Here is a 42,665-nt window from a genome sequence, read left to right on the forward strand (position 1 = left end):
TGATAATTTCATATCAGGATCGTTAATTTTTTCTTTCTCGTATTCTTTTACGGAACTGCAGGACTGTAAAATCAATGCTGTAAAAAACAAAAAGGCTATTTTATTTATCATCTTCACTTTTTTATTTAGTTATATTTTGAACATCAATACCATTGGAGGAATGAATCTTGCCTTTATCATCTACAATAATACATTCAACACCTTTAATTTGATTTACTAAATCCAACCCGACATCCACCCCCAGCACAAAAATTCCAGTTGCTAAAGCATCTGCGATCTCAGTTTTTTTAGCAAAAACGGATACACTTACTACTCCTGTAGCTGGATAACCTGTTCTGGGATCGATAATATGAGAATAGCGAATGCCATTAAAAATAACGTATTTCTCATAACTACCTGATGTTTCCACGGCACTATCTTCGATGGGAAAAGTTGCAAATATTTTATTTTTGTTCAAAGGATTTACTATTCCAATATTCCAAGATTTGCCATCTGGTTGTTTTCCCCAGGCATTAATATCTCCTGAAACATTTACAATTCCAGCTGTACAGCCTTTTGAGAATAACAAATCCTTTATTTTGTCAGCAATAAATCCCTGTCCTATTCCGCCTAAGCCTAGCTTCATTCCCGCTGATTTTAGAAAAATAGTCTGTTCTTTTTTATTTAAAATAATATTTTTGTATCCAATTTTTGCAACTGATTTTTTTATGGCTTCCTCCGTCGGCATTGTTTTCATGCTACCGTCAAATTTCCATATTTTATCCATGGAAGCGTACGAAATATCAAATGCACCCTTTGTAATTTGAGAAATTTTGATGGAACGTTCTACTAAATCAAAAACTTCTGCATCTACTTTTACAGGTTTTATTCCTGCATTTCTATTTACGTCAGAAATTTGTGTAGTGGGAATCCAATCAGAAATTAAATTCTCGATACGTTTTACTTCGGCTACAGCCAAATCAATATATTCATTAGCTTTTATAGTGTCGGTAGCAACAGCGGTTACCTCAAAAGGACTTCCTAACATTGACAACCTTCGCTTGTGCGCAATTTGTGCATTAGCTACTATTAATGCTAACAAAAAACCTATACAGACTGTTTTTCTCATTTGATTTCAAAAGAATGAATGAGTTGAATGTATTGCTCTGGACCTGTGTTCTTATATCCTGTTATCCCTAATACCCTGCCCGTTTTATCTAAAAGAAGTACCAGTGGGAAATTTCCAGATTTATTATATTCCGAAGCCAATTTTTTATTGCTACTTGTTACTTCAGCACCTAACAAATTTGCTTTTTTCTTTGGAAAATCAGCTTTGTACAAGACCCATTTTTCATCGGCTTCCTTTTTAAATTCTTTAGATTGCCAAATTGTTTTATCTAATTTAATACAAGGTGCACACCAATCAGATCCGGAAAACACAAGTATAATATTTTTATTTTCTGCAATAGCTTGCGATTTTGCTTCTTCAAAACTAGATTTCCAGTTTTGGGAATAGCCCATTGTCCCTATGAAAAGAAACAAAATCAATATATTTTTTTTCATTGTAATTGCATTTTAAATTCCTAGTAAAATTATTGGTTTTATTTTGTTTTGGAACCCGCTAAATTCTATCTTAAGTCAATATTAATTTAGGTAGAAAATTAAGTTTATAAATTAATTATATTTTTACACAAAAATATAAATACATGAATTTATCAAAAAAAATCTCTCCATTCTATTACTTACTTCTTTTTTATATTACCGTTAGTTTCTTTTTAAGAATAATTCTCTTTTTTCATCCTATAACTCAAGCTACCTTTTCTGGGGTGGATACCGTATCCTTATTTGTATTTGGCTTTTTATCTGACTTTTTTGTTTTTGTGCTAGTAAGCGGCTTCTTATGGCTGTACCTTATTTTTATATCTAATTCCAAATATTTTAAACCTTATGGCTATTTCATCCTTGGATTATTCGTTGCACTGTTGCTTTATATTTCCTTTGGAAACACGGTGCTCAATGAATATGGAAGTGCTTTACCCAAAATCGTAATTGCCTTTCTTTCGATAAAAACAGTTTTATTCGCATTGCTTCTTTTTTTACCTAGATATAGGAGCCAAATTCGGTATTGGCTGTTTTCCTTTGTGATCTTTTTATATGTGGTTTTAATTTTGCAAAACGGGATCAGTGAATACTTTTTTTGGAATGAATTTGGAGTGAAGTACAATTTTATAGCTGTAAATTATCTAATTTATACCAATGAAGTTATAGGAAACATTATGGAATCGTATCCTGTCATTCCCATATTTTCAGCCCTTTTCATCATTGCTGGACTAGTAACCTACGTTATTGTAAAAAAATCGAAAGTTTATATCGACAGTATTCCTGCTTTCGTTGAAAAAATGAAAATTTCAGGAATTTATTTCCTTCTTTTTGGAATGTCACTTTTCGCTATTCCAGCTTTATCAGTTAAGGAAAATTCTCAAAATATTTTTGCAAATGAATTGCAAGCGAACGGAATTTATAAGTTTTATTTGGCATTTATGAATAGTGAATTAGACTATTTTAAATTTTATAAAACCGTTCCTAGTGCTGATGCCTATGCACAATTAAAGCAGCAGATTCCGCAAATTTCGGGAGAAACGACCTTGAGACTAATTCAAAGTGAAGCTGCTGAAAACCATAAGAATGTGGTTTTGATAACGATCGAAAGTTACAGTGCGGAATTTATGAAAATGTATGGAAACGAGAAAAAAATCACTCCTTTTCTAGATAGCTTGGCAACAAAAAGTTTGGTTTTTACGAATCTTTACGCAGTAGGAAACAGAACAGTGCGTGGCCTTGAAGCGGTTACACTATGTTTTCCTCCTACAGCAGGCGAAAGTGTTGTAAAAAGGAAAGACAATAAAAATAAATTCTCAACTGGAGCTATATTTAAAGAAAAAGGATATGCCGTCAAATTCATGTATGGAGGCGATGCTTTCTTTGATAATATGGAAGATTTTTTCGCAGGAAATCAATACGATATTGTAGATAAAAAGACGTTTGCACCAAACGAAATTACTTTCGATAATATTTGGGGAGTTTGTGATGAAGATATGTACAATAAAGCTATTGGGATTATGAATAAAGAGGCTTCTACTAACAAGCCATTTTTTAATCATATTATGACGGTGAGTAACCACAGACCCTTTACTTACCCCAATGGAAAAATTGATATTCCCGGCGATGCAAAATCGCGAGATGGTGGTGTAAAATATACTGATTTTGCCATCAAAAAATTCTTTGAAATGGCTAAAAAACAGCCTTGGTTCACGAATACTGTATTTGTCATTTTAGCAGATCATTGTGCTTCGAGTGCTGGTAAAACAGAACTTCCTGCAGATAAATACAGAATTCCTGCTATGATTTTTAGTCCTGGATTTGTAGCACCTCAAAACTACACTAATTTAATGTCACAAATTGATGTTATGCCAACCGTTTTAGGGCTATTAAACTTTAAATACCAAAGTAAATTTTATGGTCAAGATGTGTTAAAACCAGATTATAAACCTAGAGCCTTGATTGCCACATACCAGGATTTAGGATTGATAAAAGACAATATTTTAACGGTTATTTCACCTAAAAAAAGCGTCAAACAGTTTCAGCTAGCATTGAAACCAAACCAGACAGTACCGTTGGATTTCCAAATATTCTACGAACAAACGCCATTGAAAAAAGAAAGAACAGATTTAGTAAACGAAACTGTTTCATACTATCAAACTGCCTCCGATATATTGAAAAATAAGAAGTATCAAAAAATTAATTAGCATAAAAAAACGGGTGAGATATAAGTCTCACCCGTTTTTTAATTAGAAAAGTAGCATTTATTCTTTTTCATTTATTAAACCAAAGAGACTTCCCTTTTCAAAGGTTTTCAAATCTTTTTTTAGATTTTTGCTGTTGCGTTTTGTAAGTTCAGTAGCATCGAGATTGCTTAAGTCTGGTTTTCCAGCATTGACCCAAGCCGTATACCAAAAACTTGCTGTTGCTGTAATCGCTTTCTTCATTTGTTGTTCCACCATCCCGTTTAAATCTGTATGCAATTTACCTGCATACTCATCAGAATATAACATTCCACCATATTTGTTTTTCACAATAGTTCCAGCGGCATCCGTTACGTACATTTTGTTTTCAGGAGTTGCAGTTCTTAGTTTTTTATCGGTAGCCAATAAAGGTTCCACTAAACTGTGGGTGTCAAAAATGATATCCCAAGTAGCCTTCTCCACATTTTCTAAATATTTCCCTTGCGCTACATTCAATTTATAGTTTTTTACAAACAATTCAGGCAAACGACTTTCCCATAAAGAATGAATTCCTTTTTGGTTGGTATTTTGTCCATCATGATTGTCTGAAGTATGCAATGGCATGTGTGCATCTGCAATATAGTGACCTAAATCACCCGCGATGAAAAGGATTTCATTTTTTCTTTTATCTTTAAAAGCTTTAGTTAATTTGGCCATCATATCTTGAATGTGCCAAGGTAAGATTCCATTTTTAGTCAAAAACTTTTCATCATATTTAGACTTTGCTTCTTCCATAGTTTTAGGAAAAGTCTCTACTGCACCAAAATTCTCCATATCAAAATAATGACGTGGCGGCTCCATTTTGTCGTTTAAGACGTTCCTTCTTAAATCTGGAACAGTAGATGCTTGTGTGATGTAATCAATGTGATTGTAAAAAAAAGTTTGCAATGGTTTTGGCAATGCCATTACAGCTGCTCTGTTAATTCGTTCATGACCGATAACTCCCCATGACAAAAGAAGAAAGGCAACGCCAAGTGCAGATAAAGCAATAAACGTAGGTCTAATTTTAAAATTTTTCATTAAATTTATTTTTTTTGAAAGACAAATGTATTTCTTTAATTCGTTATTAGAAAAAAAAGGATTTAAGATTGTGTTAATTAAAAAAGAAAACTACAACTATGTTTCGACATCAAGGAAAAAATAGAACTTTTGTTCACAATCTTCGTTTGGCTACTTTATTATCATTTGTAGCTGGAATTGTAAATATTACGGGAGTTTTATCCATTCAAACTTTAACTACTAATGTTACGGGACATTTCGCCTATTTTGCCGAAGAGATTATGAAACGGGATTTCGTAGCCGCTATTACTTTTTTTGTATTCACTATTTTCTTTTTATTAGGTGCCTTTACCTCTAATTTTTTAGCAGAACTAATTTCAAAAAAACATCCAAATCTATCTCATGTACTGCCCATTTCTATAGAAATGATTGTTTTGATTGCGGTTGGTATTTTTGGAACCCAAACATCCCTATCGAGTTTGGAAGGAAAATGGATTGCTTTTTCGATGCTTTTCGCCATGGGAATACAAAACTCTTTAGTGACAAAAATTTCACAATCTATAGTTCGAACTACCCATCTAACCGGGCTTTTTACAGACTTAGGAATTGAACTGTCTCAATTGTTTTTTTATAAAAAGCCAGAGGAAAAGAAAAAATTAAAAATAAGTATCTATCTTCGGTTGTCCATCATCATTTTCTTTTTTATTGGCTGTTTTTCAGGTGGTTTTCTCTATAATACACTGAAAATAAAAACACTTTTTATTGCTGCTACTTTTTTATTAATTGCTCTTATGTATGATTATATCCGACTGCAATTTCATGTGATTAAAAGAAAAACATTTAATCATAAAACTATTTTAGATAAATAATTGCAATTAATGTAGCAATGGCAATGCATATCCAAAGCAAAATCCCTTGTGCTAAAGGTTTTATTCCTACCGCTTTTAAAATAGCTCCATTTAATCCGGCTCCAATTAGAAATAAAGTTATGGTCAAACCAATTTTAGAAATTGAAACAAAATAGGGTGTAATAATCTTCATTTGTGGCAAATAAGTAGTTGAAATCATAGCCAAAATAAACAATCCTATAAAGTAAGGAATTTTAATTTTCTTTGTATTATTTTTAAAAATAAAGGAAGTGATCAACGCTACAGGAATAATCCAAAGCGCTCGTGCTAATTTTACTGTTGTAGCTATCTGCAAGGCTTCCGCACCATATTTACTTGCCGCTCCTACTACAGAACTGGTGTCATGTATGGCAATAGCACACCACAAGCCGAACTCTTGTTGAGATAAACCCAACCACTGCCCTACTGCTGGAAACACAAAAAGCGCTACTGAATTCAGAATAAATATGACTCCCAGAGCGACAGAAGTTTCTTTTTCATTGGATTTGATTACGGGAGCGATTGCTGCAATGGCGCTACCTCCACAAATTGCAGTACCGCATGAAATTAAATGAGCTGTTTTCTTCTCGATTTTGAGCCATTTTCCTAAAAAAGTTCCTAAAACCAAAGTGGTGAAAATAGAAATTACGGTAAACAAGAAACCTTCTTTTCCTGCTGATACCGCACTATGAATATTCATGCCAAATCCCAAACCCACAACTGAAAATTGCAACAAATAGTTAGTCGCTTTATGATTTAATTTTAAAAATGGATGTCCAAAAAGATTGGCCACTAGTAATCCTAATACTAAGGCTATAGGCGGTGAAACAAAAATTGTGGTACAAAACAATAGCAACACAACAAAAATCAGTTGCTGCAATGTGGCATTAACTTTAAAAAAAATAAAAGGTTGTTTTTGAATTTCTTTTTGATGCGTTTCCATTGTAAAGTAATTGAATTATTACAGTACAAAGGTGAAGCGATTAATCTATTAATACCAATCGCAAATTATAATCCGTTATAACTTTAAATTATAATGATTTGAAATGTTTTGGATAAACAAATCTGAAAGCGAATCAGTTTTTCCTTGCAAGGTGATGATATAAAAGAAACGTTCAATAATCAGGTCTTTAATATCTAATATTCCTAATTCATTGCTTTCAAGTTCTTTTTTTATCGCATGAATTGATATAAAAGCCACACAATCAGAGTTCATTAAATAGGATTTTATACTTTCAGTACTGCCTAATTGCATTTCAATTTGCAATTCTGATAGTTTAATTTCAAATGGTTTCAGGGCATGTTCAATAACTTCAAGTGTTCCTGAACCTTGTTCTCGCATTAAAAAATGCATTCTTTTTAAATCCTCTTGCGTCACTTCATCAAGATTGCTTAAAGGATTGGAACTGCTGCAAACTAAAACCAATTCGTCCTTTAAAAACTCGGTATATTTAATGGATTTATTTTTGGATTGTCCTTCTACAATTCCAATTTCTATCTCCTGCTTTAGTAAAGCGCTTTCAATTTGTTCTGTATTTCCGTTAAGTAAACTCACTTTTACATCTTGCAATTTTTGATGAAAACGAGCTAAAAGTGGTGGAATAATATACTGAGAGATTGTTGTACTGGCACCTATTCGCAACAATCCAGAACGTTGATTAATCAGTGTACTCATATCAAAATCTATTTCGCGGTACACTTCAAAAATACTTTTGGTATGTTGTAACAACACTTCGCCAGCAGTTGTCAAGGAAATTTTTGATCCACTTCTATCAAAAAGTTTAATCTTATAATATTCTTCTAACTCCTGAATGTGCTTTGAAATCGCTGGTTGCGTAATAAACAATTCCGCTGCTGCTTTTGTAAAACTCAATCGATTGGCAACCGTATAAAACACTTTTAGTCTAAAATCCATGTTATTTTCTCGTATTTGCTTAAAGCAATCCATTGTATTTTCGAACAAACCACTCTGTAGCAAGTAAAATGGAGATCAATATTAATAACCAAACCCAGTCAATCAAAGGTGTTTTGGTTACACTATTTTTCTGTATTGCTTTGTAATCCTCGTTTTCCAAAAGTGTTTTTATTAAACCATTTATTTGGTCTGGAAAATATACCTTGCCCTCCGTTTGCGATGCTAATTGCGCCAATTTGGCTACATCAGGATTGATAAATTGCTTTTCGATATCAAAATCAAGAATTTCAAAACTGCTGGAGTAAGTCGTTCCAGAATTTAATTCTTTTACTGAGAAGGAATAAGAACACGATTTTAATCTATCCAGATTCACTTTATAGGAGTTGTTTCCTTTCAATAAATCGTAGTTCGTCGTTTGTTTCGTTTTAGTATTAGTAACAGCAATTGTCAATCTTGCTTTTTCGTCGAATTCATAGTTTTTATTAAAATATTGAGCTGTAATTTCGATTGCTTCGCCTGAGTTGTAAAAACTTTCATGTTCCACTACCAATGATTTTTTGGAGTTATTAGAAGCTAAAAATTGAACAACCTTATCTATGAAAAGATCGTATTTCTCAAATGATTGTGTATCTACATGTGTTTGTAAACGCCATTTCCAACTATTTTCACCCAAAAGATAAGCAACTCGTTTGCCTTGATTTTCTGCAAAAGCGAGCAAAGGCGCGTTCGTCTCGATTGTTCTAATTTTAGACGAAAGTAAAACTGAGATTGCTCCCTTTGTAGTAACGGTACCAAAAGCATTTTGTAAAGGCGTGAAATTTTCAAACCCAATATTCTCCAATGCAAACAAGTTAAATTGCTTATTAAAAACGGATAAATAATCCTCTTTTTGTCCGCTCATTTTAAAGTCTAAATTATCCTGTTGCTGATTTAAAAAATTAAAATCTGTATTGTTACCAGTAATAATAAACGTATTGATTCCAGCCATTTTACTATTCTCAAAAATAGTTTTGAATTCAGCAGTAGGTTGGTAAAAAATAAGAATAGTATAATCTTGTACTGATTTGATATCATTAGGCCTAACAATTGTCACTTTGCGTTGTACATTAGATTCAATTGCTCTTTTTAATGCTCCTAAATCAGGATGGCTGATTGCCGAAACGAGTGCAATAGCAGTCTTTTGATCCAGTACTTCAACGGCAAAATTCTTCGTATTATTATACTTGTTCTTTTCCTGTTCTTTGGATGAAATAGTTGCTTTAAAAAGTTGTAATCCTATTTTATCAGCGGGCAAGAGCAGGCTAACTGTTTCCGTTTTTTTAGAAGCTGAAAAAGCAATCGGTTGTTTGCTATAGATTGTTTTTCCTTGCGAAATAATAAAATCAGCCGTTATGCTTTTAGTTCCTGAATAGTGCAAAAAAGCTTCTACAGGAAATTTGTTCTTATGAAAAGCATATTTATTCACGTTCAATTGATTGATTTTGAAATCTAAAAAAGTAGTCGTATCTCCTACTACAAGGGGATATACTTTATTTGTAGCATCAAAACTATACACATAATCATTACCTGAAGTTTGGTTTCCATCGGTAATCAATACTGTTGGATAACTAGTATTTTTATATATACTTTTTAAATTTTTGGAGACAGCATCTATATTGGTTTGCGTTCCTTTAAAGTCAAGTGTGGTTGCAGGTTCAAAATCATCTGAAAATCGATACAATTGCACGTCAAATTTTTCTTGTAACGCCGAGTTTGCTTCTAATTTTTTATACAATTCCACTGCTTTTTCATTCGCATTTAAAAACGAAACTGAGCTAGAGTTATCCACTACAATAGGTAGAGGCGTTTTTACGGTTTCAAGGGTGTTTTTAGTTAATGTTGGATTAATCAATAACAGTAAAATTCCAAAAATGGATAAAAAACGTAAGAAAGCCAAAAACCAACCGACTTTCGATTTGTTTTTGGCTTTGTGGATATATTGAAAATAGGATAAACCACCTGCTATTAATAAAGAAAAAAGTAATAATAGTATGGTGGTTGTGGTCATATTTTGGTCGTATTCAAAAATCAATTTAGGTTCTCAGAATGGTATCCTGAAAACTAAATACCGATTCTTATTTTAAGTAAGCATTCCGCCACAAACGTTCATAACTTGTCCTGTTATATAGGCACTCATATCAGAGGCAAAGAAAAGACACGCATTAGCAACATCTTCCGTTGTTCCACCGCGTTTCAAAGGGATTCCATCTCTCCATCCTTTGACCACATCTTCATTTAATTTAGCCGTCATTTCCGTTTCTATAAATCCTGGAGCAATTGCATTGCAACGAATATTACGAGAACCTAATTCTAATGCTACTGATTTTGTAAATCCAATAACGCCTGCTTTTGATGCCGCATAATTAGTTTGTCCTGCATTTCCTTTCACTCCTACAACAGAACTCATATTGATAATCGAACCAGACCGTTGTTTTAGGAATGTACGTTGAATGGCTTTAGTCATATTAAAAACCGACTTCAAATTCACATCAATTACTTGATCAAAATCAGCTTCAGACATACGCATCAATAGGTTGTCTTTAGTAATTCCAGCGTTATTTATTAAAATATCAACTGTTCCAAATTCAGCTATAACGGCGTCAACAAGCGTTTGCGCTTCGTTAAAATCCGCCGCATTTGATTGGTAGCCTTTTGCTTTGATCCCAAGAGCATTCAATTCATTCTCTAAAGCCATCGCTGATTCTACTGATGAACTATAAGTAAATGCAACATTTGCACCTTGTTTTGCAAAAACTTCTGCAATTCCCTTTCCAATTCCGCGACTTGCTCCTGTGATAATGGCAACTTTTCCTTCTAGTAATTTCATAATCAAAAATTAATTTATTTTTTATTTTGAGCTATTCCTGCTATTCATTGCAATCTTTTCTATTTTTAAAGAAAAAATAGAAAAGGATCTCCATTGCTATCAGGGCTAAAAACGACTTGCCAAATATATAATATTTCCTTTCTTAAAAAAAATTTCGCTTTCAATAACAATCATAAAATTTCCTTTTTAGATGTGAAAAAATCGTTTGACCAGTTTATCCCAAAAGGAACTATAAATAGCGACTAATGTAAAGGCGAGTAAAAATAAATGATACCAAGCATTACTAATCAAATCAAAAAAATCTAATTTACCATTTGCAAAACTTAATATTAATAATACTTGTGCACCATAAGGCAAAATCCCTTGTACAATACACGAAAAAATATCCAAAATCGCTGCTGTTTTTTTCGAACTCAACTCATACTCATCATTAATCTCTTTTGCAATTGGTCCTGTTATTACAATGGATACGGTGTTATTGGCTATAGCCAAATTAGCAAAGCCTACCAAAGCCCCAATTCCAGCTTGTGCTGATTTTTTATTTTTGATTCGTTTTTTGATTTGGACCAACAGATAAGTAATTCCGCCTGCTTTGTCAACTAGAGCAGCAAGTCCGCCAGTAAGCATCGAAAGCAAAAAGATGTCGGTCATACTCGTAAAACCTTCATAGATCTTTTGAGTGAATTCCATTATTGTAAAAGAACCTCCAACATACCCAATAATGCCCGCTAATAACGTTCCTATAATTAATGTAGAAAAAACATTAACACCTACAACCGCTAAAACAATGACCAATAAATAAGGTACAATTGCAATCCATGAAAAATCATTTTTTGCAATAGCTACAGTAACAATATCAGAGTTTAACCCCAAGTAAAAGAAAACTAGAATAGTAACTATTGCTGCTGGAAAGGCAATAAACAAATTCACCTTGAATTTATCTTTTAATTCACATCCTAAGGACTGAGTAGCTGCAATAGTAGTGTCAGAGATCATGGATAAATTATCCCCAAGCATCGAACCGCCTAATAAAGCACCCGATATCAATGGTAGAGAAGCGCCACTCTTATCAGCAAGTGAAACCGCTATTGGTCCAATAGCTACAATAGCGCCAACTGAAGTTCCTGTTGCTGTTGATAAAAACGCAGCAATCAAGAAAATTCCTAGTGGAAAATAAGCCACGTCAATCGTGTTGATTCCAAGATTCACTACCGCATCAACGCCGCCCATAGCTTTACTCACCACTGCAAAAGCACCCGCAAGTAAATAAATCAAGCACATGGTCATAATTTTGCTTTCGCCACAACCTGCTATCAAGGTCTCCACTTTGTCTTCAGTTGATGATTTGTATAATAAAAAAGCGGCTATTATACCAATGAGAACTGCTACTGGGGACGGAAAAGCATAAAAATCATTCAAGACAATTCCTGCTCCTAAAAATGTAAAAATAAATACAAACAACGGAATCAACGCAAAGGGATTTCCGGTTTCTTTTGAAAATAGAGTCATAAAAATAATTTAAAATTAAAAGTTATGACGAAAAATAAAGCTACTAATGGGAATGTAAACAACATTTTTTCCAAAGGATTTGGCTTATCGTTTTAGCACCTTGCTTGTTGCTGCAGGTTGCTATCCTATTACAGGATTCGTGATAACGGGTGCAAAAGTAATTAATAATTCATGAAATGTTTTGAATTTCATAAAAATATTTTAAAACAAAAAAAAGCGCCACATAAATATGTAACGCTTCCATATAAAATACTTAAAAACAGTTGTTAACTTTTTAAAAAGCTACATTCCATTTAGGCAATCTTCCGTTTTCGTCTAAGAAGTTTTGTAAAACTTGTCCTTCTACAAAAGTTGGAATTACTTTGGTCTTGTCATTAAATGTTTCGTACCAAACCACTTCTAGCGTGCTTATATTTTCAATTTTCATTTGCGCTGGCCAAGAATACTTTCTTCCTGTTTTTGCAAATTGGTGTCCTTCTACAATTTTTTCTTGAAGACCACCATTTTTAATTTTCAAAGTTCCGTTATTTTGAACGGTACCAGTAGAACCAACCATTATTAACTCTTTTTCATCCCCTACTGAGTATACTAAAAATACTCCAGATCCTTCTGAAGCATTGCATACTTCTGCAAGACTATCTTCTGCAGTAAATGAAAACTGATTGGTAACTTTGAATTTTTTTAATTCTTTGTACATATTATTTTATTTTTATTTGAAATGACTTCGACAAAAAAATACCCCACAAAATCGTGAGGCCCATTAGAAACCATTCGTTTGTATTTACTTTTATTAGTATTGAATCTGAAAAAAACAAATCCATTTAATAAAGTGCAAAGATATTTCTTTAATTCAATTTATAATTAAAAAAGCCCCACAAATTGCGAGGCTTTTTAGAATATTTAATTGGAGTATTAGCTTAACCTAAAACTTCTTTAACTTTTTTACCAATTTCTGCTGGTGAATCCACTACGTGAATTCCACATTCTCTCATGATTTGTTTCTTAGCTTCTGCAGTGTCATCTGAACCACCAACAATTGCACCTGCATGTCCCATTGTACGTCCTGGAGGAGCGGTAACTCCTGCAATGAATCCTACAACTGGTTTACGGTTACCATCAGCTTTGATCCAATGAGCAGCATCAGCTTCTAATTGTCCACCAATTTCACCTATCATTACGATACATTCTGTTTCTGGATCGTTCATCAATAATTCAACTGCTTCTTTTGTAGTTGTTCCAATAATTGGGTCTCCACCAATACCAATTGCAGTAGTGATTCCTAATCCTTGTTTTACTACTTGGTCAGCCGCTTCGTATGTTAATGTTCCCGATTTAGAAACAATACCTACAGTTCCTTTTTTGAAAACAAAACCTGGCATGATACCAACTTTAGCTTCACCCGGAGTGATTATTCCAGGGCAGTTTGGACCTATTAATCTTGCGTTTCTTTCTTTAACATAACTATTTGCTTTTATCATGTCAGCAACAGGAATTCCTTCAGTAATTGCAATAATTACTTTTATACCTGCATCTGCAGCTTCCATTATTGCATCAGCAGCAAAAGCTGGCGGTACAAAAATGATAGTTGTATCAGCTCCTGCTTGTTCTACAGCATCTTTTACAGTATTAAAAACGGGTCTATCTAAGTGAGTAGTCCCACCTTTTCCTGGAGTTACACCACCAACAACGTTAGTACCGTACTCAATCATTTGAGAAGCATGGAAAGTTCCTTCGCTTCCTGTAAAACCTTGAACAATTATTTTGGAATCTTTATTAACTAAAACACTCATGATATATTTTTTATGTAGTTTTTAAAATGGTTATGCAAAAGTATAAAATAGTAAGCACTAATCCATATTCAGTATTCAGTTTTTTGACACTAAATTAGGATAATTGGCTCATTTGATAGCCTCGAAATAATTTATTGTCTTTTATTTGCCAAATAACTATAAAATGTGCCAATAACATTTCTTCTCTTGGGTTCTCAATCGTTTTCACAAAATGAGAATAACGTACCGAAATCAAATCATTTTCACCAATAAGATGGCTTATACGAACCTTAGAACGGACATAAGCTTTACTTAAATCATTGGACAAATTTAATAACGAATCATAATTAAGTTCCACAAATCCTGTACTACTATTCCATTCCACGATTACCTCTGGATGCAAAAAATCTTTGATAACTTCACGATCAATTAAAGCATCCGATTTATAAAATTTCTGAACAATTTCTTTAGCAGACATATTATTTTAGTTTATTTAGAATTTCGGGTATCTTTTTGATATTAGCCAGTTGTTTCAATTTTTCTCTTGATTCTTCAATTGGAGTACCAAAATAAGACTTTCCGCCTTCAACGGATTTTGTCACTCCAGTTTGACCCAAAATAATTGCCTTAGCTCCTATAGTAATACCGCTAGTGGTTCCTACTTGTCCCCAAATCGTTACTTCATCTTCAATAATCACACAACCTGCTATTCCAGTTTGAGAGGCGATTAAACATTTTTTTCCAATAACAGTATCATGACCCACATGTACTTGATTGTCAATTTTTGTGCCTTCGCCAATTGTTGTGTCACCAGTTACACCTTTGTCAATAGTACAAAGTGCTCCAATACCCACATTATCTTTGATTACCACGCGACCACCGGAAAGTAATTGATCATAACCTTCAGGCCGCTTTTTATAGTAAAAAGCATCAGCGCCTAGAATCGTTCCTGCATGAATCATTACATTATCGCCAATTACGGTATAATCATAAATAGAAACATTAGAATGAATTAAGCAATTCTTGCCAATAACAACATGATTTCCAATAAATGTATTTGGCTGTATCACAGTTCCTTCACCTACTGAAGCTGAAGTTGCTATTGAAACATTTGAAAATTGAAAAGGCCTGAAATAATTCGTCAATTTATTAAAATCTCTAAAAGGATCTTCTGATATCAGTAACGCTTTTCCTTCGGGACATGCGACATTTTTGTTAATCAAAACTATGGACGCAGCAGAATTTAATGCCTTGTCATAATATTTTAGATGATCCACAAAAACAATATCGCCAAATTCGACAACATGAATTTCATTCATTCCTAAAACAGGAAAATTGGCATTACCTACATATTCGCAGCCAATGATACATGCAATTTCTTCTAAGGTATACGCTTTTTGGAATTTCATTTATTTAGTATTCAGTGTTCAGTAATCAGTGTCCAGTATATCTGATTACTGAACACTGACCACTGCAAACTATTCTTTAACTCGTTCCATGTAAGAACCGGATGCAGTATCAATTTTAATTTTATCTCCTTCATTAATAAACAAGGGAACATTTACACTTGCACCCGTTTCAACAGTCGCTGATTTAGTTGCATTTGTAGCTGTATTACCTTTGATTCCTGGTTCAGCATAAGTCACTTCAAGAATAACAGATGCAGGCATATCCACAGAAAGCGGTAAATCAGTCTCTGTATTGATACTTACCATTACGTTTTCTCCTTCTTTTAGCAAATCTGGTGAGTCTAAAATATTTTTGTTCAATGTAATTTGTTCGAAAGTCTCTGTGTTCATAAAATGAAAATCATCCCCTTCTGGATACAAAAATTGAAATTTGTGATTTTCTACTCTAACTTCTTCTATTTTATGTCCAGCAGAAAAGGTATTGTCTAATACTTTCCCATTAGTTAAACTTCTCAGTTTGGTTCTAACGAAAGCGGGTCCTTTTCCAGGTTTAACATGAAGAAATTCAATAATTTTGTAAATGTCATTGTTGTATTTGATACACAATCCGTTTTTAATATCTGATGTAGATGCCATTGTTATTTATGATTTATTTTTCCCATCCATACCCTCCCCGAAGGGGAAGGAGCTAAGACTGGAAATTTGTTAATTATTTATTTTATGCTATTTAATTTTGTACTATCATTTTTTTTATCAAAATAATTCCATTTCGACTCTCTTTCCTTCGGGGAGAGCTGGGGAGGGGATTAATAATTTCCAGAATATCCTTTCATTACTCCTCTTGATGAATTTCTGATAAAATCAATAATTTCGTCTCTTTCAGGCGTAGCTTCCATTTCTGCTTCAATAATACCCAAAGCTTGCGTAACGTTATAATTTTTTTGATATAAAATTCTGTAAATATCCTGAATTTCTCTGATTTTTTCAGATGTAAAGCCTCTCCTTCTCAATCCAACCGAATTAATTCCAACATAGGACAGTGGTTCTTTTGCTGCTTTTGTGTACGGTGGAACATCTTTTCTTAGTAAAGACCCACCTGAAATCATCGCATGGTCTCCCACACTGATAAATTGATGAACTGCTGATAAACCTCCAACAATAGCATAATTACCAATAGTTACGTGTCCTCCTAGAAGAACTCCATTAACAATAATAGCATTATTTCCTACGTGACAATCATGAGCAATGTGGGCAGTAGCCATAATTAAACAGTTGTCGCCAATTACAGTTTGTCCTGATGCAATTGTCCCTCTATTGATGGTAACGCACTCTCTGATTGTACAATTGTCCCCAATAATTACAAGCGAATCTTCTCCTCCAAACTTTAAATCTTGCGGAACAGCGGAGATAACTGCTCCTGGGAATATATTACAATTTTTTCCAATTCTTGCACCTTCCATAATCGTAACATTGGATCCTATCCAAGTACCGTCTCCAATGACAACGTTGTTATGAATAGTTGTAAAGGGTTCTATTACGACATTTTTGGCGATTTTAGCACCGGGATGAACATAGGCTAAGGGTTGATTCATTTTATTTTGTTTAACCGTTTAACTGTTTAAGCGATTGATCGAATAATCGATAATCAAATCAACAAAAATTATTGTTTTTTAGCAATCTGAGCCATTAATTCCGCTTCAGCAACCAGTTTTCCGTTTGCATAAGCATTTGCTTGCATGTGACAAATCCCTCTTCTGATAGGAGTTATCAAATCACATTTAAAAATTAAGGTGTCGCCGGGTAATACTTTATGTTTGAATTTGACATTGTCAATTTTCATAAAATAAGTCAAATAATTTTCAGGATCTGGAACTGTGCTTAAAACTAAAATTCCTCCTGTTTGTGCCATGGCCTCTACTATTAAAACGCCTGGCATAACTGGTGCTTCTGGAAAATGACCCACAAAGAAATTTTCATTCATGGTGACATTTTTCATCCCTACAACATGGCTCTCAGACATTTCAATGATTCTATCAATCAATAAAAAGGGTGGTCTGTGAGGCAATACCGCCATAATTTTATGAATATCCATTAATGGCTCTAGATTCAAGTCATAAACGGGAACATAATTTCTCTGTTCTATTTTTATAATTTTTGCCATTTTTTTGGCAAATTGTGTATTTACAAAATGTCCTGGTTTATTAGCAATAACTTTTCCTTGTATTTTAGTACCTATTAAAGCTAAATCACCCACTACATCAAGCAGTTTGTGTCTTGCTGCTTCATTTGGATAATGCAAAGTAAGATTGTCTAAAATTCCATTAGGTTTTACGTTAATAGTTTCTTTTCCAAACGCAACTTTCAAGTTTTCCATTGTTGCCTCCGAAATTTCTTTATCAACATAGACTATTGCATTGTTCAAATCGCCTCCTTTTATCAATCCGTTTTCTAAAAGGGATTCTAATTCATGCAAAAAACTAAAAGTTCTGGATTCTGCTATTTCAGTTTTGAAATCAGCAATACTTTTCATGTTTGCATTTTGGGTACCTAAAATTTTAGTTCCAAAATCAACCATGGCAGTTACACAATAATGATCACTTGGCATCACTAAAATTTCACTTCCTGAAGCTTCGTCAGTGAATGAAATAACCTCTTTCACTACGTAAACTTTTCTTTTGGCATTTTGTTCTTCAAATCCTGCTTTTTCAAGCGCTTCAACAAAATATTTAGAAGAACCATCCATTATAGGCAGTTCCGAAGCGTTCAATTCGATAATTATGTTGTCTAAATCACAACCAATCAGTGCTGCTAAAACATGTTCTGGAGTTTGAATTTTAACACCCAGTTTTTCTAAATTAGTCCCTCTTTGGGTGTTTACTACATAATTTGCATCTGCTTCGATAATAGGATGTCCTTCCAGATCTACTCGAACAAAAGTAAAACCATTATTCACCGGAGCAGGTTTAAAAGTCATTTTAACTTCTTTACCGGTATGTAGTCCAACTCCAGTTAGCGAGATCTCTGTCGTGATGGTCTTCTGTTTAACCATTGTTTCCATTTTTTTGGTTTAATATTTGTTTCTTTAATTCTTTTATTTCGGCAACAATTTTAGGTAAATTCTTAAAATGAACATACGATTTGCTAAAATCGTTGTATCCAAATGCCGGACTTCCTTGCAAAATTTCGTTGTCTTTTATATTTCTTCCGACGCCAGCTTGCGCCTGAATTCGGACATTATTCCCAATGGTCAGATGACCTGAAATTCCTACTTGACCACCGATTAATCCATTTTTTCCAATTTTAGTGGAACCTGCAACGCCTGTTTGAGCAGCAATCACTGTATTCTCCCCTATTTCAACATTATGGGCTATCTGAATTTGATTATCAAGTTTTACTCCATTTCTAATAATAGTAGAACCCATCGTGGCTCTATCAATAGTAGTACAAGAGCCTATATCAACGTTATCTTCAATGATTACATTACCAATTTGAGGAATCTTTGTATAAGTTCCGTCTGGATTAGGCGCAAAGCCAAAACCGTCCGAACCAATGATAGCTCCTGAATGAATCGTGCAATTGTTACCAATTATAGTTTCCGAATATATTTTTGCACCAGCGAATAAAACTACATTATTACCAACTATAACATTGTCTCCCAGAAAACAATTCGGATAAATTTTTACATTTTCACCTAAAACAACATTTTGTCCTACATAACTAAAACTGCCTAAATATAGATTATCGCCATATTTTGCACTTTGCGAAAGAAAGGAAGGTTGCTCAATTCCACTTTTATTAAGCTTAACTTGATTGTAAAATTCCAACAGTTTAGAAAACGCTCCGTATGCATCTGCCACTTTTATCAATGTAGTGGTTACAGGCGACTCTGGCACAAAAGAATCATTCACGATGGTTACTGATGCTTTTGTGGAATATATATAATTGAGGTATTTAGGGTTTGACAAAAAAGTCAACGAACCTTCAACACCCTCCTCAATTTTTGACAATCTAAAAACTTCCACCATCGGATTACCAACAACTTCTCCTTCTAAAATCCCTGCTATTTGTTCTGCTGTAAATTTCATCTTATCTGATTGTATTTCTTATAGGAATAAGATGGATCTCACTATGTAATGTCCTGATGGTATTAAAAAAAAATGTGTTAGCTCGTTTCATTGCGACAAAAATATAAAAAAATAGATTTTAAATGGCGTTTTTATAACAGTTGTTTTGGGAAACAGATATAATACTTGGTCACTAATTTAGATAATGATTTTAAATTCAGCTGATCAGATGATTCAATTACGTCTTCAATTGTGCTATCTTTTTTCAAAATTCGTATAGGTTCCGCTTCTTTACTATAGGCTTGGTTTTTTATTTTCCCTTTAAAAATAAAATAATTGGTTTCCAATAATGAAATATTATTTTCCACTGAAAAACGTTCTTTCAATGGGTGTAATTCTTCAATCGCTACTTTTTCACTAGTTAGCTTTATTTTTAATAAATCTCGGTTTACTATCATTTTACTCAAAGAGGACAATATAAAATCATCGTGCTTTTGCCAGGATTTTAATGCTCCAATGATATCAAAATCATCTAGTTGAGCAAATAAATCCAAAGTTTCAGCATCAAACGTAGCAATTGTGACTTTGTTTTGCATGAAAAATAATAATGGCTCGCTACAAGGCAACTGCACTCCTTTTAGCGTTAATTCTTTGGCACGCTTTAAGATTTTCATCAAAATTAACTCTGCCACTAAACTCGTTTTGTGCAAATACGCTTGCCAATACATTAATCGTCTAGACATTAAGAATTTCTCAACAGAATAAATTCCTTTTTCTTCAATCACCAAATAATCGTCCACAACATTCATCATTTGGATCAATCGCTCTGAGTTGACATTTCCTTCTGCCACTCCTGAATAGAAACTGTCGCGTTTCAAATAATCCATGCGATCCATATCCAACTGACTCGAAATCAATTGCAACATGAATTTCCTATTGTATTCGCCTTTAAAAACCTGAATAGCTAGACTTAATTGACCATTGAATTCCACATTCAATTGGTTCATGAATAATAGTGATATTTCTTCATGATGTACATCTTCAACAATGCTTTTTTCCATCGCGTGCGAAAAAGGGCCATGCCCTATATCGTGCAATAAAATGGCAATGTACAATGCATTTTCTTCTTCGGGAGAAATTGCAACGCCTTTGAAACGCAATACATCGACTGCTTTTTGCATCAAATGCATACAACCTAAAGCATGATGAAAACGGGTATGATTGGCACCAGGATATACTAAATACGATAATCCCATTTGGGAAATTCTACGCAAACGTTGAAAATAAGGATGCTGAACTAAATCGTAGATTAAGGCATTTGGAATGGTAATAAACCCATAAATAGGATCATTGAATATTTTCAGCTTATTGATTTGACTCACTATAACTTTATTTTAAGGTCAACAAATATAAGTAATTTAGATTTCAAAACAGAAATGTTCCTTGTTCTTGATTTACAGCAAAAAAAACGGAGCGTTTGTAGCGCTCCGTTGGTTTACTTTTTAAAGTTTTCTAATCCAAATATTTCTGAATTGATTTTTAGAATCATGATCTTGAAGTGAGATAACATCGTCGCCATGAGACGACGGATAATTGTGTAAACCGATATATAGTGTCAAACCGTTTATGGTCGTGTTGTTTTGTACTAAAACACCATTTAAAAATACGGTGATTCTAGCTGGAGAATCAATTTTTCCATCCGCTTTGAATCGCGGGGCTGTATAAATTACATCATAAGCATTCCATTCTAATGGTGTTTTTACGGCATTTACTAATGGTGGATGATCTTTATAAATACTTCCCGCTTGTCCGTTGCTGTAGGTTCTGTTATTGTAGGAATCCAATATTTGCAATTCATATCTGTTTTGGAAAAACACACCACTGTTTCCTCTTGCCTGTCCGCCATCTAAAACTACATCCGGTGCGCTCCATTCCAGGTGCAACTGGCAATCACCAAAAGCCATTTTAGTTTGAATAGCTCCTGAACCCGGAACAACCTCCATATAATCTTTGTCAACAATTTTCCACGGTGCAGGTTTGCTGGCATCTTTTTGACTTGCCCATTGATCCAGGTTTTTACCGTCAAATAAAATAATTGCATCCGAAGGTGCATTTCCAAGCATTTTAGCCGGTGTAATCACTTTTACTTCTGGTTCCCAAATTTCAGTCATTTCGGGTTTCATTTGCATTGGCGAAACCTCCGGAGGGGTGTTCACATATTTATGTTGTGCCATAGCGGCCGTTGCAGAAAATAACGCAATCAGTAACAAAGAGTTCTTAAAGGTTTTAGATTTCATAGTTAAATTCATTTGGTTTAATAAAATGTAAACATTGTGCAATTGTTCTCTTCTCAATATTAAGCAATTTTTTTTCACGAACTAATTTTTAAATTAAATATAACTAATTGAGGTTTAAACTTTAGATTTTTATTCGAAAGAAAATAAATGCTATAGAAATCGTTTTCTTAAAAATTAACATAATTTTAAGTTCGTTTAGTTCGGTAAATTACGAACTAACTTTACTTTTGCAAAAAAAATCATGGCAACAATCCAAAAAGAAAGAGAAGAACTCATCGAAATGTTCGGAATTCATTTTGAGTTATTATACAATTTACCGCCATTAGGTTCCAGAATTCTTGGTTTATTAATAGTAGATGGTTGTAAGACCGGATTAACATTTGAAGAGATTGTCGAAAAAATGGGTGCCAGTAAAAGCTCAATTTCTACGAACTTGAATCTACTTCTAAAAATGGATAAAATAAATTACTACACTGTATGCGGTGATCGTAAAAAATATTTTAAACCATCTCCATTCAGTGAAAGACTTTCTAATTATATCAAAATCCTTGATTTTGAAAAAAAAATAATAGACAAATTAATCACCTACCGTGAGCAAACTATTTCTTGTAAAGAAGAACAATCCAATATGGAAAATGTAAAAGCCTACAAAGCCCATGTTTGTGAAGTAGAGGAGCTTTTGATCAAAACGATAGATAAATTCAAAGAAATAGAAATCAATAATAGCAAAAATAATTAATCAATTTTAGTAAATAGTCCGAATGAAAAAGAAATATTTTATAAGTGCAATCGTGTTATCAATAAGTTTGCTCTCCTGCAAAAAAGAAACCGCTCCAACGGCTCCTTCAGTTATGTCCTACAAAGTAGTCGAAATAGGAACTTCAAATACTACTTTATTAGCGGAATATCCTGCCAGTTTAGAAGGAGTTACAGACATCGATATTCGTGCAAAAGTAGATGGATATATTGAAAAAATATATGTAAAAGAAGGCCAAGAAGTAAAAAAAGGGCAATTACTTTTTAAGTTAGAGACGCAAACAGCAACCCAAGAGGCTGCTGCGGCAAAAGCAAAAGTTGCTGCGGCTCAAGTGGAGGTAAATCGTCTAATCCCTTTGGTAGAGCGCAACATTATTAGTGATGTGCAATTAGAAACTGCAAAAGCAAACTTAGCTAGCACCAAAAGTACTTTTCAAAGTATCATTGCCAGAATTAATTATGCTACTATAAAAAGTCCTGTTAACGGAATTGTAGGGACATTGCCATTACGCCTTGGAAGTTATGTAAGCAGCCAGACTGTTGAACCCTTAACGCGAATTTCTGATGTGAGTACCATCTATGCTTATTTTTCAGTAAATGAAAAAGAACAATTGGATATCATGATGAATGCGGAAGGAAAGTCTTTTCAAGAAAAAATAAACAAAATGGAGGCGGTGAATTTAGTTTTGAGCAATGGTATGCCTTACGAACAAAAAGGTAAAATTGAAACTTTTAGCGGTCAAGCCAATGTACAAACGGGATCATTTAATGTAAGAGCACGTTTTGCAAACGGAAACAAATTGTTGCGTTCAGGAGAAAGTGGAACAATACAGATTCCTACTGATTTAGAAGATGTTATTATTATCCCTCAAAACGCCACATTAGAATTGCAAGACAAGCGAATTGCACTTGTTGTGGATAAAAATAACAAAGTGCAAGCAGTTCCAATTGTAGTTCGACCAGTACCTGGAGGCAAATTTTTTGTAGTGGATAGCGGAATAAATATAAACGATAAAATACTTGTTGAAGGAGTTGGGATTGTAACTGAAGGAACCCTCATTACCCCTGAAGTTGTTGATTTTAAAACTATAATCAACCCTACAACAAAATAATTCACACACTAACTATTGAATAAATAATAAAATATGTTTTCAAAATTCATTGACAGACCGGTATTGTCAACGGTGATTTCTATTATCATCGTAATTTTGGGAGTTTTAGGGTTAATCTCACTTCCAGTTTCACAATATCCAGAAATAGCACCGCCTACGGTAACTGTATCAGCAAATTATCAAGGTGCCAGTGCCGAAGTGGTAATGAGCTCGGTGGTAATTCCATTAGAAGAACAAATAAACGGTGTTGAAGACATGACTTATATGACTTCTACATCAAATAATGATGGTTCGGCAGCCATAAATATTTACTTTAAATTAGGTACAAATCCAGATTTGGCAGCAGTAAATGTGCAAAATCGGGTTTCTCGCGCTACACCTTTGTTACCGCAAGAAGTTACAAGAGCCGGTGTCACGACTTCAAAGAGACAAAGTGATAATATTTTGATTTTATCATTGTACAGTGACAATCCCGATTACGATGATACTTTTCTTCAGAATTATGCTAACATCAATATTTTACCAAAAATAAAACGTGTAGCCGGAGTTGGTGAAGCAATGATTTTTGGACAAAAAGACTACTCCATGCGTATTTGGCTTAAGCCAGATGTAATGGGAGCTTATGGACTTGTACCTTCAGACATTACCGCTTTATTGGCGGAGCAAAATATTGAAGCTGCTCCTGGTCAGTTAGGTGAAAGTGGGGACCAATCTTTTCAATATGCTTTAAAATACAAAGGGCGTTTACAAAATGTAAAAGAGTTCGAAGAAATTATTATTCGTTCAACCGAAAACGGAGAAATCCTTAAGTTAGGCGATGTTGCCAAAATTGAGTTGGGAGCTGTCAATTATGCTAGTAATGCCTACACCAATGGAAACAAATCTATTGCCATTGCAATTGCTCAAACAGCAGGATCTAATGCACAAGAAGTAATTGAGGGTTCGTTAAAAGTACTAGATGATGCGGAAGTAAATTTCCCAAAAGGGGTAAAATATGCCACATTAATTAATGCAAACGACTTCCTAGATGAATCTATTACAAAAGTGATTCATACCTTAATAGAAGCCTTCATATTAGTATTTATTGTAGTTTTCATCTTCTTACAAGACTGGAGATCAACTTTGATTCCGGCTATTTCAGTTCCTGTTGCAATTGTGGGAACGTTCTTTTTCCTAAGTTTATTTGGCTTTACCATAAATTTACTAACGCTTTTTGCTTTAGTCCTCGCAGTGGGAATTGTGGTCGATGATGCCATTGTCGTCGTTGAGGCCGTCCATGCCAAAATGGAAGCTGGAGAACATGATCCCAAAAAAGCGGCTCACAGTGCCATGCAAGATATCAGTAGTGCGATTGTTTCCATTACGCTTGTTATGTCAGCGGTATTTATTCCAGTTTCATTTATCAGTGGATCAGCGGGCGTTTTTTACAAGCAGTTTGGAATAACTTTAGCTGTTGCGATAGTATTATCAGCTATTAATGCCTTGACACTTTCCCCGGCTTTATGTGCCATTTTCTTAAAAGAACACGATAAAAGTGCTAAGAAAAAAGGTTTTGCAGCGCGCTTTTTTACTGCATTTAATGTTGGATTTGAAACCACAACTGCTAAATATAAAAGATCTGTTGAGTTTTTTATAAAACGAAAATGGTTGGCCTTTCTAGGAATTGCAGTCTTTGCAGGGATATTTATCTTGTTATTAAATATTACTCCAAAAGCTTTTGTACCAGGTGAAGATACGGGAGCGATACTGTCCGATGTTTCTCTTCCTCCAGGTACTTCATTGGAAAGAACGGAAGAGGTTTTATTACAAATCGAAAATAAGGTAAAAGACATTCCTGAAATAAAAGAAGTGCTTCGTATATCAGGTCGAAGTTTACTAAGTGGTACCGGAAGTAACTACGGAATGGTAATCGTAAAATTGAAAACTTGGGCGGAACGTAAAGAAACGAATCAAGAAATAAATGCAGTTGTACAGGAATTATTTAAACGAACTGCTTCAGTAAAAGATGCAAAAGTACTTTATTTTGCTCGTCCTACACTTGTTGGTTTTGGTTTTACCAATGGCTTTGAATTTCAATTACAAGACCAAAAAGGAGGAACAATTTCGGAACTAAGTGAAGTAAACAATAAATTTTTGGCAGCTTTAAACAGCCGTCCTGAAATCAAATATGCGACTACTTCTTTTTCTCCAAATTATCCGCAATACCGAATTGATTTGAATGTGGCTTCCATAAAAAAATCAGGTTTAACAGTTACTGATGTTTTAGGAACGATGCAAGGATATTACGGTGGTGTTTATGCTTCTAATTTCAACAAATTTGGTAAACAGTTTCGTGTGGTTTACCAGTCTGAACCAGAATTTAGAAGTAATCCCGAATCATTAAATAAAGTGCTGGTCAGAAATAATAACGGTCAAATGGCTCCTATTTCACAATTTGTGACATTGGTAAAAGTATTTGGTCCTCAAGCAATAGAGCGATTCAATTTGTTTACTTCTGTAAAAATTACTGGTGCTCCTAACGAAGGTTTCAGTTCTGGCGATGCTATTAAAGCAGTTGAAGAAGTGGCAAGTCAAAGTTTACCTGTTGGTTATGGCTATGAGTTTTCAGGAATGACTCGTGAGGAAATTAGTGCCGGTGGTCAAACATTGTATATTTTCCTTTTGTGTTTGGTATTTGTCTATTTCTTGTTAGCTGCTCAATACGAGAGTTATATGTTGCCTTTTGCCGTATTAATTTCATTACCAATTGGTTTAGCGGGAGCGTACTTATTTGCTTATTTATTTGATGTAAGTGATAATATTTACTTACAAATAACACTAATTATGCTTATTGGATTGCTGGCTAAGAACGCCATTTTGATCATCGAGTTTTCTGTAGATTCTAGAAAAAAAGGAATGAGTATTACACAAGCTGCTATTAACGGCGCAGTTGCGCGTTTGCGTCCTATTTTGATGACATCATTTGCATTTATTTTTGGATTATTGCCTTTAATGTTAGCTAAAGGAGCCGGAGCTGTTGGGAACAACGCTATTGGAACTGGAGCAATTGGGGGAATGTTAATAGGAACTATTTTTGGAGTTTTTGTGATACCTATATTATTTATTGTTTTCCAAACCTTACAGGAAAAAATTTCTACAAAGCCACTTCCTATAGAAAATCAGGATTCAAATGTCACACTTTTAAACAAAGAAAATGAAAAATAAGTTAACCAAAATAGCTGTACTTGTCATAACCGCAACGGTAATGCAATCGTGCTTTGTGGCCAAAGAATACAAACGACCGGAATTAAAAACGGAAAATTTATACCGAAACGAAATCGTTTCAACCGATACCGTTTCTCTTGCCAATGTTGCTTGGAAAAACGTTTTTACGGATCCGCTTTTACAGGGATATATCAAGAAGGGGTTAGAAAATAATTTGGATATTAAAATTGCCATGCAAAATATTGTGGCGGCAGAGGCGACCATGAAACAAGGAAAAGCGGGGTACTTCCCTACTCTTTCTGCAGGTGCCGATTGGACGCATCAGGAACTTTCTAGAAACAGTCAGTTTGGCGCCTTATTACAAGACAGAAGTACCAATCAATATCAATTGACTGGAAGCCTCTCTTGGGAAGCCGATATTTGGGGGAAAATAAGAAGTAATAAGCGTGCTGCAAATGCTGCTTACCTTCAAACTACAGCTGCAAACCAAGCAGTAAAAACCCAATTGATAGCTACTATTGCTGTGACCTATTATCAATTGCTTTCGGTTGATGCACAGATAAAATTAGCAGAGAAAACCTTGGTAAACAGAAACCAAAGTGTCGAAACTATTATTGCATTAAAAAAAGCGGGAAATGTAACCGAAGTTGGCGTTAAGCAAACCGAAGCTCAGAAATATGCCACTGAAATCATTATTGCCGATTTAAAGAACAGCATTATCATTCTTGAAAATACCTTAAGCATTCTTATGGGCGAAGGTTCTGCAAAAATTGAAAGAAGCACTTTTGAAAATCAATTGATGCAACCCAATATTACGCTTGGTGTACCTGCAACTTTGCTTAGAAACAGGCCAGATGTGATTGCAGCAGAATACAACTTAATTTCTAATTTTGAACAAACTAATGTAGCCAAAAGTAATTTTTATCCAACATTAAAACTTACAGCATCAGGGGGACTTCAAAGTATTGATCTGAAAGAATGGTTTAGTGCTAATTCCATCTTTGCCAACATAATTACTGGTTTAACACAGCCTATTTTCAATCAGCGCCAAATTAAAACGAGATTCGAAATTGCAAAAGCCAATCAAGAAAAAGCTTATCTACAGTTTGAGCAGTCACTTTTAACCGCTGGAAAAGAAGTTTCAGATGCTTTGGCTCAATACAATAATGAGACCTATAAACTTACCGTAAGAGAAAAGCAAGTGGACGCGTTAAATAAAGCCACCGATTATTCAGATGAATTATTGACGTACGGTTTAGCCAATTATTTAGAAGTTTTGACCGTAAAAGACAATGCCTTGAATGCCGAACTAAGTTTAATAGACAATAAATTCCAACAATATAAAGCGATAATTCAATTGTACAGAGCCCTTGGTGGTGGCTGGCAGTAATGAGATTGCTTGACTAATTATTATTGATTCCTGTTTGTTTCAAAACCACTGCTTTTTGTACCGGCAGTGGTTTTGTCGTTTATAGCCTTGATGTTCCAAATTTACTTTAGATTAAATAAAATCTAAAATTTTATCTCAGAACTGCAATCGTGTCAAAATTGAATAGAATTACAAACAAGTAGATTTGTATGAGACAATCTTTTCTTTACTAAACTAGTTATAGATTAAGTTCATAAATAAACAAGCGCTAGCAACATATAAGCAATAACTTCTAAACCACTGCCTATAGTTAAATAAAAAATTGATAGTTCTTATGTTGAAAAAAACAAAATATTCTCTGATTCTATCTATTTATAAAAAAAATATAGGAAGACGCTCTTGTATTGAAAACAAGAAATCCGCAAAAAAATATAAAAAATAAAAAAAGCGATACTGTGCCATTCTTGAAAAAAGAATTACTTTAGTCGATTGGAGTGCTCTACCAAATAGAAGTGGAATTCCTTTTTATTATTCCTTATACGCTTGCGGAACTAGTAAATAATAAGATTGAAATGAAAAACCAGAATTTGGTTAAAGGCAGGATGGCTCCAAAAAAAACAATTAGATATTAAATTATATTTTAGAAGATGAGATTAGAAGATTTTGACAATGACGAGGATAAAGTAATCCAAGACCGATTGAAAAAAAAGACTTGGAATGAGATTAGAACCAATGATAGTTGGGCCATTTTTAAAATCATGGCCGAGTTCGTGAACGGTTATGAAAGTATGGGGCGAATAGGCCCATGTGTGAGCATTTTTGGATCGGCTAGAACAAAACCGGAGGATCCATATTATTTACTGGCAGAGAAAATTGCCTATAAAATAAGCAAAGCAGGTTACGGTGTCATTACTGGCGGTGGACCAGGCATCATGGAAGCAGGTAATAAAGGCGCACATCTTGGTGGTGGAACATCAGTGGGACTTAATATTGAGCTCCCGTTTGAACAACATTTTAACCCCTACATTGACAATGACAAAAACTTAAACTTTGATTATTTCTTTGTTAGAAAGGTGATGTTTGTCAAATATTCTCAAGGTTTTGTCGTAATGCCAGGAGGTTTTGGTACTATGGACGAATTGTTTGAAGCAATGACTTTAATTCAAACAAAAAAAATAGCAAAATTCCCCATAATATTAGTAGGTAGCAGTTTTTGGTCAGGATTGATTGATTGGATAAAAACAGTCTTAGTTGAGAAAGAAAAAACCGTTCATATTGAAGATTTGGAACTTTTTAAAATTGTTGATACCGAGGATGAAGTGGTTGATGTGCTGAACAAATTCTATAAAAAATACGATTTGTCTCCAAATTTTTAAAGACAAGCAGTTTAATCCAATTTTCAAAGGCTTTTTTATGCGATTTTACTACATATAATTCCCTACGTAAAAGGTTGATTTTATGTGCTAATTTGTTATTATTCTGATGTAATATCTACTATTTTTGGACTAGAAAAACAGAAATTTATTAGACATGACTTTAAATTGTAGGATTTAGAAAAAATTTACCCCAAATTAGCCAATTATCATTATAATTGTTTGAAATTTATATTGAAAAATTTGCTAATTTGCGGTAAATAAATCGTTGGATAAACAGACAACTACTTTCATTTCTTTACATTTTAAAACAGATACTTGAAATCAATTTATAAAATTTTCCTTTTTATTCTTGTTTTATTGACTTCCATAAAACAGCAAGCGCAACACCATTCTAAGATGACTGTTGCGCTCAATACGGAAAATAAAACCTTGCTCATAAAGCAAGAAATCACCTTCTTCAATGAGTCAAACGATACTTTAAAATCAATTGTTTTAAATGATTGGAATAACGCCTATTCTAATAAAAATACACCATTAGCCAAGCGATTTTCGGATGAATTTTATAGAGGTTTTCACTTAGCAAAAGAGGAAGAACGAGGTAGCACCAGCAATCTAATTATTACTACTACCAATCAACAATTTTTATCTTGGAATAAAACAGAGGAAAACCCTGATTATGTGGTTCTACAATTACAAGAGCCATTACTTCCCCATCAAAAAATCACGTTCCATCTCTCCTATCTCTCTAAGATTCCTAGTGATAAATTTACAAAATATGGCTACAATAACAATGGAATTTTACACCTGAAAAACTGGTACTTAACTCCTGCACGTTATGAAAATCATGCTTTTGTAACCAACAGTAACAACAATTTAGATGATATTGCCAATGCTCTTTCTGACTTTGAAATCGAGCTAACAACGCCTGCAGCTTTAGAAGTAACATCGGATTTAAACGTTTCAAAGGCTATTGTCGATAAAGATCTTAAAAACTACACATTTTCAGGACGAAACAGAACGGATTTTAGTATGATTTTAGAGCCTAAATCTAGTTTTGAGAGTTATAAAAACGCTTCCGTTGAGGTTCTTACTGATTTAAAAAATAATAAATTAGATGGCATTCAAAAAGCAATTGTAATTGACCTAATCGTTACTTATGTAAATAATTTGATAGGGAAATACCCTAATGATAAAATTCTGGTGACCCAGACAAATTATGATAGAAATCCATTTTACGGACTAAATCAATTACCCTCGTTTTTAAGTCCGTTTCCAGATGAATTTATTTTCGAAATCAAATTTTTGAAAACTTATCTAAATGAATATTTAAAAACTAGTTTGCATTTAGATCCTAGAAAAGACAATTGGATTTATGACGGAATTCAAGTTTATACCATGATGAAATACATGGATGAACATCATCCCAATACAAAAATGATGGGAAGTGCATCCAACATTCGATTATTAAAAAGTTTTAATCTCACTAATATAGATTTCAACGGACAATACAGCTATTTCTACATGTTAATGGCACGTAAAAATTTAGACCAACCTGTAAGCTCACCAAAAAACACTTTAATTAAGTTTAACGAGCAAATTGCAAGTAAATACCGCGCTGGATTAAGTATTCGATTTTTGGATGATTATTTTCAAAATAACACTGTACCCAATAGCATTAAACAATTTTACGTTTTAAATAAGGCCCAACAAGTAGCGCGATGTGATTTTGAACATGTATTAAAATCAAATACTACTAAAGATATTAGTTGGTTTTTTAATACCATCATTGATTCAAGAGACATTATCGATTTTAAATTCTCAACCGTTGTAAAAACAAAAGACAGCATTACATTTTCAGTTAAAAATCGAACAGGAGCACCAATCCCAATTCCTATTTATGGAACAAAAAAAGGAGAAATCGTGTTCAAGCAATGGCTGGATATTGAAGAATGTGATAGCACCTTCACTATTGCCCGAAACAGCATTGATAAAATTATTTTAAATTTAAAAAATGAAGTTCCCGAATATAATTTAAGAAACAATTGGAAAAAAATTGAAGGTTTTTTTCCTAATAATCGGCCTTTAAAATTTGTTTTTATGAAAGATTTAGAGGATCCTTATTACAATCAAGTCCTCTATGTTCCTTCGATTTATTATAATCTGTATGATGGAGTAACTCCTGGAATTAGGTTGCACAACAAGACTATCTTGGAAAAACCATTTATCTTTGATGTAAATCCTTCCTACTCAACAAAATCTAAAAATTTATCAGGTTCAGCCGTATTTGTAGTCAATCAAAATTTCAGGAACAGTACTCTTTATAATGCCAGGTATTCTATAAGTGGTTCCTATTTTCATTATGCAGAAGATGCTGCCTATTTAAGATTGAATCCGTCGTTGCAATTGCGCATTCGAGAACCCAATTTTAGAGACAATAGAAAACAATTATTTTCTTTCCGACAAGTAATTGTAAACAAGGAAAAAAGTGCTTTAGTGATTGATAATTCTCCTGAAAATTATTCCGTTTTTGATGCAAGGTATATCAATACAAAAACAGAAGTTACGAATCATTTCAATATTATGACGGATTTACAAATTTCGGGAAAATTCGGAAAAATAACCGGTGAAATAGAATATCGAAAACTATTTGAGAACAACCGTCAAATTAATTTGCGTTTTTATGCAGGAACCTTTTTGTACAACAAAACCCAATCGGATTTCTTTAGCTTCGCATTGGATAGACCAACAGATTATCTTTTTGATTACAACTATTTTGGAAGATCCGAAAGCACAGGCCTTTTTAGTCAACAATATATAGTAGCAGAAGGCGGATTTAAATCTAAAATTGCCACCCCTTTTGCCAATCGCTGGATTACGAGCTTAAATGCAAGTTACAGTATTTGGAATTGGATAGAAGCCTATGGCGACATTGGTTTAATCAAAAATGCAGACACAAAAGGAAGGTTTGTTTACGATAGCGGCATCCGTCTCAATTTAGTTACAGACTACTTTGAATTGTATTTTCCAATCTATTCTAATAATGGATGGGAAATAGCACAAGATAATTATAACGAAAAAATACGTTTTATTGTTACATTTTCTCCTAAAACATTAATCAATCTTTTTAATCGAAAATGGTTCTAATCGAATATAATTATGATTATTTATTAAACTATTAGTAATAAAAGGCTCTTTAAATTACACATAATAAAAAAATAAAGTTCTTTTTACTAGAATAAATTGCAATAATTAAATTCTATTTTTTTCAATGTGCTATGAAAATAGGTTGTTTTTAAGTAAATTTGCTTCATAAAGTTATACTTTTCAATTATGATAAAAGAAAAAACCAATACTGCATTGACATTTGAAGATTTCAAAATCGAAGTTTTAAAGGACTACACCACAGCCATAATAAGCAGAGAATGCAGCCTTTTAGGACGCAAGGAAGTATTGACTGGAAAAGCTAAGTTTGGTATCTTTGGAGATGGAAAAGAAGTGCCACAATTAGCCATGGCTAAAGCATTTCAAAATGGAGATTTCCGCTCTGGCTACTATCGCGATCAAACTTTTATGATGGCGATTGGCGAATTAACGATACAACAATTTTTTGCAGGTTTGTATGGACATACTGATATTGAACAAGAGCCTATGTCAGCAGGAAGACAAATGGGAGGCCACTTTGCTACCCATAGTTTAAATGAAGATGGTTCTTGGAAAGACTTAACAAAACAAAAAAATTCAAGTGCTGATATTTCTCCTACAGCTGGGCAAATGCCCAGGTTATTAGGACTGGCTCAAGCATCAAAAATATACAGACAGGTAGCTGGAATTCCAAATGCTGCTAATTTTTCTAACGAAGGAAATGAGATAGCGTGGGGAACCATTGGAAATGCAAGTACGTCCGAAGGGTTGTTCTTTGAAACTATTAATGCCGCAGGGGTTTTACAAGTTCCTATGGTTATGAGTGTTTGGGATGATGAATACGGAATTTCTGTACATGCAAAACACCAAACGACAAAAGAAAACATATCCGAAATTTTAAAAGGATACCAAAAGGAACACGACACTAATGGATATGAAATCCTGAGAGTCAAAGGTTGGGATTATGCTGACTTAATTGCCACGTATGAGAAAGCTGCCGATATAGCTCGAAAAAATCACGTTCCTGTTTTGATCCATGTTAATGAATTGACGCAACCACAGGGACATTCTAGTTCTGGTTCTCATGAACGTTACAAAGATGCTGATCGCTTGGCTTGGGAAAGAGACTTTGATTGTGTTCGTCAAATGAAATTATGGATGATTGCTATAAATATAGCTTCTCCAGAAGAAATTGAAGCAATTGATGCACAAGCAAAAAAAGAGGTTTTAGAAGGTAAAAAAGCCGCTTGGAATGCATTTATAGAACCTATTGCTGAAGAGCAAAAAGAGTTGGTTTCACTATTACAGACAATTGCAGAAACCAGCAAAAACAAAGATGCCATCTTGAAATTCTCTTCTGATCTAAGTAGCATTAAATCTCCTATAAAAAAGGAAATTCTAGTAACCGCACGTAAAGTATTGCGTTTAGTACTTAATGAAAATGGCAAAGAAGTACTTTCAGAATGGATTATAGCCTATACCGCAAAAACACAAAAGAATTTTAGCAGTAACTTATTCTCAGAAACAGATTTAAATGTATTTTCTGTCGACAAAGTCCTGCCAGTTTACGCTGAAGATGCTAAGGAAGATACCGATGGACGCATGATTTTACGCGATAATTTTGACGCTATATTTACCAAATATCCAGAGGCTTTAATCTTTGGGGAAGATGCAGGAACTATTGGTGATGTAAATCAAGGGCTGGAAGGAATGCAGGAAAAATATGGTGAATTGCGTGTTGCTGATGTTGGAATTCGAGAAGCTACCATCTTGGGTCAAGGAATAGGAATGGCACTTAGGGGCTTACGTCCTATAGCCGAAATTCAATATTTAGATTATTTATTATATGCAATCCAAATCATGAGTGATGATTTGGCTACCTTACGATACAGAACGGTCGGGAAACAAAAAGCACCCTTAATTATACGTACTCGCGGTCATCGTTTAGAAGGTATTTGGCACTCAGGATCTCCTATGGGTATGATTATAAATGCTATCAGAGGAATCCACGTTTTGGTTCCCAGAAACATGACACAAGCAGCTGGTTTTTATAACAGTTTGTTAGAATGCGACGAACCCGCGCTGGTTATTGAATGCTTGAATGGCTATCGATTGAAAGAAAAAATGCCTTTAAATTATGGCGAATTCAAAACCCCGATTGGTGTGGTGGAAACTTTGAAAGAAGGATCAGATATCACACTGGTTTCATACGGATCTACTTTGCGATTAATACAACAAGCGGCAAAAGAATTGCTTGAGGTAGGTATTGATTGCGAAATTATTGATTTACAGTCTTTACTTCCTTTTGATACAAAGCAAGACGTAGTAAAAAGTATTGCCAAAACAAATCGCTTGCTGGTAATCGATGAAGATGTTCCTGGTGGAGCATCAGCTTACATTTTGCAACAAATTATTGAACATCAAGATGGGTACAACTATTTAGACAGTAAACCTCAAACGCTCACAGCTAAAGCACACCGCCCAGCTTATGGCACAGATGGAGATTATTTCTCTAAACCCTCTTCAGAAGATATTTTTGAAAAAGTGTATCATATGATGAATGAAGTGAATCCTTCTAAATATCCAAGTTTGTATTAAAACTTAAGTATTATCTATACTAATCCTAATCGGTAACGGTTAGGATTTTTTTTTCAATATAATTTAAAAACAACGTTCTACTACATTACGGCGGTGAACAAAAGTTAAACTATATAAATCTAAAAACTAAAATCACTACTTTTAATTTCTAAAAATTACGATTATGGAAAAATATGCTTTATTAGCACGATTAGAAGCTAAGCCTGGAAAAGAAGAAGAAGTTGCCGCATTTTTAAAAAGCGCATTACCGTTGGCATTAGATGAACCAGATACCGTAAACTGGTATGGATGGCAAATAGGCGCCTCCACGTTTGGAATTTTTGATACTTTTGAAACTGAGGAAGGTCGAAAAGCGCACCTTGCCGGAAAAATTGCAGCAGCTCTAATGGCGAATGCCGGCGAATTATTGTCTAAAGATCCCGTTATTGAATTTGTTGATTTATTAGCGGTAAAATAATAGCAGTCTAAGGTAAAACTGCTAAACAATGAATTAAGCTAAACTCAAACTCATCTATTTTTTTTGGGAAATGTAAATGTGCTAATGTAAATTAAAAGTTATAATGCCAGCGTAAAATTTTTATGTTGGCATTTTTTAATTAAATTTAGTGTTTTATAAAATTAACAGTAAATGAAATCATTAGAAACCATCTTACGAGACCAAGAAAACGTTAAAGTAATAGATGCAAAAATTGAATATAAACAGTATATTCCCTTGGATTTATCCATCACAAATGAAGCTTTTAAATCACTTAAAATTGATAATGCACTAGATTTTGAAGATTATATCGAAAATTACTTAGCTGAAAATAATGCAAAAGTAGCTTATGGAGGGTACAATGAAATTAGAAGCCTGTATAAAAGAAGTGAAATTTTTAATGACACAAACACGGAAGAGCGAAACATCCACATTGGTTTAGATTTATGGATTAAAGCAGGAACTCCCGTTTTGGCAGCCGTTAATGGTTTTGTTCATAGCTTTAATTATAATACGGGCGTAGGTGATTATGGTCCAACCATAATTTTAGAACATAAAATAGAAGAACAAAAATTTTATACTTTGTATGGTCATTTATCTTTAGAAAGTATCAGTGACATTACAATTGGAGATTTTTATGAAAAAGGGCAGCAATTAGCCACTTTGGGCGATGCATCCGTAAATGGTGATTATGCACCCCATTTGCATTTTCAAATTATAAAAGAAATCACAAGTAGTTTTGGAGATTATCCTGGTGTTTGCAGTAAAAAGAATCTGACTCACTATTTAGAAAACTGTCCTGATCCCAATATCTTATTAAAAATTAAATAAATCATGAAAAAATTAATTCTAGTCTTAAGTATCCTTTTACTCATTGGATGTAAATCAAAAAAAGTGGTTGCCATACCTGAGCCTGAAGTAGTAAAAACCGTAAAGTTGAGTTTGTCAGAAGTTAGTGGAAGCCAAAAAAGTAAAGCTTATGAATTGGGAAAAAGAGTATTGATGACTTGCAATACATCTAAATTCAAACCATTTACACTTAGTGAAGCTACTCCATCGGTCATTAAAAACACGACCGAGGCAAGATTAACAAAAACATGTACTCGCTTTCGTCAATATTACGGTACTTTTATTGATCTCGAATTAATTGAAGCTTTTAAAAATAACTTTGATCAATCTGTCGTTTTTCGCTATAAAGCGTCGTATTCAAAAAAAGTTGCTAACAAGGAGCTTCGGGTTACCATGGACGCAGAAAATAAAGTATCCTCCATAAAGTCGCTGGATTGGGTAAATGCGTTTCCTATGAATTAATAGGAAAAGCAATTTTCTCTTTTGTATCCAATTTTACCGTTTAAAAGTAGGTATTTGTAAATGCTATTGTTTGGAAAACTGTGGCTATTTACCTCGGATTTTGATTGTATGTATAGCTACAGTCTATAATCTGCAGCATAATTTATTTATTTTCTGACCTTCGATTAATTCATTTTAATCCATCACCAAATTTTTTAAACTTTCAATCCAAAGAAGTGCAATGCTAATTTAATACTTGCCGTTTCTTTGGATTATGCCTTTGGAAAATTAGTCACTATTCGCATCTAATTGTAATGGTCAAAAACTGTCTACTAAAAATAAATTTAATTAAAGGTTAAATAGTGATTCTCATTTTTAGAATACAATTGGCCTCACAAAAACAAAGTGATAATTTAACAAGTATTTTATATAATTATATAACAAAAATAAATTTTGAGACTCTAAATTTAGAAATTAAATAAAACACCTCTAAATCAAGTAATAACAAAACGATGTCCTTAAGAATTAAATCAGTAGCTAAAGTCGAACTAATTTTAACGCCAGTAAAAAACAGCTTCAAGTATTGAACCCAAGACTATACTGCAAAAAGCAAGTAATTGTGTTCACTAAATTGAAATGACTGATACATTAGTTGCCTTATAAAAAAAGGCAGTAAAGACCAACCGTTTATCTGACTAATTTTATATCAAAGCGGGTCTTCCTTTGATTATTTGTTCGAATTTAAGGAGTTATTCTTGATTGCGAATTATGTTATAACCTATTTGTAAAATTTTATAATGTATCTTTATTCCGAAAAGTTACATTTGTGCAAACTGTAAATTGAAAATATTTGAAACTATACATAAAATACATGGTAAGCAACCGCTGCAAAATGGCGGTAAAAGAAGAATTAAAAAAGCTTAAACTTCACTACATGGTTGTTGATTTAGGAGAAGTAGAAATTATGGAAAATATTTCTATGGATCAAAGACAACTATTGAAAGCGGCACTTTTAGATTCAGGGCTTGAATTGATGGATGATAAAAAATCCATGTTGATAGAGAAAATAAAGAATGTAATTATCGAGATGGTTCATCACTCTACTGAACCCATAAAAGTCAATTTTTCGGACTATTTAAGTCAAAAATTGAGTCACGACTATACTTACCTATCCAACTTGTTTTCAGAGGTTCAGGGAACTACAATAGAACAATTTATAATTTCCCATAAAACGGAACGTATAAAAGAGTTAATTATCTATGGTGAATTAAATATCACTGAAATTGCATGGAAAATGAATTATAGCAGTGTAGCTCATTTATCTAGTCAGTTTAAAAAAGTAACTGGCCTATCCCCTTCTCATTTTAAACAGTTGAAAGATAAAAGACGGAATCCAATTGAGGAAATTGGAAATGTAAATGACTAAATGAAAAGTATCAGTATGCTCAATTCCCCCGATTCAATTGAAACCAGTGTAGGTTCCTTTGTTACTATTAGTGCCGAAGGAAAAATCACTGATATTAATGAAGCGTCAATAAAAAACATAGGAATTGCAAGAGATGTAGTGATAGGAACTAATTTCTCTGATCATTTTACAGAGAAGCAGGAAGTAAAGAACAGATGGCAACACGTTTTTGAAAAAGGGTTTATTGACGACTATTCGTTAACGGTAAAGCACCAAAACGGCAAATTAACGGATGTGGTCTACAATGCATCCATATATGAAGATTCTGAAGGAGTTATCCATGGTTTTTTTACCGAAGCAACAAACAGTACCGCTCAAAAATTAGCAGCACAATATTCAAAAAGTTTAATTGAAGCCAGTCTTGACCCTCTAATTACGATAAATAGAGAAGGAAAGATCACGGATATGAATGAAGCATTAGTTCATATTACTGGTGTTAGTCGAAACGAACTTACTGGTGCTAATTTCTTCGATTATTTCACAGACAAGCACAAAGCACAAAAAGTATATCAACAAGTTTTTCAAAACAATGCCATAGAAGATTACCCTTTAACGCTTCGGCATAAGGACGGCAAATTAACTGACGTACTTTTCAATGGCTCTGTTTATAAAGACAATCTTGGCAAGGTCCAAGGTGTTGTTATCGTGGCGCGAAATACAGGCGGACAAAAATGGGCTTTGGATTTACAAAATGCTAATAAAGAACTGGCGTATCAAAATGATGAAAAGGAAAAGAGAGCGGCAGAGTTAGTTATAGCAAATCAAGAATTGGCATTTCAAAATGAGGAGAAAGAGAAAAGGGCTAACGAATTAATTATTGCCAATAAAGAACTTCTTTTTCAAAACCAAGAAAAGGAAAAAAGAGCCTCAGAACTAGTGATAGCTAACAAAGAATTAGCATTTCAGAATGATGAAAAAGAGAAACGTGCTGCTGAATTAGTGATAGCTAATAAAGAACTGGCGTTTCAAAATAACGAAAAGGAGAAAAGAGCTGACGAATTAATCATTGCTAATGAAGAACTTATTTTTCAAAATTTAGAAAAGGAAAAAAGAGCTGCTGAATTAGTGATTGCCAACAAAGAATTGGCGTTTCAAAATGATGAAAAAGAGAAAAGAGCCAACGAATTAATTATTGCCAATAAAGAACTTATTTTTCAAAACCAAGAAAAAGAAAAAAGGGAAATTGTTAATAAAGAGCTTAAAGAACTTAACTACACTACAAAATTAGATTCTCAATATACACTTAGTTTAATTGAAGCCAGTCGGGATCCTTTGGTTACCATAAATACAAAAGGTAAGATTACGGACATGAATGAGGCCTTAGTAAACAGTACTGGGAAAACGCGCGAAGAACTCACAGGTTCTGATTTTTTCGATTATTTTACAGAACAACAAAAAGCGCGTGAAGTGTACCAGGAAGTATTTGAAAAAGGCTGTGTTGCTGATTCACCACTTACACTGCGTCATAAGGACGGCAAATTGACTGATGTCTTGTTTAACGGTTCCGTTTATAAAAACGAAGTAGGAAATGTACAAGGCGTCGTGATTGTTGCCAGAGATATTACAGATCAAAAAAGAATTGCTACCGAATTGATTGAAGCTAGAGTTTTTGCAGAACTTGCCACAGAAATTGCAGAAGAAGCTAAAAGACGTGCAGAAAGGGCCACTATTATAGCTGAAAATGCGGTAAAAGCAAAACAACAATTTTTGTCGAATATGAGTCATGAAATTCGTACCCCGATGAATGCGATTATTGGTTTTACCAAAGTGGTACTGAAAACAGATCTGACGCTGAAACAAAAAGAATATTTAGATGCTATCAAAATGAGTGGAGATGCATTAATCGTACTCATAAACGACATATTAGACTTAGCAAAAGTTGATTCCGGTAAAATGACATTTGAAAAAACCCCTTTCAAATTGAATTCTTCGGTAGCTGCCATGCTGCATCTGTTTGAACCTAAAATTCAAGAAAAAAATTTAAAATTAATTAAAGAATACGATCCTAAAATTCCGCAAGTTCTAATTGGTGACCCAGTTCGTTTGCATCAAATAATTTTAAATTTAGTTAGTAACGCAGTCAAGTTTACATCCAAAGGAAAAATTACCGTAAGCGTCAATTTAATACATGAAGATGTTGATACAGTAATTATTGAATTTGCTGTCACGGATACCGGTATCGGAATACCAGAAGACAGAATCGGAAAAATATTTGAAAATTTCCAACAAGCATCCAGCCGAACTTCAAGGTTGTATGGAGGAACAGGATTAGGTTTAGCCATTGTCAAACAACTCATAGAAACACAAGGAGGAACTATTCGTGTCCGGAGTGTGGTAGGTAAAGGTTCTACATTTAGTTTTACATTAAGTTTTCAAAAGACAAATTCTGATGCTGAAATGGGAAATGAGTTTATTGAATTGGATACCGAAATAAAAAACATAAAAATTTTAGTTGTTGAAGATATTCCATTGAATCAATTGCTAATGAAAACACTTCTTGATGATTTTGGATTTGAGCGTGACATTGCCGAAAACGGTAAAATAGCAATCGAAAAATTAAAAGATAAGGAATATGATGTCATTTTAATGGACTTGCAAATGCCAGAAATGAACGGATTTGAAACAACAGAATACATTCGAAATATACTGAAATCAAAAATACCAATTATTGCTTTAACAGCAGATGTGACTACAGTAGATTTAGCTAAATGTAAAGCAGTGGGAATGAATGACTATCTTGCAAAACCCGTGGATGACCGCCTGCTATACAGTAAGATAATTGGACTCTTAAAAAAAAACATTCCTAGTGCCATAAATATTGAACGTGTGAAAGAAGAAGAAGTTATAGTAAAAAAAGTAAAGTGCATTAATCTGACGTATTTGAAACAAAGAACAAAATCAAATCCCGTTTTAATGGAAGAAATGATCAAACTCTATTTAACCCAAACACCAGCTATAATAAAAACAATCAAAGAAAGTTTAGCTAACAAAAATTGGAATTTAGTAAGCGCTGCGGCACATAAAATGATTCCGTCCTTTGCAATAGTGGGAATAAGTCCTGTTTTTGAAAACATAGCAAAAGAAATTCAGGAGATAACAACAGCACCAGAAAACATAGAAGAAATTAAAGCTTTAGTTCAACAACTTGAAGAAGTTTGTGAGCAAGCGTGTAGTGAATTAGAAGAAGAATTAAACATAATTAAAAATACCATAAAATGAACGACAATAAGAAAGTAAAAATATTTCTAGTAGATGATGATGTCCTATTTTTAAAATCTTTAGAAATTGAATTTTTAGAAAATGCTGATTTTATAGTAGAAACGTATCCTACAGGAGAACTTTGCATTGCAAACTTATCACACAATCCGGATGTAGTAATATTAGATTATCAGCTAGATGGTATTGTAGAAAATGCGATGAACGGTCTTGAAACTTTAGATAAAGTTAAAACTTATAATCCAGAAATCCCTGTGGTTATGCTTTCATCCCAAGATAAAATTGAAGTGGCTATTAACTGCATGCACCACAAGGCATTTGATTATGTAGCTTGAATTCAATTAATAAATGCGAAAGTTAGGAATCTCAAAGAAAGATGAAATATTTTTTCAGAACAAAGAAAAGAAAATTAATTCTTTTCCCTGTTTGCTGAAATGGAAAAATTTATCTTACTTGCTCCTCGCCTAAAATTCGCAAAGTATGAAGCATTTTACCGTTGAACAAAGATACAAATTAGAATTTCTGATGCAACAAAACGTCAGCAAAGCGCAAATAGCTGTTGATATAAACGTGCACATTTCATCTATATATAGAGAGATAAAACGTAATTCGGACGAGCGTAACTCTAATTATAAAGCAGACTTAGCAAGTCGAAAATGTAATAAAAGGCACAAAGAGAAGCCTAAAAATCAATGTTTTAGTAATGAAATTAAACAGTACGTCAGCAAACTAATCCGCGCTGATTACTCGCCAGAACAAATAGTTGGGAAATCTTTAAAAGAGGGTATTAATTGTGTTTGCCATGAAACAATTTATAAATTTATTTTAAATGACAAGAAAAACACAGGAGATTTATACAAGCATCTGCGAAGTAAAGGTAAGACCTACCGAAAGCGAGGTGCTTTAAAAGATAAAAGAGGATTAATAGTTGGCAGAGTTGGCATCGAAAATCGTCCAATTGAGGTAGAAGAAAAGCAAAGATTTGGAGACTTGGAAATTGATTTAGTAATAGGGAAAGACCATAAAGGAGCTTTACTAACGATAAATGATAGAGCAACTGGGATGTTACAAATGAAAAAAATAGAGAGTAAAGATGCTGAGATTGTTAAAAAAGCTACTATTGAATT

Annotated in this window: 35 protein-coding genes and 1 riboswitch (1 of these 36 cut by a window edge); of the genes, 16 read left to right on the forward strand and 19 right to left on the reverse strand. The window is 33.7% G+C overall.

Annotation, left to right across the window (positions count from 1 at the left end; all coding sequences use genetic code 11):
* The 3 genes in view from BUC11_RS01660 to BUC11_RS01670 are tightly spaced (at most 10 nt apart) and all read right to left on the reverse strand, a layout consistent with a single transcriptional unit that may run on beyond the window.
* A protein-coding gene (locus BUC11_RS01660; RefSeq protein ID WP_066077493.1) for a DUF4266 domain-containing protein crosses the window boundary here: on the reverse strand, window positions 1–111 show its 5' portion. The gene continues 102 nt to the left of window position 1, outside the view; only the first 111 of its 213 coding nucleotides appear in the window; the start codon lies at window positions 109–111; its stop codon lies off the left edge, out of view.
* A gap of 10 nt (window positions 112–121) precedes the next feature.
* A complete protein-coding gene (locus BUC11_RS01665) occupies window positions 122–1,108 on the reverse strand; it encodes an FAD:protein FMN transferase (protein WP_073351263.1) in 987 nt (328 codons plus the stop codon).
* Window positions 1,105–1,542 (reverse strand): thioredoxin family protein, encoded by a 438-nt coding sequence (locus BUC11_RS01670; RefSeq protein ID WP_073351265.1) that lies wholly within the window; start codon window positions 1,540–1,542, stop codon window positions 1,105–1,107. The genes BUC11_RS01665 and BUC11_RS01670 overlap by 4 nt, the downstream gene beginning before the upstream one ends.
* Window positions 1,543–1,685: 143 nt before the next feature.
* On the opposite strand from BUC11_RS01670, the gene BUC11_RS01675 reads away from it, so the two are divergent.
* Entirely contained in the window at window positions 1,686–3,785 is a 2,100-nt protein-coding gene (locus BUC11_RS01675) for an LTA synthase family protein (RefSeq protein WP_073351266.1), read from the forward strand.
* 57 nt (window positions 3,786–3,842) lie between these two features.
* Here the strand turns inward: BUC11_RS01675 and BUC11_RS01680 are convergent, their stop codons facing one another.
* On the reverse strand, window positions 3,843–4,841 hold the full coding sequence (locus tag BUC11_RS01680) for a zinc dependent phospholipase C family protein (RefSeq protein WP_073351267.1): 999 nt from the start codon (window positions 4,839–4,841) through the stop codon (window positions 3,843–3,845).
* Between the two features lie 98 nt (window positions 4,842–4,939).
* On the opposite strand from BUC11_RS01680, the gene BUC11_RS01685 reads away from it, so the two are divergent.
* The gene (locus tag BUC11_RS01685) at window positions 4,940–5,689 is read left to right on the forward strand and encodes a YoaK family protein (protein WP_073351268.1); all 750 of its coding nucleotides are present in this window, start codon (window positions 4,940–4,942) and stop codon (window positions 5,687–5,689) included.
* Here the strand turns inward: BUC11_RS01685 and BUC11_RS01690 are convergent.
* The 15 genes from BUC11_RS01690 to BUC11_RS01760 form a co-directional block, all read right to left on the reverse strand.
* Window positions 5,673–6,650 carry a YeiH family protein gene (locus BUC11_RS01690; RefSeq protein ID WP_073351269.1) on the reverse strand — a complete coding sequence of 326 codons (978 nt, stop codon included), beginning with the start codon at window positions 6,648–6,650 and terminating at the stop codon, window positions 5,673–5,675. The genes BUC11_RS01685 and BUC11_RS01690 overlap by 17 nt on opposite strands.
* Before the next feature lie 75 nt (window positions 6,651–6,725).
* Window positions 6,726–7,622 (reverse strand): LysR family transcriptional regulator, encoded by an 897-nt coding sequence (locus BUC11_RS01695; protein ID WP_073351338.1) that lies wholly within the window; start codon window positions 7,620–7,622, stop codon window positions 6,726–6,728.
* A gap of 19 nt (window positions 7,623–7,641) precedes the next feature.
* Entirely contained in the window at window positions 7,642–9,669 is a 2,028-nt protein-coding gene (locus BUC11_RS01700; protein ID WP_073351270.1) for a hypothetical protein, read from the reverse strand.
* A gap of 72 nt (window positions 9,670–9,741) precedes the next feature.
* Window positions 9,742–10,488 (reverse strand): 3-oxoacyl-[acyl-carrier-protein] reductase, encoded by a 747-nt coding sequence (fabG, locus tag BUC11_RS01705; protein ID WP_073351272.1) that lies wholly within the window; start codon window positions 10,486–10,488, stop codon window positions 9,742–9,744.
* A gap of 186 nt (window positions 10,489–10,674) precedes the next feature.
* On the reverse strand, window positions 10,675–11,997 hold the full coding sequence (locus BUC11_RS01710; protein ID WP_073351276.1) for a Na+/H+ antiporter NhaC family protein: 1,323 nt from the start codon (window positions 11,995–11,997) through the stop codon (window positions 10,675–10,677).
* Between the two features lie 54 nt (window positions 11,998–12,051).
* Window positions 12,052–12,148, reverse strand: a riboswitch (SAM-I-IV-variant riboswitch).
* Window positions 12,149–12,271: 123 nt separating this feature from the next.
* Complete coding sequence (locus BUC11_RS01715) at window positions 12,272–12,694, reverse strand: hypothetical protein (RefSeq protein ID WP_073351278.1); 423 nt, start codon at window positions 12,692–12,694, stop codon at window positions 12,272–12,274.
* 220 nt (window positions 12,695–12,914) lie between these two features.
* Window positions 12,915–13,787, reverse strand: a complete 873-nt coding sequence (sucD, locus tag BUC11_RS01720) for a succinate--CoA ligase subunit alpha (protein WP_035672307.1) — start codon at window positions 13,785–13,787, stop codon at window positions 12,915–12,917.
* 94 nt (window positions 13,788–13,881) lie between these two features.
* Window positions 13,882–14,244, reverse strand: a complete 363-nt coding sequence (locus BUC11_RS01725; protein ID WP_073351280.1) for a hypothetical protein — start codon at window positions 14,242–14,244, stop codon at window positions 13,882–13,884.
* 1 nt (window position 14,245) lies between these two features.
* A complete protein-coding gene (locus tag BUC11_RS01730; RefSeq protein WP_073351282.1) occupies window positions 14,246–15,175 on the reverse strand; it encodes a UDP-3-O-(3-hydroxymyristoyl)glucosamine N-acyltransferase in 930 nt (309 codons plus the stop codon).
* A 69-nt stretch (window positions 15,176–15,244) separates the two neighbouring features.
* Complete coding sequence (gene efp / locus BUC11_RS01735; protein WP_066077467.1) at window positions 15,245–15,811, reverse strand: elongation factor P; 567 nt, start codon at window positions 15,809–15,811, stop codon at window positions 15,245–15,247.
* Between the two features lie 170 nt (window positions 15,812–15,981).
* A complete protein-coding gene (lpxA, locus tag BUC11_RS01740; protein ID WP_073351284.1) occupies window positions 15,982–16,767 on the reverse strand; it encodes an acyl-ACP--UDP-N-acetylglucosamine O-acyltransferase in 786 nt (261 codons plus the stop codon).
* A gap of 68 nt (window positions 16,768–16,835) precedes the next feature.
* The gene (locus BUC11_RS01745; protein ID WP_073351340.1) at window positions 16,836–18,224 is read right to left on the reverse strand and encodes a bifunctional UDP-3-O-[3-hydroxymyristoyl] N-acetylglucosamine deacetylase/3-hydroxyacyl-ACP dehydratase; all 1,389 of its coding nucleotides are present in this window, start codon (window positions 18,222–18,224) and stop codon (window positions 16,836–16,838) included.
* Complete coding sequence (lpxD, locus tag BUC11_RS01750) at window positions 18,217–19,260, reverse strand: UDP-3-O-(3-hydroxymyristoyl)glucosamine N-acyltransferase (RefSeq protein ID WP_073351288.1); 1,044 nt, start codon at window positions 19,258–19,260, stop codon at window positions 18,217–18,219. Before lpxD ends, BUC11_RS01745 begins: the two co-directional genes overlap by 8 nt.
* A 131-nt stretch (window positions 19,261–19,391) precedes the next feature.
* Window positions 19,392–20,621, reverse strand: coding sequence for an HD domain-containing protein (locus BUC11_RS01755; RefSeq protein ID WP_073351289.1), 1,230 nt, complete (start codon window positions 20,619–20,621; stop codon window positions 19,392–19,394).
* Between the two features lie 120 nt (window positions 20,622–20,741).
* Window positions 20,742–21,536 (reverse strand): 3-keto-disaccharide hydrolase, encoded by a 795-nt coding sequence (locus tag BUC11_RS01760; protein WP_073351342.1) that lies wholly within the window; start codon window positions 21,534–21,536, stop codon window positions 20,742–20,744.
* A 241-nt stretch (window positions 21,537–21,777) separates the two neighbouring features.
* Between BUC11_RS01760 and BUC11_RS01765 the strand changes: the two genes are divergently transcribed.
* The 14 genes from BUC11_RS01765 to BUC11_RS01840 form a co-directional block, all read left to right on the forward strand.
* Complete coding sequence (locus BUC11_RS01765; RefSeq protein ID WP_073351291.1) at window positions 21,778–22,275, forward strand: GbsR/MarR family transcriptional regulator; 498 nt, start codon at window positions 21,778–21,780, stop codon at window positions 22,273–22,275.
* Window positions 22,276–22,297: 22 nt separating this feature from the next.
* Window positions 22,298–23,404, forward strand: a complete 1,107-nt coding sequence (locus BUC11_RS01770) for an efflux RND transporter periplasmic adaptor subunit (protein WP_073351293.1) — start codon at window positions 22,298–22,300, stop codon at window positions 23,402–23,404.
* Between the two features lie 33 nt (window positions 23,405–23,437).
* On the forward strand, window positions 23,438–26,608 hold the full coding sequence (locus BUC11_RS01775; RefSeq protein WP_073351295.1) for an efflux RND transporter permease subunit: 3,171 nt from the start codon (window positions 23,438–23,440) through the stop codon (window positions 26,606–26,608).
* Window positions 26,598–27,998 carry an efflux transporter outer membrane subunit gene (locus BUC11_RS01780; RefSeq protein ID WP_073351298.1) on the forward strand — a complete coding sequence of 467 codons (1,401 nt, stop codon included), beginning with the start codon at window positions 26,598–26,600 and terminating at the stop codon, window positions 27,996–27,998. Before BUC11_RS01775 ends, BUC11_RS01780 begins: the two co-directional genes overlap by 11 nt.
* Window positions 27,999–28,624: 626 nt before the next feature.
* Entirely contained in the window at window positions 28,625–29,353 is a 729-nt protein-coding gene (locus BUC11_RS01785; protein WP_073351300.1) for an LOG family protein, read from the forward strand.
* Window positions 29,354–29,749: 396 nt separating this feature from the next.
* On the forward strand, window positions 29,750–32,497 hold the full coding sequence (locus tag BUC11_RS01790) for a gluzincin family metallopeptidase (RefSeq protein ID WP_073351344.1): 2,748 nt from the start codon (window positions 29,750–29,752) through the stop codon (window positions 32,495–32,497).
* Window positions 32,498–32,683: 186 nt separating this feature from the next.
* Window positions 32,684–35,092 carry an alpha-ketoacid dehydrogenase subunit alpha/beta gene (locus BUC11_RS01795; protein WP_073351302.1) on the forward strand — a complete coding sequence of 803 codons (2,409 nt, stop codon included), beginning with the start codon at window positions 32,684–32,686 and terminating at the stop codon, window positions 35,090–35,092.
* A 163-nt stretch (window positions 35,093–35,255) separates the two neighbouring features.
* Complete coding sequence (locus BUC11_RS01800) at window positions 35,256–35,549, forward strand: putative quinol monooxygenase (protein ID WP_073351304.1); 294 nt, start codon at window positions 35,256–35,258, stop codon at window positions 35,547–35,549.
* Between the two features lie 171 nt (window positions 35,550–35,720).
* Complete coding sequence (locus BUC11_RS01805) at window positions 35,721–36,398, forward strand: peptidoglycan DD-metalloendopeptidase family protein (protein ID WP_073351307.1); 678 nt, start codon at window positions 35,721–35,723, stop codon at window positions 36,396–36,398.
* A gap of 3 nt (window positions 36,399–36,401) precedes the next feature.
* Complete coding sequence (locus BUC11_RS01810; protein ID WP_066077449.1) at window positions 36,402–36,878, forward strand: hypothetical protein; 477 nt, start codon at window positions 36,402–36,404, stop codon at window positions 36,876–36,878.
* Between the two features lie 850 nt (window positions 36,879–37,728).
* Window positions 37,729–38,283 (forward strand): helix-turn-helix domain-containing protein, encoded by a 555-nt coding sequence (locus BUC11_RS01815; protein WP_084129470.1) that lies wholly within the window; start codon window positions 37,729–37,731, stop codon window positions 38,281–38,283.
* A 15-nt stretch (window positions 38,284–38,298) separates the two neighbouring features.
* Window positions 38,299–41,541: a PAS domain-containing hybrid sensor histidine kinase/response regulator gene (locus BUC11_RS01830; protein WP_245793695.1), complete on the forward strand. Its 3,243-nt coding sequence runs from the start codon at window positions 38,299–38,301 to the stop codon at window positions 41,539–41,541.
* Entirely contained in the window at window positions 41,538–41,873 is a 336-nt protein-coding gene (locus BUC11_RS01835) for a response regulator (RefSeq protein ID WP_084129474.1), read from the forward strand. Before BUC11_RS01830 ends, BUC11_RS01835 begins: the two co-directional genes overlap by 4 nt.
* Window positions 41,874–42,018: 145 nt before the next feature.
* Window positions 42,019–42,665: IS30 family transposase (locus BUC11_RS01840; RefSeq protein WP_073351311.1), on the forward strand; the 647-nt coding region annotated here is incomplete at its 3' end.

Source organism: Flavobacterium xanthum (assembly GCF_900142695.1).
GTDB lineage: Bacteria > Bacteroidota > Bacteroidia > Flavobacteriales > Flavobacteriaceae > Flavobacterium > Flavobacterium xanthum.

Excerpts from the sequence above, each read along its gene's own strand:
- BUC11_RS01665 (WP_073351263.1), bottom strand. The coding sequence starts at position 1,108 with ATGAGAAAAACAGTCTGTATAGGTTTTTTGTTAGCATTAATAGTAGCT.
- BUC11_RS01670 (WP_073351265.1), bottom strand. The coding sequence starts at position 1,542 with ATGAAAAAAAATATATTGATTTTGTTTCTTTTCATAGGGACAATGGGC.
- BUC11_RS01675 (WP_073351266.1), top strand. The coding sequence starts at position 1,686 with ATGAATTTATCAAAAAAAATCTCTCCATTCTATTACTTACTTCTTTTT.
- BUC11_RS01680 (WP_073351267.1), bottom strand. The coding sequence starts at position 4,841 with ATGAAAAATTTTAAAATTAGACCTACGTTTATTGCTTTATCTGCACTT.
- BUC11_RS01685 (WP_073351268.1), top strand. The coding sequence starts at position 4,940 with ATGTTTCGACATCAAGGAAAAAATAGAACTTTTGTTCACAATCTTCGT.
- BUC11_RS01690 (WP_073351269.1), bottom strand. The coding sequence starts at position 6,650 with ATGGAAACGCATCAAAAAGAAATTCAAAAACAACCTTTTATTTTTTTT.
- BUC11_RS01695 (WP_073351338.1), bottom strand. The coding sequence starts at position 7,622 with ATGGATTTTAGACTAAAAGTGTTTTATACGGTTGCCAATCGATTGAGT.
- BUC11_RS01700 (WP_073351270.1), bottom strand. The coding sequence starts at position 9,669 with ATGACCACAACCACCATACTATTATTACTTTTTTCTTTATTAATAGCA.
- fabG (WP_073351272.1), bottom strand. The coding sequence starts at position 10,488 with ATGAAATTACTAGAAGGAAAAGTTGCCATTATCACAGGAGCAAGTCGC.
- BUC11_RS01710 (WP_073351276.1), bottom strand. The coding sequence starts at position 11,997 with ATGACTCTATTTTCAAAAGAAACCGGAAATCCCTTTGCGTTGATTCCG.
- BUC11_RS01715 (WP_073351278.1), bottom strand. The coding sequence starts at position 12,694 with ATGTACAAAGAATTAAAAAAATTCAAAGTTACCAATCAGTTTTCATTT.
- sucD (WP_035672307.1), bottom strand. The coding sequence starts at position 13,787 with ATGAGTGTTTTAGTTAATAAAGATTCCAAAATAATTGTTCAAGGTTTT.
- BUC11_RS01725 (WP_073351280.1), bottom strand. The coding sequence starts at position 14,244 with ATGTCTGCTAAAGAAATTGTTCAGAAATTTTATAAATCGGATGCTTTA.
- BUC11_RS01730 (WP_073351282.1), bottom strand. The coding sequence starts at position 15,175 with ATGAAATTCCAAAAAGCGTATACCTTAGAAGAAATTGCATGTATCATT.
- efp (WP_066077467.1), bottom strand. The coding sequence starts at position 15,811 with ATGGCATCTACATCAGATATTAAAAACGGATTGTGTATCAAATACAAC.
- lpxA (WP_073351284.1), bottom strand. The coding sequence starts at position 16,767 with ATGAATCAACCCTTAGCCTATGTTCATCCCGGTGCTAAAATCGCCAAA.
- BUC11_RS01745 (WP_073351340.1), bottom strand. The coding sequence starts at position 18,224 with ATGGTTAAACAGAAGACCATCACGACAGAGATCTCGCTAACTGGAGTT.
- lpxD (WP_073351288.1), bottom strand. The coding sequence starts at position 19,260 with ATGAAATTTACAGCAGAACAAATAGCAGGGATTTTAGAAGGAGAAGTT.
- BUC11_RS01760 (WP_073351342.1), bottom strand. The coding sequence starts at position 21,536 with ATGAAATCTAAAACCTTTAAGAACTCTTTGTTACTGATTGCGTTATTT.
- BUC11_RS01765 (WP_073351291.1), top strand. The coding sequence starts at position 21,778 with ATGGCAACAATCCAAAAAGAAAGAGAAGAACTCATCGAAATGTTCGGA.
- BUC11_RS01770 (WP_073351293.1), top strand. The coding sequence starts at position 22,298 with ATGAAAAAGAAATATTTTATAAGTGCAATCGTGTTATCAATAAGTTTG.
- BUC11_RS01775 (WP_073351295.1), top strand. The coding sequence starts at position 23,438 with ATGTTTTCAAAATTCATTGACAGACCGGTATTGTCAACGGTGATTTCT.
- BUC11_RS01780 (WP_073351298.1), top strand. The coding sequence starts at position 26,598 with ATGAAAAATAAGTTAACCAAAATAGCTGTACTTGTCATAACCGCAACG.
- BUC11_RS01785 (WP_073351300.1), top strand. The coding sequence starts at position 28,625 with ATGAGATTAGAAGATTTTGACAATGACGAGGATAAAGTAATCCAAGAC.
- BUC11_RS01790 (WP_073351344.1), top strand. The coding sequence starts at position 29,750 with ATGACTGTTGCGCTCAATACGGAAAATAAAACCTTGCTCATAAAGCAA.
- BUC11_RS01795 (WP_073351302.1), top strand. The coding sequence starts at position 32,684 with ATGATAAAAGAAAAAACCAATACTGCATTGACATTTGAAGATTTCAAA.
- BUC11_RS01800 (WP_073351304.1), top strand. The coding sequence starts at position 35,256 with ATGGAAAAATATGCTTTATTAGCACGATTAGAAGCTAAGCCTGGAAAA.
- BUC11_RS01805 (WP_073351307.1), top strand. The coding sequence starts at position 35,721 with ATGAAATCATTAGAAACCATCTTACGAGACCAAGAAAACGTTAAAGTA.
- BUC11_RS01810 (WP_066077449.1), top strand. The coding sequence starts at position 36,402 with ATGAAAAAATTAATTCTAGTCTTAAGTATCCTTTTACTCATTGGATGT.
- BUC11_RS01815 (WP_084129470.1), top strand. The coding sequence starts at position 37,729 with ATGGTAAGCAACCGCTGCAAAATGGCGGTAAAAGAAGAATTAAAAAAG.
- BUC11_RS01830 (WP_245793695.1), top strand. The coding sequence starts at position 38,299 with ATGCTCAATTCCCCCGATTCAATTGAAACCAGTGTAGGTTCCTTTGTT.
- BUC11_RS01835 (WP_084129474.1), top strand. The coding sequence starts at position 41,538 with ATGAACGACAATAAGAAAGTAAAAATATTTCTAGTAGATGATGATGTC.